This is a genomic window from Streptomyces sp. NPDC047028 (genome assembly GCF_040644095.1).
In the GTDB taxonomy this organism is placed as follows: domain Bacteria; phylum Actinomycetota; class Actinomycetes; order Streptomycetales; family Streptomycetaceae; genus Streptomyces.
The window spans coordinates 1-56506 of record NZ_JBEYVS010000019.1 but is presented as its reverse complement, the minus strand read 5'-3'; the positions used below and the strand labels follow the sequence as shown (position 1 = coordinate 56506).

The following is a 56506-nucleotide window of genomic DNA, read 5'->3' as shown; positions in this document are numbered from 1 at the left end:
CACCGGGTGCCCGCGCAGCCACCAGGCGGTGTACGGCCGTACGGTGTCGTGCGTGCCGTCGTGCAGCAGGACGCGCACCGGCTGGGTGAGCGCGTCGCGCAGCGGCGGCCGGGCGAGCAGGGCGAGGGCCTCGGGCCAGTGGTCGTCGTCGACGAGGTCCAAGTCCCGCACCGCGACCAGTTCGGTCGCCACCGGGGGCACCGGGCTGTCCGGGAAACGGTCGAGGATGTCCTCGCTCCACACGTCCACGGCGTCCAGCAGCCCGGCGTCGTCGGGTTCGGCGAAGTCCCCGTCGCGGGGCTCCAGTTCGTCGGGGTCGAGCACGACGTCCGTGGCGCGGACCAGTGCGAAGTCCGCGAGGACCCCGCACGCGGTCAGCGGCTGCTCGCCCCACTTCTGAGCCAACTCGCCGTCTACCGCCGCCAGTTCGCCGTCCCGGATGACGCGGGCGAAGGCGCTGCCGGGGAACATCAGCTCCCCGGCGGGCGCGAGTTCGCCGTCATCGTCGGGCAGCGCGAGCGCGCCGAGCCACGGCTCGTCACCGGGCTCCAGGCCGGCGTCCCGCACCAACGCGAGGACGGTGTCGGCCAGTTCCTCGGCGTCCGGCGCGTCCTCGTCCCACAGCGCGCCGCCCTCGTCGTCCAGCGAAGCCGCCACGGCCGCCCGCACCTGCGGGGTGGTGAGCACCGCGCGCGGGGAGGCGGGCAGCGCGCCCAGCTTCTCCAGCAGCGGGTGCGCGGCGTCCTCGTGGGCAACCTTCAAACCCAGCCGGGCCAGCGCCTCGGGGTCGGTGCGGGCCGCGTCCGGCGCGGGCAGCAGCACCTGCCGTGGCCCGATCGTGGTCCGCCCGTCGGCGAGCGGCACGGGCAGCCCGGAGAGCCGGTCGGGGTCGACGCCGGCGAGGCTGTCGTAGAGCCGCCACCACCAGTCGGGGTCCTTCTCCAGCCCCGCGAGCCGGTCGACAGCGTCGGCGAGGGGCAGCCGGGCGACCCCGAGGGTGCGCAGTTCGGCCCGCCGCTCCAGCCCGGCGGGCAGCAGCGTGGGCAGCACCTCGGCGAGCACCCGTACGGTCTGTGCCCCAGCCCCCTCCACGATCTCGGCGTCACGCGGCCGCAGGGCTTCCGGCAGACCGCTGTCCTGCTCGTCCTGTTCCCCGTGCTCCTCCTGCTCCCCCGGCGGGACGGCCGGCGGCAGGAACGCGGTGCGGGGCAGCCGCTCCAGGATGGCCTGCCGCAGTGCCCCGTCCAGCTCGCCCTTCCCGAGCGGCCCGGGCACGAGCCCTACGGCGCCCTCGGTGACGGGCCGCCACGCGGCGAGGAGTTCGGCGTAGGAGTCGGCCGCGCGCTGCACCAGGAAGTCGGTCAGCGGGCCGGGCGCCGCGTGCCGCCGGGTGGTGTCCAGCGGGAACGAGGCGATGAGCAGTCCGGGCACGCCGAGCGGTTCGTCGCTGGGGGTGGGCGCGTGCACGACGGGCGCGGTGCGGGGCCGCACCGGGGCTCCCGTCTCGTCCGCCGGTACGGCCCAGGTCACCGACCAGTGCGGCCGCAGCCGTTCCTCGACGGGCCGGTCGGCGAGCAGGTCGGGGGTGAGCGGCCCGTGCGCCAGGGCCGTACGCCACCGGGTGGTGCCGTCCCGGGAGTCCTCCACGACGGTGAAGGCGCCCTCGGTGCGCCGCCGCAGGGTCCGGGGCGCCGCGTCGCCGATCTCGACGACGACGTCCTCCAGGCCGGGCAGGGCCAGCAGCAGGGCGTCGTCGACGCCGTCCAGCAGCCGCTCGGCGAGGTCGGCGGCGGCCGCGTCCCGCAGCGGAAGGATGACGACGGTGTCGTACGGCTCCGGGGCGGAGCCCTCGGCGGCGAACGGCAGCCTCAGCAGCGGCACGTGCCCGTCGCGGCGGCGGATCTCGTCGCCGAGGCCGGGGCTGTGCCGGGCGGTCTCGGCGGCCAGCGCCCGCGCCTCCCCGAGCGACCAGCGCACCCCGCCGTGCCGCCCGACCACGGCGGGTTCGTCGGTGACGGCGAGGACGGCGGCGAACCCGACCCCGAACCGGCCCACGGCACCCTGGGTGCCCTGCGCGTCCCGCTTCGCGGAGGCCCGCAGCGTGGACAGCGACTCGACACCGGCCGCGTCCAGGGCGGCGCCGGTGTTGGCGGCGACCAGCACGCCGTCGCGCAGGGTGAGGCGGAGCCGGCCCGGCACGTGCGCGCGGGCGGCCGCGTCGGCGGCGTTCTGCGCCAGCTCGACGACGAGGCGGTCCCGGTAGCCGCCGAGGACCAGGTCCTCCTCGGCGTTGGCGTCCTCCCGGAACCGGGCCGGGCTGGTCGCCCAGGCGTCGAGAACCCCGCGACGCAGCCGAGCCGTACCGAAGGGGTCGGCGCCCTCGGCCGCGGGCCGCACGAACTTGCTCACGTTCATTCTCCTCATCCCTGGTGGGACGAAGGTACCGCTCCGCCGCTCCGCTTCGACGGCGGGAGGCACCGCGGGAGGCGCATGCCGCGTCGCTCAGTCCTGCGGGCAGGTCCGGCGGTAGGGGATGTCCGGCACCTCCTTCGCCCAGTCGTCGCGGCCGAAGCCGCCGCCGGCGACCCGGCAGGCCATCGCCACCGGGTCGTCGGCGATCTCCGGCATGTCACCCAGGTCCCACACCGCTGCGAACCCGTCGCTCGCGGTGACCATGTACCGGCCGTGCGGTCCGCTCATGACCACGTCGTCGACCGTGTCCCCGAAGATGGGGAACGACTTCGCCAGGTAGGGCCGTTCGGGATCGCCGACGCCCCACAGCCGTACGGCCCCGTCCTCGGTGGCGCCGGCGAGCAGTGAACCGTCGGGTGTGAAGGCCAGCTCGTTGAACTTCGGGTGGTCGGGGCCGGGCACCTCCGCCTCGCCCGCGGCGCGCGGCCGTCGCGCGTCCCGGACGTTCCACAGCTGCACGCCCGACCAGGTGTCCCCTACCCCGACCATGGCGGGGGCGGCTGCCACCAGGTCTCCATGCGCGGAGGGCACGGCGACGGCCGAGTACGAGATCGGGCTCTGCGGAGGGAGTTCCCTCAGCTCGCCCGACGAGTAGTCCCAGAGGGTGGGTGGGCCGGGTATGAGGATGTGCTGTCCGTCCCGGGTGAAGGAGATGCCCTCGTCCGTGCTGGGCGTCTCGGTGCTTCCCGTGTCGGCCTTCTCGCGGGGGCGGGCGGGATCGGCGACGTCCCACACGCGGACCCGCCGCAGCACCCCGACGGCCAGCAACGGCCTGTGGGGAGCGAAGGCGAGAGAGGTGCTGAACGCGTTCACCCGGGTGCCCAGCGTGCCGACGATGCGGGGACGGCTGGGGTGGGTGGTGTCCCAGAGCGTGATCTGGTCGTCGTCGGTGGCAGCGGCGAGCAAGGTGCCGTCCGCGTTGAAGGCGATGTCGATGACAAGGCTGTCCGAGGCGTCCTCTTCCTGACGGGCGTCGGTGGTGAGCGTGGCGAGCTTTCGGGGCGCGCCGGGCTCGGACAGGTCCCACAGGCGGACCGGGCCTCTTGCCCCCACCGCGAGCAGCGTGCCGTTCGGCGCCAGTGCCAGCGTGCCTGCCGACGGTATGCCTTTCAGGATGCTCGGCTGGCGCACGACGTCCATGTCCCACCGGATGACTTCGTTGCCGATGCTGCTCGCCGACACCAGCGAGGCGCCGTCGGGGGCGAACGCCAGCGCGTCCACCCCCCAGGCGTGCCCCGTCAGCGTCTTGGTGGACGACAGGGCCTTCGGTTGGCCGACGTCCCAGAGAACGACGCGGCCGTCGGCGCCCCCGCTGGCCAAGGTCCGGCCGTCGGGGGCGAAGACGAGCGCGTCGATGCGGTCCGTGTGCTCGGAGGAGTGCTGCCCGAGCACCTTGGGGTGGCGCGGTGAGGAGACGTCGACCAGCTTGACCGTCCGGTCGTTGTGCGAGTCGCCGGTGGCGACCAGGTGACCGTCCGGGCTGAACGCCACCACCCCCCTGGTGTCCTCCACGAGCCCCTCCGGCCGTGGCCGGGCCGCATCGGAGACGTCCCACACGCGCAGGCTCGACCCGGCCGTGACGAGCCGTTTGCCGTCCCGGCCGAACCGCACGGCATCGGTGTCCAGCAGGTCCGTGCCACTGTCCGTGTTCCGTACGACGCTCAGCTGCCGGGGGTGGCGCGGGTCCGCGAGGTCCCAGAGGACCAGGGCGCCGGGCCCACCGGAGCCCGACCAGCCGACGGCGGCGAGCAGGCGCCCGTCCCGGCTCAAGGACACCGCTGTCGGGCCGCCGGCCAGCCCCTTCACCCGCAGTGTGGCCAGGAGCGGGGGCGCCGCACCCCGGTGCATGTCGGCCACGTCCCACACCTTCAACTCGGTGGCACCGCATGGGGACGCGAGCATCCGGTCGTGCGGTCCACCGAAGGCCGCTGCCGCGAACAGGGTGTAACGGGGCCGGCACGCGAGCCTCGTCAGAGGGGTGTGCGCGAGGGAGGAGCGGCCGGTACCCCACAGGGTCAGGGCCGTCGCCGGGCTGCCCTCTTCCACGGCCAGCATCCGTCCGTCCCCGGTGAACACCGGGGAGTCCAGGAAGGTCTGCGCACGCGTCAGCTTCGACGCCCCCCGGAACGGACTGTCGGCCAGCGTGGTGAACAGCGCCCGGCTCGTCTCGGCGCTGGGGTCGAGGGCCTGTGCCGCGAGGCCCAGCCGCAGCGACGTACGCGGATCGTCGGCCTTGAGATTGCCGGCCTCGGCCACCAGGGCCCGGGCGACGGCCGCGCGCTGCTGCGCCTTGGCCTCGCGCTGCTCCCGTACGGCGAGGACGGCCGCCACCAGCGCGACACACAGGGTCACGGCGATGCCGGTGAGGAAGCGGCGCAGCACCTGGACCCGGCGCCGCTCGCGCCGCGACTCCTGCTCGGCCACCTTCTGCGCGGCCTCGATGAACTCAGCTGCCACCGAGGGTAGTTGATGGCTGTGCGCGAGGTCCGCGGCCGCTTGCAGGCGGCTGCCGCGGTAGAGGTACGTCGCGTCGCGGCCCGCCGCGTGCCACTCGGCCGCGTCCGCGCCGAGCCGCTGGCGCAGCATCAGCGTGGCGGTGTTCTCCTCGGTCCACTGCCTCAGCCGGGGCCAGGCCCGCAGCAGCGACTCATGGGCGATCTGCATGGTGTCCTGGTCCACGGTCAGCAGCCGCTTGGCCAGCAGCCGGTCGCGGATGTCCGCGGCGCCCGGCGGGAGTTCGGCGAGCGGCACCTGGTGGCGGACCACGGGTGCCCCGCCGTCCGGCGGCAGGAACACCAGGCGCAGCAGCAACTCGCGCATCGTCTCCTGCCCCTGGCCGTCGAGGGAGCCGTAGAGCTCCTCGGTGGTGACGGCCACGGACTGCCAGATACCGCCGGTGGCCTGGTAGCCGGCGAGGGTGAGCCGGGCTCCGCTGCGCAGGCGCCAGGTCTCGCGCAGGGCGTGCGCGAGGAACGGCAGTGTGCCGACGTCGTCGGGTGAGCGGCCTTCCTTGAGGTCCTGGAGCAGCCGGCTGGTCAGTCCGGGTTCGACGGTGAGGCCGGCGGCGGCGGCCGGGCCTTCGACGGCGGCGCGCAACTCCTCCTCGCGCAGCGGTGGAACGGTGAGCTGGGCGTGGGCGAGGGCCTGTTCCAGGCCGGGGTGGTCGAGGCAACTGCCGTAGTGGTCGGCGCGCAGGCCGAGCACGATCCGGGGCCGCCGGCCGGGCGCGGCGCCATCGGTCAGGAGGGTGATGAAGGCGTCTCGTTCGCGGGTGTCCCGGCACCGGGTGAACACCTCCTCGAACTGGTCGATGACGAGCAGCCGGCAGGGGCGGTGCCCGTGCCGTGGTGCGGGGAACTCGCCGTTGTCCAGGGCGGCTCGGACCTTGTGCGGTTTCCGCCCGGTGGTGCGTGCCCACGCCTCGGCCAGGGTGCGCATCGGCCGGCTGCCCGGGGCGGGCACGAGCAGCGCGGGGCCCGTCCCGGAGCGGGCCAGCAGACCGGCGCGCAGCAGGGAGGACTTGCCGGCTCCGGAGGCGCCGACGAGCATGACGGGCCCGTCGTACCCGGCGTGCCGCCCGGAATCGCTCTCTTCGTCCAGCATGGCGGCCAGGCGGTCGGCGAGCCGGTCGCGGCCGAAGAAGTAGCCGCTGTCCTGGGTGTGGAACGGCTCCATCCCCGGATACGGACAGGTCACGTCCGCGGGCGGTTCGGCGTCCTCGGGCCGGGGTGGATCGGCCTGGTAGGCGCGGTTGCGGGCGACGACGAGCGAGCCCAGCGTGCCGTCGCTGCGGCGGGCGGGGCTGACCCGGGGGTCGTCGGCGAACGCGCGGTCCAGGGCGGCGTGCAGCCGGTCGGCGGTCAGCAGGGGCGGTCCGGCCGGGTCGCCCTCGTCGAGCAGGCGCAGCAGGCGCCCGGTGAACAGGGTGTGGCGTTCCCCTTCGGGGGCGAAGGAGAGCGCGTAGTGCGAGGCGGAGGTGAGCAGGAAGCTGCCCTGCGGGCGGGCCGTGGCGAAGGGGCCACGGGTGCCGCCGCCGGCGGGTGGGGTGTCGGCGCGTCCGGAGAAGCAGCAGTCGAGGACGACGAGGCTGCCCTGCGGTGCCTCGCTCAGCAGGTCTCGGAGGGTGCGGTAGGAGACGGTCTGCGCGATGTGCCGGGTGGACCGGGTGGCGTGGGTGGCGAGATACAGCTCGTCTCCCGGACCGAGCAGGCCGTGCCCGACGCAGCAGAACAGCACGGGGCCGTCGGCCGCCCCGGCGGTGGCCTCCTCGACGGCGGCGACGACCTCGGCCGGGCCGGCGTCCGCGTGCAGGCGGGTTACCTGGCCGGGGCGCATGCCACAGACGGTGATCAGCGTGCGCCGCAGGTCGTCGAGTGTCGTGTCGACCGCGGGCAGGTCCTGGAGTTCCGAACCCGGGGCGTGGCCGCCGGTGCCGAAGAGGACGGCGCGGGCGCCGCCCGCCGCGAGGCCGTCCGCCGTCACTCCCCGGACTCCGGTGCGCCCGGGGTGTCACCGCCCGCGGGCCGGCCGGCCAGTCGTTCCGCCAGCTCGGCGGCCTCCTGCGGGCTCATCGTCCGGGCCTGCCGGGACGAGATGACGATCCTGGTGCCGTCGGGCCGGGTCACCCGGACGGTGCAGTCACCGCGCCGGGACTGCACCCAGGCCACCAGCGCACCGGCGAACACCGCCGCGACACCGCCCGGCTCCAGGACGGCCACCAGCGCGTCGACCGCCCCGCCCATGGCGTCGGCGGGCACCGCGTCCCGCGTCTCCCGCTCGACCCTGCCCCTGAGTCCGGGCACGTCCGTCAGCCAGTTCCGCAGCGCGGCACTCCCGGATTCCGATCCGGCGTCGTCGTGCACCGTCAGGACCACTCGCACACCGCACCCCCGTCGACGTCTGCGCCGTCCGTCCGGCACGATGCCCGGGCTGACGGCCTGTCAATCGCCTCCCGGGCATCATTGCGCACCGCGCCCCACACGGGCACCGTGACGTGGAAATCCGTGCCGCCGGGACGCGACCGCGGGCCTGACCCGCTACAGGTGCGCCCCGTCGCTACGAGTGGCCCAGTTCCGCCGTCGCCTCGTCGCCCGCCTCCGGGACCGAACCCGAGTCGCGGGCGGGGCGGAGGGGGAAGGGGTCGACGCGGGTCTCGTCGATGACGGGCGGGGCCGGCTGGGGCGGCTTCGGCATGACCGCGGCCTCGGAGTGGCCGCCGCAGCCGTAGGCGAGGGAGACCACGCGGCCGTCGGCCGGGGAGAACTCGTTGGCGCAGACGCCGAAGGCCTGGCCGAGGGAGCCGCCGATCGGGCTGAGGAAGCCGCAGCTCACGCAGGACGCGGGGGCCGCCTGGGCCATGGGGGTCTTCGCACCGTACGACTCCTCCCAGCGGTCGGCCGCGGTGTGCAGGCCGTAGCGGGACAGGACGCGGGCGCGGCGCATGCCGAGTTCCTCGGCCACCGACGCGATCGAGCCGCGGCTGGGCACGGTGGGCTGGGCCGCGGGGGTGCCGGGGGTGACGTCGGCGTCCTCGGCCTCCGCCAGGTCCGCCATCTCGTGCGAGACCGGGAAGGCGGCCGAGTTCGGCGGCGGGACCTCCTCCACGGTGTAGCCGGGCTCCAGGCGGAGGTCTTCCTGGTCGGTGGGGAGCAGGTCGCCGGGGCCCATGTCGCCGGGACGCAGCCGCTCGCTCCAGGGCACCCACTCGGGGGCGAGGAGGGCGTCGGAACCGGGGAGCAGGACGACCTCGTCGAGGGTGACCACCTTGGCGCGGGAGGCGCGGGCCACGGTCGCCGCCCAGCGCCAGCCCCGGTAGCCCATCTCCTTGCACTCGAAGAAGTGCGTGACAACACGGTCACCCTCCGAGACGAGGCCGGCGTGCTCGCCGACCACGCCGGGCGCGGCGGCCTCCTCGGCGGCGGCGCGGGCGAGGTCGATGGCCTCGGCGCACAGACGGTCGGGGGTGCGGCTTCGCGTTGTCGCTGCGCTCACAGGTATCGCTTCTCTCCTACGCCGTCTCAATGAGGCCAGCTGCCTCCGGCGGTGGAGCGGACGGAGCGGACCTGTGGGCCGCATCGACGTCCGCGTCCGATCGCGCTCGGGCGCACCTCTGCCATCCATTCTGCGTTATGGCTGAGATACGCACGCTACCCGGTCGGCGGCGGTTGGCCTACACCGGCGAGTCAGTACGCCGCGTCGGGATGCATTTTCCCACCAGCCCACCCGACTCGCCCGGCTACGAAGTGAGGCCCGCGAGAGCGGTGTTGCCTCCGGCACGGATCACGGCGCGGTCCGGGCGCGAACCCGGGCGAACCGGGCCGGGCTGGACTGGGCTGGGCGGGGGGGGCGGTGCGGGTGGGTTCGGGATGGTGCGGGCGCGTCGTGGCTTGGCGCGCCCACGTGACGGAGCCGCATGTCGATACAGCCCCGCGCCCATACGGGGCGCTGCCCCGGCGGCGTGGAGTTCGGGGGCGGGCGCGTCGTGGCTTGTCGCGCCCACGCGGCGCAGCCGCATGTCGATACAGCCCCGCGCCGCTGAGGGGGCGCTGGGCCGGGGCGCGGATTTCTCGTGCGGGAGGTGGCGAGCCGACTCGCCTCCGTGCAAACCGCACTATGGGGGGGCCTCTCGGGGCACTATGAACGTCGTGGCTGCCGGGGACAGGGGGAGTGTGCGGGGTGGTGGCGGTTCGGGCCGGGTCGGCGGTGCCGTCCGCGCGGTCGGGCGTGCCCTGCACCTTCCGGTCAGCGGAACCGTCCGCGGCATCCGCAAGGCCACGCACGCGCACGGCGCCGGCGAGTCGGGGCTCGCCAAGCTGATCGAGTTGCACGCCGTGAACGGCGCCGGCGACGTCATGGTCACCGTGGCCCTCGCCTCCACCGTGTTCTTCTCAGTGCCCACCGACGAGGCCCGCGGCCGGGTCGCGCTCTACCTCGCCATCACCATGGCCCCCTTCACGATCCTCGCCCCCGTCATCGGCCCCCTGCTGGACCGGCTGCCGCACGGCCGCCGTGCCGCCATGGCCGCCGCGATGCTGGCCCGCGCCCTGCTCGCGCTGATCATCTCGGGGGCCGTAGCTAGCGGCGGCCTGGAGCTGTACCCGGCCGCGCTCGGCGTGCTGGTGGCCTCCAAGGCGTACGGCGTCGTACGCAGCGCCGTCGTGCCCCGCCTCCTGCCGCCCGCCATCAGCCTGGTGAAGGCCAACTCCCGGGTCACCCTCGCCGGCCTCCTGGCCACCGGCGTCGCCGCCCCGATCGGCGCCGGACTGCACGCCATCGGCGATCCCTGGCCTCTCTACGGCGCCTTCGTGATCTTCGTGGCGGGAACGTTCCTGTCCTTCACCCTGCCCCCCAAGGTGGACTCCGCCAAGGGCGAGGAGGGGGCGCTGCTGGCGCGGGACGAGGAGCACCTCCACCGACCGCGCCGGATCCAGCAGGCCCAGGCCAAGGCCGACGCGAAGGGAAAACCGCAGGGCAAGCGGCCCGGGCTGCGCACCGTCGGCCCCGCCGTCACGCACGCCCTCGGCGCCAACGCCGCCCTGCGCTGCCTCTCCGGATTCCTGATCTTCTTCCTCGCCTTCCTCCTGCGCGAGCACCCGCTGACCGGGGCCGGCGCGGCCGTCTCGCTCGGGATAGTGGGCGTCGCCGCGGGCGCCGGCAACGCGCTCGGCACCGCCGTGGGCGCCTGGCTGAGATCCCGCGCCCCGGAGATCATCATCGTCACCGTGGTCGCCGTGGCCCTCGGTACGGCGATCGTCGCCGCCCTGTTCTTCGGCGCTTTCCTCGTCGCCTGCCTCGCCGCCGTCGCCGGGTTCGCGCAGGCGCTGGCGAAGCTGTCGCTGGACGCCCTGATCCAGCGGGACGTGCCCGAACAGGTGCGCACCTCGGCGTTCGCCCGCTCCGAGACGATGCTGCAGGTCGCGTGGGTGCTCGGCGGCGCCGTCGGCATCGTCATGCCGCTCAACGGCACGCTCGGCCTGGCGATGGCCGCCGCGATCGTCGGCGCCGGCTGGCTGAGCACGCTGCGCGGCCTGCTCGACTCCGCCCGACACGGCGGCAAGGCACGGGCGCGGGTGGCGTAATGATCGAGTGGCGTAACGAACCGGGCACGCCGTACCCCACGTGGCCGGACGGCTCGGGGTGCCAGATAGCCTTCGGCCATGACCACGCTGCAATCCGCACCGCGACGCCGCCGCGCCGTCGCTGCCGCCGGCGCCGTTACCGCCGGACTGCTCGTCCTGACTGCCTGCGACAAGCCGACGCCGATCGCGACGATCACGGTCGGCAAGGACTCGGTGCACTCCGAGGCCATGTGCTACAACGACGGCAAGGTGCTGGACACCAAGTCGCTCACGAAGTGCGCCAAGAAGACCGACGCGAAGTCGATCAAGGTGGACACGGACGAGACGGTCCGCTTCGGCGTGGACCCGAAGATCGCGGACAGCGGCTGGGCGATCCTGGTGAACGGTCAGCAGTTCACCGACTACAGCAAGAAGACCTACCGCACGATCCCGGGCAGCGCGTTCTTCAATTCCCAGTACGGCACCGGCGGCAGCACCAACGTCGTGTCCATCAAGATGGGCGAGAAGACCGCCAAGGGCGTGTGGTCCTTCAAGTTCAAGAAGGCTTCCTGATCAGCGGCGTTCCGGTACGAGTCCTGGTGGCCACCGCCGTTCCCGTCGAGCGGGACGCGGTGGCCGCGGGGTTCGCGGGGCCGGCCGAGGAGGTCGGCGTCCCCGGGGCGCGGCTGGACCGGCTGGTACCGGGCGGGGCTGGCCCCGCGGGCCTGGTCGTCGATCTGGTCGCCGCCGGTGTCGGGGCCGCGCTCGCCGGGGCCTCGGTGGGCGGCGCGCTGACCGCGGGGGCGCTGCGCGGGGAGCCGTACGACCTGGTCGTGTCGGCCGGGATCGGCGGGGGTTTCCTGCCCGCGGCCCCGCTCGGGACCCTGGTCGTCGCCGACGCCGTCACCGTGGCCGACCTGGGCGCGGAGACCGCGGACGGGTTCCTGCCCGTGACCGAGCTGGGCTTCGGCAGCGTCACCCACCGGCCCCCGGATTCACTCGTACGAGCCGTCTCGCGGGCCACCGGGGCGCAGGTCGGCACCGTCCTCACCGTCTCCACCGTGACCGGCACCGCCGCCCGCGCCGCCGCACTGCGCGACCGGCACCCGGGGGCCCTCGCCGAGGGCATGGAGGGCTTCGGCGTCGCCGAGGCGGCCGGCCTGCACCACGTGCCCGTGCTGGAGATCCGCGCGGTGTCGAACCCGGTGGGCCCGCGCGACCGGGACGCCTGGCGGATCGGCGACGCCCTCGCCGCACTCACCGCCGGCTTCGGGAAGCTGGCACCGGTACTGGAGAGTTGGGACACGGCATGACGACCCCTGAGCACAGCAGCGAGCAGCAGCGGTCCCTGCGGATCGCGTACTCCCCCTGCCCGAACGACACCTTCGTCTTCGACGCCCTCGCCCACGACCGGGTCCCCGGCGCGCCCGCGCTGGACGTGACCTTCGCCGACATCGACATCACCAACGGCATGGCCGAGCGCGGCGAGTTCGACGTGCTGAAGGTGTCGTACGCCGTGCTGCCGTACGTCCTCGGCACGTACACCCTGCTGCCGTGCGGCGGCGCGCTGGGGCGGGGCTGCGGGCCGCTGGTGCTGACCCGGGAGGCCGGCGTGGACCTCACGGGCCGTACGGTCGCCGTGCCCAGCGAGAAGTCGACCGCGTACCTGCTGTTCCGGCTGTGGGCGGCGGACACCCTGCCGGGCGGCGTGGGCGACATCGTCGTCATGCCGTTCCACGAGATCATGCCGGCCGTGCGGGACGGCAAGGTGGACGCGGGACTCGTCATCCACGAGGCCCGGTTCACGTACCAGAACTACGGCCTGCACAAGCTCGCCGACATGGGCGAGCACTGGGAGGACACCACCGGGCTGCCCATCCCGCTGGGCGCGATCATCGCCCAGCGGTCGCTGGGTGCGGAGACGCTGCGGCGGCTCGCGGACTCCGTCCGCACCTCCGTGCGCGCCGCCTGGGACGACCCCGAGGCCTCCCGGCCCTACGTCATGGAGCACGCCCAGGAGATGGACCCGGCCGTCGCCGACCAGCACATCGGGCTGTACGTCAACGAGTTCACCTCGGACCTCGGCGAGGACGGCTACGCGGCGATCCGCGGGCTGCTCACGCGCGCGGCGGCCGAGGGACTCGTACCGCCCCTCGGCCCCGACGCGCTCGCGTTCCCCTAGGTTCCGCCCCGCTCAGACGTCCAGCTGGTCGGCCACGGCGCGCAGCAGACCGGCGATCTTCTTCCCGGAGGTCTTCTCGGGGTAGCGGCCCTTCTCCAGCATCGGCGTGATGTTCTCGAGGAGGGTCGTCAGGTCCTGCACGATCGAGGCCAGCTCGTCCGGCTTCTTCCGCTGCGCCGCGGCGACCGACGGCGTGGGGTCGAGGATGGTCACCGACAGCGCCTGGTCGCCGCGCTGACCGGCGACCACACCGAACTCCACCCGCTGTCCCGGCTTGAGCGCTTCGACTCCGGCGGGGAGAACCGAGGAATGGACGAAGACGTCAGCGCCGTCGTCACGGGAGAGAAAGCCGAAGCCCTTCTCACTGTTGAACCACTTGACCTTGCCGGTGGGCACGTCTGTCCTCGTCCTCGTACTCGTCGGAAAACTGCTCGGAATTGCTGCTTGACGGGCTCTTGATAGCAGTGAAGCGGGTCGACCATGACCCGCCGCCCGCCGCTACCCAGGCTAATGGTCTTCGGGCGGGTGACAAGACGTCCCCCGGTTTGTTCCCTCGCGCTGGGAACTACCCTGGCCGGGTGAGTGACAAAACCCAGACGGATTCCGCCGGGCCCGGTGACGGGCTGATCCGCGCCGGTGCCCTCGTCTTCTTCGCCGGGGCCCTGGCCACCCTCGTCACGGTGTTCCCGCTGTTCCTCGGTGCGTCGCCGTTCCCGACGTACATGTACGGGCTGAGCATGCTCATGGCCGTCGGGTTCCTCGTCGCCGGCGCGGGTGTGCTGCGGTCGGTCGCGGCGGGGCGGCGTCAGGCGCGCGAGGCCGCCGGCTCCGCCTCCCGGTAGCCGGCCAGCCAGGACGGGAAGGCGCCGAGGTCGTCCAGGACGACGTCCGCGCCGGCCGCGCGCAGCTCCTCCGCGTCGCACGGGCCGGTGGCCACGGCCACCGACAGCGCCCCTGCCGCGCGGGCCCCGCGTACGTCGCCCACGTGGTCGCCGACGTACACGCTCGCGTCGTAGTCCCGCAGGGCCTCCGCCTTCCGCTCGGCCCACAGGCCGCCCACGACCGCGTCGGGCTCGATGCCGAGGTGGGCCAGGTGCAGCTTGGCGTTCGACTCGTACTTCGCCGTGACCACCAGCGCCCGCCCGCCGGCCGCCCGCACCGCCGCGATCGCCTCCCGGGCGCCGGCCATCGCGGGCGTCGGCTCGATGGCCATGGTCGGGTATATCTCCCGGTACAGGTCGCTCATCGCGGGGATCACCTCCTCCGGGAACCAGTTCGCCAGCTCCAGCGCGAGCGGCGGCCCGAGCCGGGTCACCGCCGCGTCGGCGTCGATGTACGTCCCCGTCCGCTCCGACATCGCCAGATAGCAGGCGCGGATACCGGGCCGGGAGTCGATGAGGGTCATGTCGAGGTCGAACCCGACGGTGAGCAGCGAGGTCATGGGGGTCATTGTGCCGGGTGCCCGAGCGGGCTCCGGCGCCCCTCCGACGCCGGTGGCTTGAATCCGTCACACGCCGGCTGCGCAGCGCTTCGACACCGGGCGGCTGCGACCCGCTGTGCGCCGACTCCGCCGCGCTTCGATGCAGGGTGGTTGGGATCCGTCGGGCGTCGGGCCGTCGCATTCGGCACCGAGAGGCTTGGATCCTCCAGGCGTCGTCCCCGGCGCGCTCCGACGCCGGGTGGCTTGGATCCGCGGCGCGTCAGTCCCGCCGCGCTTCGACGCCGGGTGGCTTGGATCTCCCGGGCGCCGGACTCGGCACGTTTTCGGCGCCGGTTGCTTGGATCTCCCGGGCGCCGGGCTCGTCACGTTTCGGCGCCGATTGCTTGGATGCGCCGTGGCACGCGTCAGGCCCGTCGTTGGGAGCGCCAGATCAGGTAGAGGGCCGAGGCGACGGCGGCGCCCCGGACGATCCAGGGCCAGGTGCCGGAGACCGCGTCGCTCATGTGGCCCTGGGCGATGGGGGTGCCCCAGCGGCCGTTGTCGCGGCCCCACAGCCACACCAGCCCGGCGGCGAGCGCGGCGCCGGGCAGGACGAGCACGGCCCACTTGGTCTCGGCGGGGCTCAGCCGCCGGGAGCCGTAGGCGATCAGCCAGCCGAGGAGCAGCGCGAACCAGTTCCCGAGCACGGCGCCCGCGACCAGCGCGGCCGCGGCGAGCAGCAGGAGGGGGTTGCTCCAGCCGGTCGCGGGGCGAGGCAGGAGCCGGCGACTGCGCTGCCGTGCGGGGGCTGGGCTGTCCGTGGCGTCCAGGGCGCCCGGTCCCGTTTCCTCCTGCGGCCCTGCCGCCCCCGCCTCGGGTTCCGTCTCCTTCGGGGGGCGCTTGAGCAGCTCGGGGATCTCCACTCCCCCGACGAACCCAGGTACGGCGTCCATCTCTCCGGGCCCGAACGGGCTGCCCTCCACCCGCCACCAGTCGAGCTGCGTGACGCTGTCCCCGAGTTCGTGCGCGGGCGCCAGGTGGGGCGGGGAGGCGGCGTCGGGAGGGACGGCGGAGGCCTTCGGTCCCTCGGGACGCGGACGCGGTACGACCCTGCGCAGCCCCTTGGGCCGCTCCTCGGGCTCCGGTTCCGTCCGGTCCCGGCGCCGGGGCTCCGGTTGTACGGGTACGGAGGCGGCCGGTGCCTGCGGGCCGGCCGGGGTCCCTCCGGCGGCCTCGACCACCTCGGCGGGGCTGCCCAGGCGGGCGATGATGCGGCGCACGGCGGCGGGGCTGTCCACGGGAGTCTTGGCGCGCCGGCGGTCGATCTCGTTGCGCAGTTCCGAGACGAGGCGCATCCGCGTGCCCGACGGCAACTGCCGCTGCTGGGCGATGTCGCCGACACGGCTCAGGTACTCGTAGACGACTTGGTCACTCTCGATCCCCACGAAGCCCCTCCGGGGGTGCGGCGTTGTCCCTGCACGAAGGTACCGCCAACGTGAGGGCTGTCGGACGGGCTGTCGAAGCTCCCCGCGCGCCCCAGCCGCGGGGAGGCGTGCCGCAAGGGCGGCAGGGGTGGGCGCGGCGGCACGGTGCCAGCGCCGGGGCACCCACCCACCCCCGGAGGGCCCCCGGCACCGCCCGCGGGACCGCAGTCTCGGCCAAACCGTCGTAGACACCCGGTACCGTGACTCGGATGAGTACCGAGGAGAAGCCGGCGGCAGCCCCCCGCTCGCTCGCGGAGTCACTCCGCGAGCGCGGAGACGCCTCCCTGGCCGCACTCCTGCGCAGCCGCCCCGACCTCATCACCCCCGTCCCCACCGACCTCACCCAGCTCGCCACCCGCGCCGGTACCCGCGCCTCGGTGCTGCGCGCGCTCGAACGGCTGGACCGCTTCGCCCTTCAGACCGCGGAGGCCCTGGCCGTGGCCCCGGACCCGGCGTCGTACCAGGCGCTGCTCGGTCTGATGGCGGGCGACGCCGGCGACGAGGCGACCACCGCCGCACTGCCGCACGCCGTCGCCACCCTGCGCGAACAGGCCCTGGTGTGGGGCGGGGACGACCGCCTGCACCTCGTCCGCACGGCCCGCGAACTCCTCGCCCCGTCCGCGCAGCATCCGTCCCCGACCGGCCTCGGCCCCACGGTCCAGGAGGCCACCTCGGGCATGTCGCCGGGCCGGATTCAGGACATCGTCACCACCGCCGGGCTGCCCACGACCCACGACTCGGTCTCCGCGGTCACCGCGCTGACCGCCCTCTTCACCCACCGCAAGAAGATGGCCGCCCTGCTCAAGGCCGCCCCCGAGGCGTCCGTCGAGGTGCTGGAACGGCTGGTGTGGGGGCCGCCGTACGGGCACGTCACCCCCGAACCGGCCGTCCACCTGCGCTGGCTGCTCGACCGCGGTCTGCTGCTGCCGACCGCGCCCGGCACCGTCGTGCTGCCCCGCGAGGTCGCCCTGCACCTGCGCGCGGGCCGCGCCCACCGTGAGACGGAGCCGCTGCCGCCGGCCGTGGAGGCCGCCGCCACGTACCGCCCGCAGATCGTGGACGCCACGGCCGCCGGGCAGGCGTACACCGCGCTGGCCACGGTCGAGGAACTGCTGAAGGACTGGGACGAGGGCGGTCCGGCCGTGCTGCGGGCCGGCGGGCTGAGCGTGCGGGACCTGAAGCGGACGGCGGTCGCCCTGGACGTACCCGAACCGGTCGCCGCCTTCTGGGTCGAACTGGCCTACGCCGCCGGTCTGCTCGCCTCCGACGGCGAGGCCGACGAGCGGTTCGCCGCCACCCCCGCCTACGACGAGTGGCTGGAAGAGCCCCCCGCTGGACGCTGGGCCCGGCTGGCGACGGCCTGGCTCACGGCGACCCGGACCGCGGGGCTGGTCGGCGGCCGGGACGCGAAGGACCGCGCGCTGTCCGCACTGGGCCCGGGCCTGGACCGCTCCGCCGCGCCCGAGGTACGGCACCGCGTGCTGGCCCTGCTCGCCGCGCTCCCCGAGGGCGCCGCCCCCGCGGCCGACACGGTGCTGGCCCGGCTGCGCTGGGAACGCCCGCTGCGCGGCCCCCGCACCGACGACGACCTGCGCTCCCGCCTCGCCCGCTGGACCCTCTCGGAAGCGGAACTCCTCGGCGTGACCGGCCGAGGCGCCCTGTCCGCCCAGGGCCGCGCCCTCCTGGGCACCCCGCCCCCGGGGGCAGCCCCCGGCACCCCCGGCACGGACGCGACCGACGCCCCCACCCCCACCGGAACGCATCCCGCCGGTCCCGGTGACAAGCTCCCCGTCCACCACCAGGCAACCGCACCCACAGCCACAGCCCGTGCCGCTGCCGCCCCCGCGAGCCTCGCCCCGCCCCCGGCCCCCCTCTCCCCGCCCGAGCAGGCCGTCGCCGGTGCCGCCGCGGCCCGGCTGCTCGCGCCCCTGTTGCCCGAGCCGCTGGACCACGTCCTGTTGCAGGCGGACCTGACCGCGGTGGCTCCCGGCCCACTGCGGCGGCCGCTCGCCGACATGCTGGGAGTGCTCGCGAACGTCGAGTCCAAGGGCGGCGCGACGGTGTACCGCTTCACCCCGGCCTCGGTCCGCCGCGCCCTGGACGCCGGACAGACCGCCGCCGACCTGCATGCCTTCCTCGCCGAGCATGCGCGGACGCCCGTCCCGCAGCCGCTGGCGTATCTGATCGACGACGTGGCCCGCAAGCACGGGCACCTGCGGGTGGGCACCGCCTCGGCGTACGTCCGCTGTGACGACGACGCCTTGCTGAACGAGATCCTCGCCGACAAACGGGCCGCCGGTCTGCGGCTGCGCCGGCTCGCCCCGACGGTGCTGGCCACCCAGTCCGACCCGGCCGCACTGCTGGAGGGGCTGCGCGCCATGGGGTTCGCGCCCGCCGCCGAGTCCGCCGAGGGCGACGTCGTGATCACCCGCGCCCATGCGCACCGCACCCCGCCGCGCACCGCACCCGAGCCGGTACCGGACGGCCCGCCGCCGCCCGACGCCACACTGCTCGCGGCGGCGATCCGCGCGATCCGGGCCGGCGACCTGGCCGCCACCGCCCCGCGCAAGCCGGCCGGGGCCGGTGCACCGCTCTCCGGCGGGGAACTGCCCCGCACCTCCTCCGCCGAGACGCTCGCCACCATGCAGGCCGCCGTCCTGACCGGGGAGGCCCTGTGGATCGGCTACGTCAACGCCGAGGGCACGGCCAGCCAGCGCGTCATCGCCCCGATCCGGGTCGAGGGCGGCTTCGTGACGGCGTACGACCACACGGCGGACGAGGTGCGGACGTACCCGCTGCACCGCGTCACGGGCGTCGCGGAGCTGGCGGAGGACTGAAGCCTGCCCGGCCTCCCCGGCCTCCCCGGCCCCCCCGGTCTCCTCATGACCGGGACCCGGACCTGCCCGATGACCGGACCCCGGGCCTGCCCGTGATCGCCGGGGTTTAGGGCACACTGGACGTTTGGCCGCTGTCTCAGGCCGTGCGGAAGGATTACGCAGGTGAATGGTCCGCTGATCGTCCAGTCCGACAAGACGCTGCTCCTGGAAGTCGACCACGAGCGGGCCGACGACTGCCGTCGGGCCATCGCGCCCTTCGCCGAACTGGAGCGGGCGCCCGAGCACATCCACACCTACCGGGTCACCCCGCTGGGCCTGTGGAACGCACGGGCCGCCGGGCACGACGCCGAACAGGTCGTCGACGCGCTGGTGGAGTACAGCCGTTACCCGGTGCCGCACGCTCTGCTCGTCGACATCGCCGAGACCATGGACCGCTACGGCAGGCTGACCCTGTCCAAGCACCCCGCGCACGGACTGGTGCTCACCACCACCGACCGGCCGGTGCTGGAGGAGGTGCTGAAGTCCAAGCGGATCGCCCCGCTGGTCGGCGCCCGGATCGACGCGGACACCGTCGCCGTGCACCCCTCCGAGCGCGGGCAGATCAAGCAGACCCTGCTGAAGCTGGGCTGGCCGGCCGAGGACCTCGCCGGGTACGTGGACGGCGAGGCGCACCCCATCGAGCTGGCCGAGGACGGCTGGGCGCTGCGGCCGTATCAGAAGCAGGCCGTGGAGAACTTCTGGCACGGCGGCAGCGGGGTCGTGGTGCTGCCCTGCGGCGCCGGGAAGACGCTGGTCGGCGCCGGGTCCATGGCGCAGGCCAAGTCGACCACGCTGATCCTCGTCACCAACACCGTCTCCGCCCGGCAGTGGAAGCACGAGCTGGTGAAGCGGACCTCGCTGACCGAGGACGAGATCGGCGAGTACAGCGGGACGCGCAAGGAGATCCGGCCGGTCACCATCGCCACCTACCAGGTGCTGACGACCCGGCGGAAGGGCGTCTACCCGCACCTGGAGCTCTTCGACTCCCGCGACTGGGGTCTGATCGTCTACGACGAGGTCCATCTGCTGCCCGCTCCCGTCTTCAAGTTCACCGCCGATCTGCAGGCCCGCCGCCGGCTCGGTCTCACCGCGACGCTGGTGCGGGAGGACGGCCGCGAGTCGGACGTGTTCTCCCTCATCGGCCCCAAGCGGTTCGACGCGCCGTGGAAGGAGATCGAGGCGCAGGGGTATATCGCGCCCGCCGACTGCGTCGAGGTCCGCGTCAACCTCACCGACTCCGAGCGGCTCGCCTACGCCACCGCCGAGACGGAGGAGAAGTACCGCTTCTGTGCGACGACCGCGACCAAGCGGAAGGTGACGGAGGCGCTGGTGCGGCGGTTCGCCGGTCAGCAGATCCTCGTCATCGGCCAGTACATCGACCAGCTGGACGAGCTGGGCGAGCATCTGAACGCGCCGGTGATCAAGGGCGAGACGTCCAACGCGCAGCGCGAGAAGCTGTTCGACGCGTTCCGTGAGGGCGAGATCAGTGTGCTCGTGGTGTCGAAGGTGGCGAACTTCTCCATCGACCTGCCGGAGGCCACGGTCGCCATCCAGGTGTCCGGCACGTTCGGTTCGCGTCAGGAGGAGGCACAGCGCCTCGGCCGCGTCCTGCGCCCAAAGGCCGACGGTCACCAGGCCCACTTCTACTCGGTGGTCGCCCGGGACACCATCGACCAGGACTTCGCCGCGCACCGCCAGCGGTTCCTGGCCGAACAGGGCTACGCGTACCGGATCATGGACGCCGACGAGATCCTCGGCGAGGGCTGAGCCCGCTCACTTACGGCGTATGCCCGCTTCCTCGCCGTACTCGCCGAGGATGACGACGCCGAAGGCGGCCTCCGCGAACACCTTGACGGCACGCAGTGCGTTGCCCAGCGGGTGGCTGTGGGGGCCGTCCACGGCCGTGGCACCGGTGGGGGGTCGGACAGGGGCTGGAGAGATGGTTGCTGCGCTCATGTCTCCATGGTCCGACTTGGGACACCGATCCGGAATCGGCCCACGGGTCCAATCACGGAGACCTACGAGTAGACCCCTGGGTGGACTCCGGCCCCTACTCCGGGGGGCCTCCACCCCCTAGGGGACGGCACCCGGGACGGCGGCAGGGCCGGCGACCGGTAAATCCATTGGTCCCCATCCTGCCCCACCACCTAGAATCTCCTCTCTTGCCCGCCTCCCGCACCGCGGAGCGCGGCCGCCCGGACGGAAACCGGACGGCACCGACGTACCGACGCAACCCACGCAGCAGGCCCACAGGCCAGCAGGTCACCGGAGGCACCCCCTTGTCCACGCCCGCCCACGACCCCGTCGCCACGCCCCTCGCGGACGGCGACGACAACCCCCTCCTCCGCGAACGCTCCCACCTCTCCGCCTCACGCTCCGCGCTGCGGGCCATGCGTGAGGACGTCGAGTCGCTGGACATCAGGGACGTCACCGCGAACTGGGTCAACGCCGAGGTCCTGGCCCGCCAGATCGACGACCGCATCAAGGCGCTCGCCGACCTCAGCGACACCCCGCTCTTCTTCGGCCGCCTCGACTACCTGCACGCACCGGGCGCCGAGCAGGCGGAAGGGGCGTACGGGGAGCGGTTCTACATCGGGCGCCGGCACGTGCACGACGCCGACGGCGACCCCATGGTCATCGACTGGCGCGCACCCGTCTCCCAGCCGTTCTACCGGGCGTCCAAGAAGGATCCGCTGGACATCGCGCTGCGCCGCCGCTTCGGGTACACCGGCGGCGACCTCACCGCCTACGAGGACGAGCACCTGTCCGACCCTGCCGAGGCGGCCACCACCAGCAAGCTGCTCCAGCAGGAGATCGAGCGGCCGCGCGTCGGCCCGATGCGGGACATCGTGGCCACCATCCAGCCCGAGCAGGACGAGATCGTCCGCTCCGGCCTGTCCGGCACGGTCTGCGTGCAGGGAGGGCCCGGCACCGGGAAGACGGCGGTCGGCCTGCACCGGGTGGCGTACCTGCTGTACGCGCACCGGGAACGGCTCGCCCGTACCGGCACTCTGGTCATCGGGCCGAACAAGTCCTTCCTGCACTACATCGAGCAGGTCCTGCCCGCGCTGGGCGAGCTGACCGTGCGGCAGGCCACCGTGGACGACCTGGTCGCGCATGTGGAGGTGCGCGGCACGGACGAGGCGCCCGCCGCGATCGTCAAGGGCGACGCCCGGATGGCGGAGGTTCTTCGGCGCGCCCTGTACGCGCACGTGACCATGCCGGCGGAGCCGGTCGTGGTCGTGCGCGGCTCGCGCCGGTGGCGCGTCCCGGCGTACGAACTGGAGGACATCGTCCGCGAGTTGCTGGACCGCGACATCCGCTACGGCGCCGCTCGCGAGGCCCTCCCGCAGCGGATCGCGCACGCGGTGCTGGTGCAGATGGAGCGGTCCGGGGAGGCGCCGGACGACAGGGTGCAGGACGCGGTCGCCCGCAACAGCGCGGTCAAGGCGGCCGTGAAGGCGGTCTGGCCGGACGTCGACCCGGCCAAGCTGGTGCTACGGCTGCTCGCGGACGCGGACTTCCTGGCCGAGCACGCGGAGGGGGTCCTCGACGAGGACGAGCGGAAGACGATCCTGCGGGCGAAGCCCGTGCGGAGCGTGAAGTCGGCCAAGTGGTCAGCCGCGGACGCGGTGTTGATCGACGAGGCGACCGATCTGATCCGGCGCACCCACTCCCTCGGCCATGTCGTGCTCGACGAGGCGCAGGATCTCTCCCCGATGCAGTACCGCGCGGTCGGCCGCCGCTGCACGACGGGCAGCGCGACCGTCCTCGGCGACCTGGCGCAGGGTACGACGCCGTGGGCGACCCGGAGTTGGGACGAGGCGCTCGCCCACCTGGGCAAACAGGAGGGAGTCATCGAGGAGTTGACGGCCGGCTTCCGTGTCCCCACGGACGTCATCGCCTACGCCTCCCGCCTCCTCCCCCACATCGCGCCCGGCCTCACCCCGGTCGCCTCGGTCCGGGAGAACCCCGGATTCTTCGAGGTGCGTACGGTGACGGAGTCCGCCGAAGTCGTCGCCGCCTGCGAGGAGTTGCTGCGGCACGAGGGCTCGACCGGCCTGATCGCGGCGGACTCCCGCGTCCCCGCGCTCGCCGAGGCTCTGACGGCGGCCGGCATCTCCCACCTCTCCCCCGGCGAGGAGACCACCCGCGAGACCCGCCTCACCCTGGTCCCGGCCTCCCTCGCCAAGGGCCTCGAGTACGACTACGTCGTCCTGGACGAACCCCAGGCCGTGGTCGACGCCGAACCAGACGAACGAACCGGCCTACGCCGCCTCTACGTATCACTCACCCGAGCGGTCTCCGGCCTCACAGTCACCCACACGACCCCGCTGCCGCCTCAACTGACCGAGTAGGCGGCGAACCAGGGCGCCCCTTCGGGGCGCCCCGAAGGGGCGCGGGGCTCTGCCGATATGCGGCTCCGCCGCGCGGGCGCGCGACCAGCCACAGCGGACCCGCGCCCGAAAACACACCGGCACCTTTCGGCGCGAAGACCTACGCGTCCAACGCCGCACGCCACTCCGCGACAGCGCCCGCGGACACCGCCCCCTCCCACCCCCGGGGCCGCGCCGCCCCGCCGATGTGGAAGGCGTCGAGCCCGGCGTCCACAAGCGCCGGCACGTGTTCAAGGCGCAGGCCGCCGCCGACGAGGATCGTCTGGTCGTAGCCCTGTTCGCCCCGCCGGCACGCCTCCGCCGTGAGCGTGGGCAGGCCGCCGTCCACGCCCTCGGCCGACCCCGCCGTGAGGTAGGTGTCCAGCCCCGGCAGGTCGGCGAGCTGCTTGCGCAGCGCCTCGCGGTCGGCGGCGCGGTCGATGGCCCGGTGGAACGTCCAGCGTGCCCCGTCCAGCGCGGCTACCACCCGCTCGACGGCGTCGAGGTCCACGCCGTCCTCCGCGTCGAGGAACCCGAGCACGAACTGGTCGGCGCCCGCGTCCCGCAGCTCACGGGCCACGCCGACCAGTCGGTCGAGCTCCTTGGCGTCGCCCGCCGCGAACCCGTCCGCCAGCCGGAGCATCACGCGCAGGTCGATGTCGACGGCGGCCCTTATCCCGGCGAAGGTCCGCGCCGAGGGAGTGAGGCCGTCGGCCGCCATCTCGGTGACCAGTTCGAGGCGGTCCGCGCCTCCCGCCTGGGCGGCCACCGCGTCCTCGATGTCGAGGGCGATCACCTCCAGGACAGCACGCTTGCTCATGGCACCCCATTCTTCGGCCGGGCACGGGTAGGACAGTGACAATGGGCACTACAGGTCTAGTCCAATTTAGACTATGCCCCGCAGCACCGGGCCCCACGCCCCGGGTGCAGGTGACCACACGGCAAGCGGCCCATGGCCGAGAATGGGGAGATGGCCGACCCCGATGCCCTGCGCGCCCGCTTCGTCCGCGCCCTGGAGGCCGCCCGCGCACCCGGCGGCGGACGCCCGGATCCCCTGCCGCACCCCGCCCCGGTGCCGCACGCCGACCGCGACCCGGGGCCGCACGCCGACTCCCTGCCGTACGCCGACAACCTCCTCGCCCGCTGGCAGGAGCCGCAGCGGCACTACCACACGCTGACCCACCTGACCGCGGTGCTGGATCACATCGACACCCTGGAGACGTACGCGGCAGACCCTGAGCTCGTCCGGCTGGCCGCCTGGTTCCACGACGCGGTCTACCTGCCCGACCGCTCGGAGAACGAGGAGCGCTCGGCCCACCTCGCCGAACGCGCCCTCGCGGAGGCCGGCGTCCCCGCGCCCGCCACCGCCGAGGTGGCCCGCCTGGTCCGCCTGACCGTCACCCACGACCCCACCGGCTCCGACACCAACGGCCAGGTCCTGTGCGACGCCGACCTCGCCGTCCTCGCCGCGCCTCCGTCGGCGTACGCCGCCTACACGGCCGAGGTGCGCGAGGAGTACCACTTCGTCCCGGCCGACGCCTTCCGCGAGGGCCGCTCGGCGATCCTGCGCCACCTCCTGTCCCTGCCCGCGCTGTTCCGCACGCCCTACGGACAGGAGCACTGGGAGGCCACGGCCCGTTACAACCTCACGGCCGAACTGGATCTGCTGTCGTCCTGAGGGGAGGGGAAATCGGGTCGCCCCGCCGGGCCCGCGCCCCCTACCCTTCGGGCATGCTTGCCATGGGTGGGGATCAGGTGGACGAGGCCGTCGCGGGATGCGCGGCGGTGCTGCGGGACGCCGTGGGCCGGGACTGGACCGCGGTCAACGCCGGTCGGGTGGAGTGGAGTTGCCACACCACGGCGTTCCACATCGCCGAGGACCTCATCGCCTACGCCGCCAACCTGGCCGGCCGGGCCCAGGAGGACTACGTCCCCTTCGAGATCACCCTCGACGACGGCACCGACAACTCCGGCCTGCTGCACGTCATCCAGTCCACCGGCGCCCTGTTCACCGCCGCCGTCCGCACCACCCCACCCGGTGTCCGCGCCTTCCACCCCTACCCGTTCCGCAGCGCCGACCGCGAGGGCTTCGCCGCGATGGGCGTCGCCGAGGTGCTGCTGCACACCCACGACATCGCCGAGGGCCTCGGTCTGGACTACGAGCCGGGCGAGGAACTGGCCCAGGCCGTGCTGGAGTGGCTGTTCCCGCACGTCCAGCCCGGCCCCGCCCCCTGGCCGACGCTGCTGTGGGCCACCGGGCGCGGCGAGCTGCCCGGCCGGGCCCCGGTCACCGAGTGGCGCTGGCGCAACAACCTCGTCCTTTCGACCGAGCGCCTCGTCCTCACCGGCATCCGCCCCGCCGCCGCCCGCGACCTGCGCCTCGGCGGCGACGGCGGCTTCGAGTGGATCGAGGGCGGCCCGTACGACGGCACGCGCCAGGCCGCCGGTTTCATGACCAAGGCGTACGAAGCGGGCGTCCATCGGCCCGAGTTCGGGGTCTTCGCCCTCGTCCGGCGGGAGGACGGGCGGGCGGTCGGCGGCATGGGTTTCCACGGCGTGCCGGACGAGGACGGCCGCGTCGAGATCGGCTACGACCTCGTCGAGGGCGCCCGCGGCCAGGGCTACGCCACGGAGGCGCTGAACGCGCTCGCGCAGTGGGCGCTCGCCCGGGACGACGTCAGCATGCTCTTCGCCTCCGTCGAGGCGGACAACGCTCCGTCCCAGCGCGTGGTGGCCCGGGCGGGATTCACCCGGGCGACCGTGGAGGAGGAGCGCACGGCTCACGCGGAGCACGACCTGGACACGGCCCTGCGGCTCTACATCCGCCGGGCCTGACGAGCCGCCGCGCGGGCCGGCGGCATCAGCAGAGGTGCTCCGCCTGCACGGGAAAGTCGCTGACGACGTCCAGCTCGTGCCAGGTCTTCGGGCCGACGATGCCGTCCTGGTCCAGTTTGAAGCAGCCCTGGAACTTGACCACGGCGTTGTACGTCAGCCCGCCGAAGACGCCGTCCTCCGTGAGGTTGGCGCCGGTCACGTTCTGGTTCAGCTCGCACTGGAGCTCCTTCACCGCCGCCCCGGTGTCGCCGTAGCTCAACTCGGGCTCCGCGGTGGTGTACTGCTTCCCGCAGTACTGGTAGCTGAAGGCGGCGTCGGCGGTCCCGGCACCGGCCACGCCCGCGCCGAGGAGCAGGGCGGTCGTGGTCGCGAGCGTGAGAAGTCTCCGGGTGGTGCCGGCGCTTGCGGTGCCTGCGGCACTTCTGGGCATGAGGGCTCCCTCGTATGGCGTGAGTTTCGTGTGTCGCTGTGTCGCGGGCCGGCCGGACCCGACCGCCGTAGACGGTCCAGGAGTCGGGCGCGGGCCCATGGGCCTCGCGCCGCGGCACCGCGGTGATCAGGACTGTTCCACAGCCGGGAGTGACGGGACAACGCCCTGCCGTCCCACGACGGACCGAGCACCGTCCCACGGCCGAACGGTCACCGTCCCACGGCTCTGACCTGCTGTTTCCCTGACAGCTCCCGGTGAACGAGGGACGCTCACCGGGCGGCCGTCGGCCCCCATGTCCCCAGCACCGTCCCACCGTTCGGTCCAGCCGCAGGTCAGCGGCGCGGGACGTCCCAAGGGATCCCAACCCTCCCGTTCACGCTGGCGGGACGGAGATGCCGTGGCCAAGGATGGTCGTCGCCGGCCGGCACCCAGCTCCCCCCACACCACTCCATCCGTCCCTCCCCGGGCATGCCCCGGGACATCAGGGAGAGAATTCACGTGTCCACAACAACCCTCCGCACGCCCAGACGTGCGGGCGGCTCCTACGCCACCTCGCTGGCGCTCGCCCTCGCGGCGGTGCTGGTCGGCCTGCTGCTCGGCCCGGCCGCGTCGCAGGCCCACGCGGCGACCGACGTACGCCTGCTCCAGCGCGACCTCGCCGGCCTCAGCTACGCCCCGCTCAGCGGTGTCGACGGCGTCTACGGAAGCCAGACCACCGCGTCGGTGCGCCACTTCCAGAGCGACAACGGCCTCGACGTGGACGGCGACGCCGGCCCCGCCACCATGAGCGCGCTCACCGCCAAGGTGAAGCAGGTGCAGAGCAAGGCAGGCACCTCGGCCGACGGCGACTACGGCTCCGGCACCCTCGGCGCGGTGAAGTCCTACCAGAGCGCACACGGCCTCGACGCCGACGGCATCGCCGGCCCGCTCACCATGGGCGCGATGAACATCGACCGCATCACCTCCAGCGGCACCGGCGCGAGCAGCGACACCAAGCTGCTCCAGCGCAACCTCGTCGGCCTCGGCTACCTGGGCGCGGGCGGCGTGGACGGCGACTACGGTCCCGCCACCAAGGACGCGGTGCTCGCCTTCCAGAGCGACAACGACCTGGAGGTCGACGGCATCGCCGGCCCGCAGACCAACGCCGCGCTCACCGCGAAGGTCAAGCAGGTGCAGGGCAAGGCCGGCACCCCGGCCGACGGTGACTACGGCCCCGCCACCACCAGCGCGGTGAAGACCTACCAGGGCGCGCACGGGCTCGACGCCGACGGCATCGCCGGCCCGCTCACCATGGCGTCCATGGGCATCGCCCGCGAACTGGGCGGCGGCAGCTCGGGCGGCGACAGCGGCGGCACGCCCAGCGTCCCCCCGCTGTCCGGCAGCGCCCGCGACAAGATCGTCCAGGCCGCCCGCTCGCAGCTCGGCGTCCACGAGTGGGGCAACAACTGCAACCCGTACGGCCCCTGCGAGGCCTGGTGCGCCCTGTTCGCCAGCTGGACCTGGCGGCAGGCCGGCGTCAACTTCAGCACGGCGTTCAGCGGTGACTTCTACTACTACGGTCGCAACCACGGCACGCTGCACAGCGGCCTGAGCAACCCGCAGCCCGGCGACGCCATCGTCTTCGGCAGCGGCCCGCAGAGCACCAGCACCAGCGTGCACGTCGGCATCATCGAGAAGGCCAACTCGGACGGCACCGTCGACACCATCGAGGGCAACTCCAGCGACCAGGTGATCCGCCACCACTTCAACCCGGCCGCGCGCGGCGCCTACGCGATCGTCTCCCCCGCCGGCGCCTGACCCACCGAAGGAACACAGCCATGCGTATCAAGTTCGCGGCCGCCGCCGCGGGGCTCCTGCTGGTCACCGGCCTCGGCGCCGGGATCGGCGGCGCGACCAGCGCCTCCGCGCTCTCCTGGGGCAACTACTGCAGCAGCTACACCCTCAGTGAGCCCCAGGTGAGCTACGGCGACACCGGTGACGCGGTCAAGGCCGTGCAGTGCGCGCTGAACCGCAGCGTGAGGAACGCGAACCTCGCCGAGGACGGCATCTTCGGCAAGCAGACCCGCAGCATGGTCGTCAAGTTCCAGGGCTGCGCCGGCCTCGACCAGGACGGCATCGTCGGCCCCAAGACGTGGCGGCAGCTGGACGTCTGGAGCGACTGGGACACCAGGGCCTACTGGATCTGCTGACAACGGGCTGCCCGTCCCTTCGAACGCCGCCGCCGCGGCAGCGCGCCGTCACGGCAGCGTGCCGCGGCGGCGGTATGCTTCCGTTCGAATTTCAGGACCGGAGCACCGGGCCTGAGACGGGGGGAACCACCAAGCGAGCCGGCCGCGTGCCGGTCCGTCGCTGCGCCCTCGGCTCGGGCCGGTGGTCCATCAGCGAACGGGCTGACGTTGAGCGACAGAAACCTCCCCGCATCCAGACCTGAGCCTGGCAACGGTGCCGGGCTACACACGGAACTGGGCACGCTGAAGCAGCGGTCCGGGCTCAGCTACGCCCGGATCAGCGCGCTCACCCACTACTCGAAGTCCTCCTGGGAACGCTGGATCAACGGCAAGCAGTTCCCGCCCCGTGACGCCGTGGAGAGCTTCGCCCGCGCCGCGCGCGTGGACGCCGGGCCCCTGCTGGACCTGTGGGACCGGGCCGACCGGGCGCGGGGCACGGGCGGCAACGAGCCGGACGAGCGGAACGCGGAGCGGCCCGGCGACACAACGCCCGCCGTCACACCCGATGTCGGCCCCGCCGCCACACCCGTCACCGTCCCCGTGGACTCACCCGCCGCCGGAGCCGAGGGCGGATCCGAGGGCGGGCCCGATGCGGGCCCCGACGGCGAGCCCGATGCCACACCCGATGCCCGCCCCGACGGCGTACCCGGCGCCGGCCCGCAGCCCGCGCCCCGGACGGGACGTCGATGGTCCTCGCCGCTCCTGATCGCGGCGGCGGTCGCGTCCTGCGCCGTGCTGACCGCCACCGGTGTCGCGATCGCGCACTACTCCTCGAACGACTCGGGCAAGGGCAGGGCCACCGCCGCGAACCTGGCCACCGGGAGCCCCGCCTCCGTGCACACCGACCCGGTCGGCTGCACGCACGCCGGCTGCACGGGCAAGGACCCGGTGACCATGGGGTGCTCCCGGGACGGCCAGACTCTCGCCATCATCCGCAACGGCAAGATGGTGATCGAACTCCGGTACAGCAAGGAGTGCGGCGCGACCTGGGGGCGGATCACCTACACCAAGCCCAAGGCCGTCGTGGACGTGAACAACTCCAGCGGTGTCAGCGAGGCGAGCCCCGTGCACTGGGGCAACGACGTCTACTCCCCGATGGCCGAACTCAGCGGGCACCAGACCTCCTGGGCCTGCGGCACCCAGCCGGACGGCAAGAGCCGGACCTGCACCGAGCACAGCCCGGTCCCCGCCGGGCAGTGAGGCACCACCGGACGGTGACCGTCGCGCCGTGGCTCAGGGGGACCCGGTCCCGGCACCGGACCCCTTCCGGCGCCGCAGCCCCGCCCCCCACAGCAGCCGTACCACCTCGCGGCTGCTGACCTCCACCGCGCCGGCGGCCACCGCGTCCGCGTACCGGTGCGCGGGCAGGTCGTAGTGGTCGCGCTCGAAGGCCCGGCGGGGCACGCTCAACGCCTCGGCGAACAGGTGCAGTTCGTCGTACGACGCGTCACTCACCAGGTGCGACCACATGCGCCCGTGGCCCGGCCAGGCGGGCGGGTCGATATAGACGGTCATCAGGACCTCACCAGTTTCGGGCCCTCACGAGGACGGAGCCGCGCCGGTGGCCCGGCTCAGCGAGCCCACCGCGGCGACCTTCACGCCCGCCTTGCCGCACACCCAGTGCGGGTCGGGGCCCAGTTCCGGCTCCACGTCCAGCGCGTGCGGGTCGCCCGTGGGGCACACCGGGCACAGCGGCCAGCGGCCGCGCCGCTCCAGCAGTGCGTCCTGCACGTCCTGCGCGACCAGCCCCGCCACGAAGGCGGCGCCCTCCGGCCACTGCTCGACCCACCAGCGCCGGTGCGTGACGGACTCCTCGACGAGCGAGACCACGTCGGCCTCCGCGACCTCGTCTGCGACCAGATCGGCGAGCACCAGGGCGCGGGCGGCGTGCAGCGCCTGCTCAAGGGGGCTGATGGGGTCCATGCCCCCATTGTGCGCACTCTTGACCGCGACACCGAAACGAAAATATCTTTCACGTGTGACCCAGGACGTGAAGGAAATTTTCGGAACCGCCCTCGGTGCCAAAGTGCGCACCCTCGCTCCCTCCATGACCCGGTCCATGCAGCGCGTCGCCGAGGCCGTCGCGGGCGACCCGGCCGGCTGCGCCGCCCTCACCGTCACCGGGCTCGCGGAGCTCACCGGCACGAGCGAGGCCACGGTCGTCCGCACCGCGCGCATCCTCGGCTACCCCGGCTACCGCGACCTGCGCCTCGCCCTCGCCGGCCTGGCCGCCCAGCAGCAGTCCGGGCGGGCGCCCGCGATCACGACGGACATCGCGGTGGACGACCCCATCGCCGACGTCGTCGCCAAACTCGCCTACGAGGAGCAGCAGACCCTCGCCGACACCGCCGCCAACCTCGACACCGGTCAACTCGGCGCGGCCGTCACCGCGCTGGCCGGCGCGCGGCGGACGGACGTGTACGGCATCGGGGCGTCCGGGCTGGTCGCCCAGGACCTCACCCAGAAGCTGCTGCGGATAGGGCTCATAGCCCACGCGCACAGCGATCCGCACCTCGCCGTGACCAACGCGGTGCAGTTGCGCTCGGGTGACGTGGCGATCGCGATCACCCACTCCGGGTCGACGGGGGACGTGATCGAACCGCTGCGGGTCGCCTTCGAGCACGGCGCGACGACCATCGCCATCACCGGCCGGCCCGACTCGCCCGTAACGCAGTACGCCGACCACGTGCTCACCACGTCCACCTCCCGGGAGACCGAGCTGCGACCGGCCGCGATGTCCTCCCGGACCAGTCAACTCCTGGTGGTGGACTGCCTGTTCGTGGGGGTGGCGCAGCGGACGTACGAGAGCGCGGCGCCCGCCCTGGCGGCATCCTACGAGGCACTGGCCCACCGGCACCGCAGCAGCGGAAGCAGCAGGTAGCAGGCACGAGGCAGTGAACGAGGCACCCGTTACGTCCGTACGCACAGCAGGATCCGGCGGGATCCAGGAAGAGCCACCCCCCATGACGTCTCATGACCTCCGGTCCGAGTTGGCATCCCTGACCACCGAGGCGTTCCGGCCCGAGCTCGCCGGGATCGACCAGTTGCCCACCCTCGACCTCGCGCGCCTCATGAACGGTGAGGACGCGGGCGTGCCGGCCGCCGTGGCCGCGCAGTTGCCGCGCATCGCCGCCGCGATCGACGCCATCGCCGAGCGTATGGCGCGCGGCGGCCGGCTGATCTACGCCGGTGCCGGCACGGCGGGCCGCCTCGGTGTCCTCGACGCCTCCGAGTGCCCGCCCACGTTCAACGCCGACCCCGGCCAGGTCGTCGGACTGATCGCGGGCGGGGCGGAGGCGATGGTCACGTCGGTCGAGGGCGCCGAGGACTCCCCCGAACTGGCCCGCGCCGACCTGGACTCGCTGAAGACGGCTTCGGCCGACACGGTGGTCGGCATCTCCGCCTCCGGGCGCACCCCGTACGCGATCGGCGCCGTGGAGCACGCCCGCGCGCTGGGCGCCCTGACCGTCGGCCTGGCCTGCAACGAGGGCAGCGCGCTCGCGGCGGCCGCCGACCACGGGATCGAGGTCGTCGTCGGCCCCGAACTGCTCACCGGCTCCACCCGGCTGAAGTCGGGCACGGCACAGAAGCTGGTGCTGAACATGCTGTCGACGATCACGATGATCCGGCTGGGCAAGACGTACGGGAACCTGATGGTCGACGTCCGCGCCTCCAACGACAAGCTGCGCGCCCGCTCCCACCGCATCGTGGCCCTGGCCACGGGGGCCGCCGACGAGGACATCGAGAAGGCCCTCACCGAGACGGGCGGCGAGGTGAAGAACGCGATCCTCGCGATCCTGGCCGACGTGGACGCGACGACGGCCGCCCGCCTCCTGGAGGAGACGGACGGCCACCTGCGCGCGGCGCTGGCGGAGGCGGGAGCGGGGGCCTGACGGACGGCCGGGGGGTAGTCGTTCGCCAGGCGTGACGGACGGCCCGGGGCCGTCGTTCGCCAGTCATGATGCACAAACTGCTGGCCACCGCCGCCCTCACCGTCTCCGCCACCGCCCTGGCCGCCCCGGCCCACGCCGACGACGCCCACTGGACCTCCACCGCCACCGACACCGGCCGCTGCGTCGGCAAGCTGGTCGTGATGCCGGTGGCCAAGGCCGTCACCCCGATCCCCCTGACCGACACCCCCACGCCCACCTGCGGCAGCGGAAACCTGATCAACAGCGCGGGCTGACCTACGCCCGCCCCGGCGCCCGCCACACCAGCGTGTAGCGCCAGAAGAGCCGCCGCCTGACCCGAGCCCCGGGCAGGATGCGCCGGGCCTCGGCGGCGATCTCGGCGAAGTTCATCTCGGGATCGTGCACACGAGCACTCATGGAGACGGGCCGCACTCCGGACCGCCCCCGGTTCTTCACCCAGCCCGTCGCCGCGTTCAGCGGTATCGCGACGAGCCCGAGGACGTGATCGACGGCGCTCGCGGCACGGGCACAGCCGACGACCACCACCGTCCCCCGAGGGGCCAACTCCTCCCGGACCCGGGTGAGGGTGTCGGCGAAGGGAAGGTGGTGGAGCACGGCGACACACGTGATGACGTCATACGGCCCGGTGGGCAGCCCCTGGGCCGCGTCGGCGAGGGTGTAGGTGACGTGGTCGGAGTCGGGCGTCAGCTCCCTGGCCCGCCTGAGAATCCCGGCGTCCGCATCGACCCCGTGCACCGCCCCGGCCCGCCCGGCCAACGCCCTGACCAGGTCCCCACTCCCACACCCCACGTCCAGCGCCCGGCCGAACCGCCGGGGAAGTTGCCGCAGAAGCCACGGGTGATAGTGGGCGTTGTGGTCCCACGGATGGGCCGCGTTGAACCGATTGAGGGCATCGAGCAGGCGGCCCGGCAGCATCGTCGCCATGCCCCCAGTCCACCACCGACGGCAACCCTGTCCGAAGCTCAAGCCCCACGCTTCGAGGTCCGAGACCTCTTTCTGTGGAATGGGTGGTGGGTCTCAACCCACCCTCCCACCCCGTGTGTTGACTTGACGCGTTCGGTTTGCCACGAAGAGTCACCGGGTCGCCGCCGCCGAGATCCCCGTCCACCTCCTCGTCGACCGCGACGACCAGACCGTCACCGTCTTCAGCGAGCCCAAGGACGGGCAGTACCGTCAGTCGCCCCGCCACCCGTGGGGCGCTACCGTCGAGCTGTCGCCCCCGGTCGGCATCACCCTGGACACGGAGAAACTGAAGGACTACGCGGACTGACATGAACCACGCCCAGCTCACCGCCCTCGGACGGGCCCTCAGGGTGCTCGGGGAGCACGGGGAGGCGCTCTCCGGTGACACCCCGGACTCCCGGCTGCACGAGATCAAGGCCGATCTGCGGCGCGCCCTCGATCTGCTGGACGAGGCCGTCGAGGCGGACAAGCCCGCCACCCGGTGTGCCGAGCACCCGAACGGGCCGGTGGACAAGGACGCCGTGGACGGCTGTCTGCTGTGCGAGACCCGGCGCCGGGCCGCCCGGCGGGCCGGGCACCAGGGCCGGCCCCCCGCGGCCGAGGCCCCGGCGCCCGTGCCGTCCCGTTACGGCGTCCGCGCCGACCGGCCCCAGCCGCAGCAGCGCTGGCTGCCGGAGGAGTGGAACGGCCGCGAGTGGCAGCTGTGCGGCACCCCGCGCCGCGACCTGCGCGAGGCGGAGGCCTACCTCGCCGCCCAGCGGCGCGGCTCACGCCCGGCGATGGCGTACCGGCTGGTGCACGAGTTCACCGATTACGAGGTACTGCGGGTGTGGGGGACGCCTGTGTACGTCGACATCCAGCCGATGGGCAATCTGTAGACCTCCACCGACGTCCCCGCCCCGCCTCAGCTCAGCGACTGCAGCGCCGCCGCGTCGTACGGCTTCAGCTCGTCGAAGCGGTCCGCGAGGACCTTCGCCGCCCACTCCGGGTCCTGGAGCAGAGCGCGGCCGACGGCGACCATGTCGAACTCGTCGCGCTCCAGGCGGTCCAGCAGGTTGTCCAGGCTGCCCAGCTCCGCGCCCTGTCCCTGGAACGCCTTGATGAAGTCGCCGTTGAGACCGACCGAGCCCACGGTGATGGTGGGCTTGCCCGTGATCTTCTTCGTCCAGCCGGCCAGGTTGAGGTCGGAGTCGTCGAACTCGGGGAGCCAGTAGCGGCGGGTGGAGGCGTGGAAGGCGTCGACGCCGGCCGCCGCGAGCGGGGTCAGGATGGCCTCCAGCTCCTCGGGGGTCTCGGCGAGACGGGCGTCATAGGCCTCCTGCTTCCACTGCGAGTAGCGGAAGAGGACCGGGAAGTCGGGGGAGACGGCCGCGCGGACCGCCGCGACGATCTCCGCCGCGAACCGGGTACGGGCCACGGGGTCGCCGCCGTAGGCGTCGGTACGGCGGTTGGTGCCGGCCCACAGGAACTGGTCCAGGAGGTAGCCGTGGGCGCCGTGCAGCTCGACGCCGTCGAAGCCGATGCGCTCGGCGGCGGCAGCGGCCTCCGCGAACGCGCCGATCACCGCGTCCAGGTCGGCCTGCGTCATCGCCCTGCCGGTGACCTCGTCCTCACCGATGCGCAGCCCGGAGGGGCCGACGGCGGGGGCCTCGGCGAAGGGCGGCTGGCCCTCCTTGCGGACCATGCCGATGTGCCACAGCTGCGGGACGATCGTGCCGCCCCCCGCGTGCACCGCCTCGGCGACCTTCGCCCAGCCCGCCAGCTGATCCTCCCCGTGGAACCGCGGCACGCGGCTGCTCTGGCCCGCCGAGTCGTGCCCGACGTACGTGCCCTCGGTGACGATCAGACCGACCCCGGCGGCGGCGCGGCGCCCGTAGTACGACACGACGTCCTCGCCGGGGACGCCGCCCGGGGAGAACATGCGGGTCATCGGGGCCATCACGATCCGGTTCGGGACGGTGAGGCCGCCGAGGGTGATGGGGCGCGAGAGTATCGCTGCCGCGCGGGAGGTGGTGGGGGTGACGGTCACGGGGGCTCCTTGGGAACGGGGCTGCTTATACCGCATGGTATGTGCGCACGCATTGTTGCACCTCATTAAGCAACGGAGGTGTGATGCAACGCATTCCCGGGGAGAGGGTTCCGTTTCGCGGGCGGCTGCGGGTGCTTCGTGGTTGCTCGCGCAGTTCCCCGCACCCCTGAAGGGGCTCGTCCACTGCACGTACCTCAGGGGCGCGGGGAACTGCGCGACAAGCCCCCACGCACCCGCAGCCGCCGAAAACGCCCGAGGGCGGCACCCCTTGTCGCGAATCTCGCAACAGGGGATACCGCCCTCGGCAAGGACCCGATCAGAAGTCCATGTCTCCACCCGGCATGCCGCCGCCGGCCGGCGCAGCCGCCTTCTCCGGCTTGTCGGCGATGACGGCCTCGGTGGTGAGGAACAGCGCGGCGATGGAGGCGGCGTTCTGCAGAGCGGAACGCGTCACCTTCGCCGGGTCGATGATGCCCTCGGCGACCAGGTCGACGTACTCACCGGTCGCGGCGTTGAGGCCGTGACCCGGGGTGAGGTTGCGGACCTTCTCCACCACGACGCCGCCCTCGAGGCCGGCGTTGACGGCGATCTGCTTCAGCGGGGCCTCCAGCGCGAGCTTCACGGCCTGCGCGCCGGTCGCCTCGTCACCGTCGAGCTCCAGCTTCTCGAAGACCTGGGAAGCCTGCAGCAGGGCCACGCCACCACCGGCGACGATGCCCTCCTCGACGGCGGCCTTCGCGTTGCGGACGGCGTCCTCGATGCGGTGCTTGCGCTCCTTGAGCTCCACCTCGGTGGCGGCGCCGGCCTTGATGACCGCGACACCGCCGGCGAGCTTCGCCAGGCGCTCCTGCAGCTTCTCGCGGTCGTAGTCCGAGTCGCTGTTCTCGATCTCGGCGCGGATCTGGTTCACCCGGCCGTTGACCTGGTCCGAGGAACCGGCACCGTCGACGATGGTGGTCTCGTCCTTGGTGATGACGACCTTGCGGGCGCGGCCCAGGAGGTCCAGGGTCGCGTTCTCCAGCTTGAGGCCGACCTCCTCGGAGATGACCTCGCCGCCCGTGAGGATGGCGATGTCGCCGAGCATGGCCTTGCGGCGGTCGCCGAAGCCCGGGGCCTTGACGGCGACGGACTTGAAGGTGCCGCGGATCTTGTTGACGACCAGGGTCGACAGGGCCTCGCCCTCGACGTCCTCGGCGATGATCAGCAGCGGCTTGCCCGACTGCATGACCTTCTCCAGGAGCGGGAGCAGGTCCTTGACGGAGCCGATCTTGGAGTTCGCGATGAGGATGTAGGGGTCCTCCAGCGACGCCTCCATGCGCTCCATGTCGGTGGCGAAGTAGGCGGAGATGTAGCCCTTGTCGAAGCGCATGCCCTCGGTGAGCTCGAGCTCGAGGCCGAAGGTGTTGCTCTCCTCGACGGTGATGACGCCTTCCTTGCCGACCTTGTCCATCGCCTCGGCGATCAGCTCGCCGATCTGGGTGTCGGCGGCGGAGATGGACGCCGTGGAGGCGATCTGCTCCTTGGTCTCGACGTCCTTCGCCTGCTCCAGCAGGGCGGCGGAGACGGCCTCGACGGCCTTCTCGATGCCCCGCTTGAGGGCCATCGGGTTGGCGCCGGCGGCTACGTTGCGCAGACCCTCCTTGACCAGGGCCTGGGCGAGCACCGTCGCGGTCGTCGTACCGTCACCGGCGACGTCGTCCGTCTTCTTGGCGACTTCCTTGACGAGCTCGGCGCCGATCTTCTCGTACGGGTCCTCCAGCTCGATCTCCTTGGCGATGGACACACCATCGTTGGTGATCGTGGGGGCGCCCCACTTCTTCTCAAGGACGACGTTGCGGCCCTTGGGGCCGAGGGTGACCTTGACGGCGTCGGCGAGCTGGTTCATACCGCGCTCAAGGCCGCGCCGCGCCTCCTCGTCGAACGCGATGATCTTGGCCATGTGAAGTGGTCCCTCCAGGACTGGGGGTGATTCTTCGGACCGCGCCCGCGCCCGCGACGGACGGCCTGCCTGCCTCGTGGTTCCTTGCCCCACCCGGCTTGCGGGCCTCACCGACCCGGTCCTTCGTTGTCACTCTCACCTTCAGAGTGCTAACGCCAATGATTAGCACTCGGCACCGTCGAGTGCAAGCGCCTCTCGGGGGTCGGCCACGCCCTCCGCCGACGGCGAAACGGTGCGAGCACCTCCCCCCGCACGGTGAGCGCGCGCTCACCCGTCCCGGGCATGCCGAAGGGCCCGTACCCCGGGAGGTGCGGGCCCTTCGTGCAGCAACGTTTCAGGCGGTGACGCGAACCATGTCGGCCTGCGGGCCCTTCTGGCCCTGCGAGATCTCGAACTCGACCCGCTGGCCCTCTTCAAGGCTGCGGTAGCCGTCCATCTGAATGGCGCTGTAGTGGACGAAGACGTCCGCACCACCGTCGACCGCGATGAAGCCGTACCCCTTCTCCGCGTTGAACCATTTGACGGTGCCCTGAGCCATGCCTAACTCCCCTATTACTGGCCCTTGCACAGATCCGCACTTCGCGGACCCGGGTCAGACCTCGCCCCCCAACGGTCGGGGGCGTGCGCCGGAACGCGTCGACCGCGGCTGAATGTATCTGTCCAACTGCCGTCTGCAACAGGTCAATCGGACGAGAATTCTGGACGAGCCCGATCCGGAATGTGGTGAGAATTCGCCCGAATTCAGGGCAAGTCGGGCCGGACAAAGGGAGTAAATGCCGCGAAAGGGCCACACAGTTTGGCCATTTCTTGCCGGGTCCGCGGCACCATTCCAGGGCTCCCGACCCTCGGTCCGGGAGCGCGTTCCCCAACTCTACCGCGCTCAATCACACAGAATTGCCCCCTCCGTTTCTCTCACGGAGAGGGCAATCCGGTGAACAATCAGTGACCGGCATTACCGAAGGTAATGTTCGGTCATTCGGTCAGCCTCCGGCGACGGCCGGAATGATGGAGACGCCGGCGCCGTCGGGGGTGGCCGTCTGCAGGCCCTGCTCGAAGCGGACGTCGTCGTCGTTGACGTACACGTTGACGAACCGGCGCAGCTTGCCCTGGTCGTCCAGGACGCGGGCGGCGATGCCGGTGTGGTGCTTCTCCAGGTCCTCGATGACCTCGGACAGCGTCGCGCCCTCGGCGGCGACCTCGGCCTGCCCGCCGGTGTAGGTACGCAGAATGGTGGGGATGCGAACGGTCACGCTCATGCGAGGCCAGCCTCTCGGAAGGAGTCCAGGTTCGGGCGGATGGTGGCGGTGAGGCCGGTCCCGGCCACCGCGTCCAGGGTCTTGAGGCCGTCGCCCGTGTTGAGGACGACCGTGGTCTTCGTCGGGTCCAGCAGGCCCTCCTTGAGCAGCTTGCGGGTGACGCCGACGGTCACGCCGCCCGCGGTCTCCGCGAAGATGCCCTCCGTGCGGGACAGCAGCTTGATCGCGTCGACCACTTCCTCGTCGGTCACGTCCTCCACGGCACCACCCGTGCGGCGCGCGATGTCGAGGACGTAGGGCCCGTCGGCCGGGTTGCCGATGGCCAGCGACTTGGCGATCGTGTTCGGCTTCTGCGGCCGTACGACGTCGTGCCCCGCCTTGAACGCGGTCGACACCGGCGAGCAGCCCTCGGCCTGCGCGCCGAAGATCCTGTACGGCTTGTCCTCGACCAGACCCAGCTTGATCAGCTCCTGCAGACCCTTGTCGATCTTCGTGAGCTGGGAGCCGGAGGCGATGGGCACGACGAGCTGGTCGGGCAGCTGCCAGCCGAGCTGCTCGCAGATCTCGTACGCCAGCGTCTTGGAGCCCTCCGCGTAGTACGGCCGCAGGTTGACGTTGACGAAGCCCCAGCCCTCGCCGGCCGGATCGCCGATCAGCTCGGAGCAGAAGCGGTTCACGTCGTCGTAGTTGCCCTCGATGCCGACGAGGTCGCCGCCGTAGATCGCGGCCATGACGACCTTGCCCTGCTCCAGGTCGTGCGGGATGAACACGCAGGAGCGGAAGCCGGCCCGCGCGGCGGCGGCGCCGACCGCGCCGGCGAGGTTGCCGGTGGAGGAGCAGGACAGGGTGGTGAAGCCGAAGGCGCGCGCGGCCTCCAGGGCCTGGGCGACGACCCGGTCCTTGAAGGAGTGCGTCGGGTTGCCGGAGTCGTCCTTGACGTACAGACCGCCGGTGACGCCGAGTTCCGCGGCGAGGTTGTCGGCCTTGACGAGCTTGGTCCAGCCGGGGTTGATGTTCGGCTTGTCGGCCACGTCGGCGGGGACGGGCAGCAGCGGGGCGTACCGCCAGATGTTCGCGGGGCCGGCCTCGATGCGGGCGCGGAGTTCCTCGGTGTCGTAGGCGGAGAAGTCGTACGCGATCTCCAGCGGGCCGAAACACTCCTCGCAGGCGAAGAGGGGGCCGAGCGGGACGCGGTGACCGCACTCGCGACAGCTCAGGGCCGCGGCGGGACCGAGGTCGACGGCGGACGTCGAGGCGGGGGTGGAGGTGCTGGAGTCTGCAACTGTCTGCGCAGCCATGTGAGGCGAGGCCCTTTCTCCTCATCTTTCTCACGACGCACTTCGCCGTGAGACGGATTTGGCACCTTCCCTAGCCGGGAGCCTCGCTACGAAGACGAGTGCCGGCTGGAGGGTTGCCGGGGCTTCATCGGGCCGTTTCCCTCTGCCCCTCTGGATGAGCGGTATTCGGTTGTGGACGCTTGCGACCCCCGGCATGCGACGGTCGTCGGCGTTGTTCAAGACTGTAACCGAAGGCCAGGACTGTTGAGATAGTCGTCCGAACCGCGAGATGGATCACGGTGACGCACCGTGATCACGAGGAGTGAGGAGCCGCAGGCCGTGCTGGAAGAAGTCGAGCGCTGGCTGACCACCCGGTCCTGGTCCGTGGCCGACCGTCCGCCGCACAAGATACTGGCCGCCAAGCGGTGCTCGGGCCAGTCGATCAGCGTGGTGCTGCCCGCGCTGAACGAGGAGGCGACGGTCGGGGCGATCGTCGAGGTCATCCGCCGTGACCTGGTGGAGCGGACGCCGCTGGTGGACGAGATCGTCGTGATCGACTCCGGCTCGACCGACCGCACCTCCGAGGTGGCCGCGGCGGCGGGCGCCCGCGTCGTCCACCGGGACGCGATCCTCCCCCGCATCCCGTCCGTCCCCGGCAAGGGCGAGGTGCTGTGGCGCTCCCTTCTGGTCACCCGGGGTGACATCGTCTGTTTCATCGACGCCGACCTGCGGGAGTTCTCCGCCGACTTCGTCTCGGGCATCGTCGGCCCGCTGCTGACCGACCCGGACGTGCACCTGGTCAAGGCCATGTACGACCGTCCCCTCGACGGCGCCGTCGGGCAGGGCGGCCGGGTCACCGAGCTGATGGCCCGCCCCCTGCTGAACATGCACTGGCCGCAGCTGGCCGGGTTCGTGCAGCCGCTCGGCGGGGAGTACGCGGCGCGGCGCGGCCTGCTGGAGCAGCTGCCGTTCCCGGTGGGCTACGGCGTCGAGCTGGGCATGCTCGTGGACGCGCTGCACCTGGTGGGCCTGGACGCGCTGGCCCAGGTGGACGTCGGCGTGCGCAAGCACCGGCACCAGGACGGGCAGGCGCTCGGCCGGATGGCCGCGGCGATCTACCGCACCGCGCAGCTCCGGCTGGCCCGCGGGCATCTGCTCCGGCCGGCGCTGACCCAGTTCGAGCGCGGGACGGACGGCTTCGAGCCGCGCACGTACTCGGTGGACACGGAGGAGCGGCCGCCGATGGCGGAGATCGCGGAGTACGCGGCACGGCGGGTGGCGTAGGCGCTGCCGGGCGGGGGGCGGCGGGAGAACGGCTGCATACCGTCCCTGGGCGGCCGGTATACACGTTTGAGGCGTTACGAGCCGGGCTAGGTTCAGGCGTATGGCTTCCACCGCTGCTCCCAAGGCTCAGGTGCTGGTCGCGTCCAACCGCGGCCCGGTGTCGTACACGGTCGGCGAGGACGGCTCGCTGAGCGCCAAGCGGGGCGGGGGCGGGCTGGTTTCGGGCCTGTCGGCGATCGGCTCCGACGCGGACTCGCTGTGGGTGTGCGCCGCGCTCTCCGACGGCGACCGCGAGGCGGTGCGGCGCGGTGAGGGCGAGCCGGGCGTGCGGATGCTGGACATCCCCGCCGACGTGCACGCCGACGCGTACAACGGGATCGCCAACTCGGTGCTCTGGTTCGTCCACCACCTGCTGTACCAGACCCCGCTGGAGCCCGTGTTCGACGCGGAGTTCCGGCGGCAGTGGGAGTCGTACCGGGCCTACAACCGGGCGTTCGCCGAGGCGCTGGCCGAGGAGGCCGGCGAGGGCGCGGCGGTGATGATCCAGGACTACCACCTGGCCCTCGCCCCCCGGATGCTCCGGCAGCTGCGGCCCGACCTGAGGATCGGCCATTTCTCGCACACCCCGTGGGCGCCGCCGGACTACTTCCGGCTGCTCCCTGACGACATCGCGGCGGAGCTGCTGACCGGGATCCTGGGCGCCGACCGGGCGGCGTTCCTGACCCGGCGGTGGGCGGACGCGTTCACCGCCTGCTGCCACGCCGTACTGGGCCCGGGCATCCCCTCCGGGACCCGGATCGGCGTGCACGGCCTGGGGGCCGACGCCGAGTTCCTGCGGGAGCGGGCGCACCGGGCGGACGTGGACGAGCGGATGGCGGGACTCCGGGAGGAGATCGGCGAGGGGCGGCGCACGATCGTCCGGGTGGACCGGACCGAGCTGTCCAAGAACATCGTGCGGGGGCTGCTCGCGTACCGGCACCTGCTGGCGGAGCACCCCGAGTGGCGCGAGCGGGTCGTGCACGTCGCGTTCGCCTACCCCTCGCGGCAGGACCTCGCCGTGTACCGGGACTACACCGCCGAGGTGCAGCGGGTGGCGGAGGCCGTCAACGCCGAGTTCGGTACGGCGGGCTGGACTCCGGTGCTGTTGCACGTCAAGGACGACTTCGCGCGGTCGCTGGCGGCGTACCGGCTGGCCGATGTGGCGCTGGTCAACCCCATCCGGGACGGGATGAACCTGGTCGCGAAGGAGGTGCCGGTCGTGTCGGAGTCGGGGTGTGCGCTGGTGCTGTCGCGGGAGGCGGGGGCGTTCGAGGAGCTGGGCGAGGACGCGGTGTGCGTGAATCCGTATGACGTGGTGGGGACGGCGGAGGCGTTGCACGCGGCGTTGAGCATGCCGGAGGGGGAGCGGTCCGATCGGTGCAAGCGGCTGGCCGCCGCGGCTACGGCGTTGCCGCCTGCGAAGTGGTTCCTGGACCAGCTCGGCGCACTGGACGATTGAGAGCGTGGACCAGCGGGCCGGGGATTTCCGGTGCCCGGCGCCGTCGGCCGTGCCCACCCGTTCCGCCCTGCGGAACGCCTGCCCACGGCGGTGGCGGGGGCGGCCCGTCAGCGCAGCTCGGCCGCCAGTGACCGGAGCAGGGATACGACTCCCTCGGGGCCGTTGACGACCAGGTCTGCTCGGTCCGACAGTTCGGTCACCTCCGTGCTGCCGCTGCAGACGAGGAGGGTGGGGAGGCCGTCGGAGCGGAGTTTCTCGAGGGCGGCGAAGGCGGGGAGGTCGCCGAGGTCGTCGCCGGCGTAGAGGACGGCGCCGGCGGAGATCTCGCGGACGTACTCCAGGAGGGCGACGCCCTTGTCCATGCCGGGCGGGCGGAGTTCGAGGACGAGGCGGCCGGGTTCGACGATCAGGCCGTGCCGGGTGGCGAGGTCGGTGAGCGGGCCGCGCAGGGCGTCGTAGGCGGCCTCGGGGTCGTCGGCCCGGCGGGTGTGGACGGCGAGGGCGCGGCCCTTCTCCTCGATCCACGTGCCGTGCCAGGCGCCGGCCCGGTCCAGGACGCCCGGCAGCTCCGCGCGGACCGCGGCGACGCCGGGGTGCGGGGCGGGCGCGCTGACGGTGCCGGAGACGGCGTCCCAGCGTTCGGCGCCATAGTGGCCGAGGACGACGAGGTGGTCGAGGCCGGGCACGCCGGCGAAACCGCCGTGCCGTACGGCGACCCCGGCGGGGCGGCCGGTGACCACGGCCACGGACGCCACCTCGGGCGCGAGCGCGGCCAGCGCGGGGACGGCGCCGGGGTGGGCGCGGGCCTGCTCGGGGTCGGCGACGATCGGCGCCAGCGTGCCGTCGAAGTCGAGGCCGATCAGCGCGGTGCGCGGCGCGGCGAGCAGGGCGGCGAGTCCGTCCTGCCCGGCCCGGGTCACCGGGGTGGGCAGCGGGTTGGCCGAGTCCGTCGAGTCCGTCGTATGGGAGCCCATACGGCGACACTATCCGCGGGGGGCCGTGCTCACTCCTCAGCGCTCGGAGCGGCGTGCGTCCCGCACCCGGCGCAGCCGGTTCACGGTCACCGGGTCGTGCGCCAGCGCCCGTTCGTCGTCCAGGAGGGCGTTGAGCAGCTGGTAGTACCGCACGGGCGCCATCCCCAGCTCCTCCCGTATGGCCCGCTCCTTGGCCCCGGGCCCCGAAAACCCCCGCCGCTCCAGCCCAAGAACCCCCAACTCCCGCTCACCCAATTCCATACCCCCCAAGGTAACGCCCCCAAAAAAGGGCGCGGGGAACTGCGCGAGAAGCCCCACCGGCCGCCGGCCAAAGACGACCGGCACCACCCCGCCCCAAAGGGGCGCGGGGAACTGCGCGATCAGCCCCCACCGGCCGGCAGCCGAGAACGACCAGCACCACCACACCCCCCAGGGGCGCGGGGAACTGCGCGAAACACCCCCACCGGCCGGCAGCCGAAGACGCACCCGAGTCACCCCGGCCCGAGCCGCGCAGCGACCTAGTTGGACGCCTCGCTGTCCGCAGCGGTCGCCTCCGCCTGGAGCCGGGTCAGCACGCCCGCCGGGCTGCCCGTCGGGGTGACGGCCTTTCCTATCTCCTTCTTCACGTCCGCACTGACCGCCGCCCAAGACGTCTTCCCCACGGGATACAGCTCGGAGTACGGCAACTGATCGAGGAACGGATGCAACTGCTTGTCCGCCGACGCGTCCGACTCGCTCATCGCGGTGGACGCCGACATGGTCACCGGCAGCAACCCGTACTCACGGGAGAAGGACAGGACGTTCTTCTCGCTGTAGACGAAGTCCAGGAACTTCCCGACCTGCTCGGCGTGCCCGTTCTGCTTGAACGCCATCATCCAGTCGGCGACCCCCATCGACGCCTTGGCCTTGCCCTCTCGCCCCGGCATCGGCACCGTCCCGAACTTCACGCCCTTCTTGGCGGCCTGCTGGATCAGCGTGGGGTGCCCGTTCAGCATGCCCACCTGCCCGTCGGCGAACGCCGCGAACGCAGCCGCGCGGTTCAGCTTTCCGGGGGCGACCGGCCCGGTCAGCCCCTTGCCGACCAGCTCGTCCTTGAGCCAGGTGAAGGTCTCTATGTTCTGCTCGGAGCCGATGGTGTAGGTGCCGACGTCGTCGGTGTAGCCGTCGCCGCCGCCCAGCAGCCACTGCATGGTCTCGGCCTGCGCCTCCTCCGGGCCGAGCGGCAGCGCGTACGGATACCTCACGCCCTTGGCCTTGAGCGCCTTCGCGTCGGCCGCCAGCTCGCTCCAGTCGCTGGGCGGGGTGATGCCGGCCTGGGAGAAGAGGGTCTTGTTGTAGAAGAGCACCCGCGTGGAGGCGGCGAACGGGATGCCGTACTGCAGGTGGTTCCACTGGCCCGCGTCGGACAGCGTGGACAGGAAGTCGGCCTGCGTGGCGATGGAGAGCAGGTCGGAGGCCTGGTACAGCTTGCCCTGGGCCGCGTAGTCGGCGTAGGCGCCGATCTGGGCCATGTCGGGGGCGTGCCCGGCGTCGACCATCTCCTTGACCTTGCGGTCGACGTCGTTCCACGAGTAGACGCTGACGTCGACCTTCACACCGGGGTGCTTCGCCTCGTACGCCGAGGCCAGCGCGTCCCAGTACTTCTGCGAGCTGTTCGCCGGGGAGTCGCCGTAGTCGGCGGCGACCAGCTTGAGGGTCACGTCGGACGAACCCGCGCCGCTCCCGCAGCCCCCGAGGACCGCCGTCATGCCCAGTGCGGACACGACCGCGATCATTCCTGCCGTACGCCGACCCACTGTCAAGCCCCAACCCTGCTGTCTGAGTGTTCAATATATGGACACATAAGGTCTACACCACGTGAGTGGACTAGACCTCTCCCGGGTGCGAGGGTCACACTAGGCCCCGTGGTGAGACATGTCATCGCCCTGGACGTGGGCGGTACCGGAATGAAGGCCGCCCTCGTCGGCGACGACGGCGCACTGCTGCACAGCGCCCGCCGCGCCACCGGCCGCGAGCGCGGCCCGGACGCCGTCGTCGAGGCGATCCTCGGCTTCGCCGCCGACCTGCGCGCCCATGGCGTCGAGCGCTACGGCACCCCCGCCGCGGCCGCCGGCATCGCGGTCCCCGGCATCGTCGACGACACCCACGGCACCGCCGTCTACGCCGCCAACCTCGGCTGGCGGGACGTACCCCTGCGCGATCTGCTCGCCGACCGGCTCGGCATGCCCGTGGCGCTCGGCCACGACGTGCGGGCCGGTGGTCTCGCCGAGGGCCGCCTCGGCGCGGGCCGGGGCGCCGACCGCTACCTCTTCGTCCCGCTGGGCACCGGCATCGCCGGCGCCATCGGCATCGACGGCCGGGTCGAGGCGGGCGCGCACGGCTTCGCGGGCGAGATCGGCCACATCGTCGTACGGCCCGACGGCGACCCCTGCCCCTGCGGGCAGCGCGGCTGCCTGGAGCGGTACGCCTCCGCTTCCGCCGTCAGCGAGGCCTGGGCCGCCGCCTGCGGTGACCCGGAGGCGGACGCAGCGGACTGCGCGAAGGCGGTCACGTCCGGGGACCCGAATGCCGTCCGGGTCTGGCAGCGGGCGGTCGACGCCCTCGCCGACGGCCTGGTCACCGCGCTCACCCTGCTCGACCCCCGCACCCTGATCATCGGCGGCGGCCTGGCCGAGGCCGGCGACACCCTCTTCGACCCGCTCCGCACCGCCGTCCGCCGCCGCGTCACCTTCCAGAAACTCCCCACCATCGTCCCCGCCGCCCTGGGCGACACAGCCGGCTGCCTGGGCGCGGGACTACTCGCGCAGGACCTGCTGGCGACCACCCCGACAACCCCGGAGGTATCCCCCTGATGACCCCTGAGCAGGAATCTCCGGCCCAGAGCAGCGCCCCGTCAGGGGCGCGGGGAACTGCGCGACCAGCCCCCACCGGCCCGCAGGTACTCACGGGCGCAACCGTGGTCCTCCCCACCGGCACGGTGAAGAACGGCACCCTCGCCGTGGACGGCAGGCACATCACCGAGACCGCACCGGCGAACGCCCCGCACCTCGACGTATCCGGCCACTGGCTCCTCCCAGGATTCGTGGACATCCACAACCACGGCGGCGGCGGCTCCAGCTTCAGCGGCACCCCCGACGACATCCTGCAAGCCATCCGCACCCACCGCGAGCACGGCACCACGACCCTCGTCGCCTCCACCGTCACCGACGAGATGGACCTGCTGGTCCGCCAGGCCGGCCTGCTCAGCGAACTCGCCGAGCAGGGGGAGCTGGCCGGGATCCACTTCGAGGGGCCGTTCATCTCGCCCTGCCGCAAGGGCGCGCACTCCGAGGGGCTGCTGCGCGACCCGGACCCGGCGGACGTCCGCAAGCTGGTCGACGCGGCGCGCGGCAAGGCGGTCATGGTCACGCTCGCCACCGAACTGCCGGGCGGCCTGGACTCCGTACGGCTGCTCGCTGAGCAGGGCGTGATCGCGGCGATCGGGCACACGGACGCGACGTACGAGCAGACGGTGGCGGCCATCGACGCGGGGGCGACGGTCGCCACGCACCTGTTCAACGCAATGCCCACGCTGGGCCACCGCTCCCCCGGCCCCGTCGCCGCCCTGCTGGAGGACGAGCGGGTCACGGTCGAGCTGATCAACGACGGCACCCACCTGCACCCGGCCGCGCTGGAGCTGGCGTTCCATCACGCGGGCCCGGACCGGGTCGCGTTCATCACGGACGCGATGGACGCGGCCGGCGCCGGCGACGGCCGCTATCTGCTCGGCCCGCTGGAGGTCGAGGTGAGCGACGGCGTGGCCCGGCTGGTGGAGGGCGGCTCGATCGCGGGCTCCACGCTCACCCTGGACCGGGCGTTCAAGCGGGCGGTGACCGTCGACGGGCTGCCGGTGGCGGACGCGGTGGCGGCGCTGTGCGCCAACCCGGCCCGGCTGCTGGGCCTGTCCGACCGGATCGGCTCGCTGGAGCCGGGCAAGGACGCCGACCTGGTGCTGCTGGACGAGAACTTCGACCTCAAGGGCGTCATGCGGCGCGGGGAATGGGTGGTCGCACCCCGACTGCCCTGATCCGTCCCACCACCGGGGAGACAGCAGGGAGACACGAGGAGACGACGGCCGTGCCGGGCTCTGGGCCGACCGCCGTCTCTTTGGCATGATCAGGGCTCCCGGAAACCGATGGCACAGGGACTTCGAGGGAGGTCGGCCCGGGTGATCCTCACGGTCACACTGAACACCGCTCTCGACCTCACCTACCGCGTACGGTCGCTGCGGCCGCGCGCCTCGCACCGGGTCACGGACGTCATCGAACGGCCGGGCGGCAAGGGCCTGAACGTGGCGCGCGTGCTGGCGGCCCTCGATCACGAGGTGACGGTCACCGGGTTCACGGGCGGCGCCACCGGCGCGACGGTCCGCGCCCTGCTCGCCGAGGTGCCCGGTGTGACGGACGCGCTGGTGCCGGTGGCCGGCGCGACCCGGCGCACCGTCGCCGTGGTGGACGAACTGGCCGGTGACACGACCCAGTTGAACGAGCCCGGCCCCCAGGTCGCGCCCGCCGAATGGGCCGCGTTCCTGCGGGCGTACGACGGCCTGCTGTCCGGCGCCTCCGCCGTGGCCCTGTGCGGGAGCCTGCCGCCGGGCGTGCCGGTGGGGGCGTACGCGGGCCTGGTCCGGGCGGCCCGCACGGCCGGCGTCCCCGTGCTGCTGGACACGAGCGGCGAACCGCTGCGGCGCGGGGTGGCCGCGCGTCCGGACATCATCAAGCCCAACGCGGAGGAACTGGCCGAACTGACCGGCTCCCACGAGCCGTCACGTGCCACCCGGGACGCCCGCCGCCGGGGCGCCCACGCGGTGGTGGCCTCGCTCGGCCCGCAGGGTCTGCTGGCCGTGACCCCGGACGGCGCGTGGCGCGCCGCCCCCGTCGCCCACGTCCACGGCAACCCGACCGGCGCAGGCGACTCCGCCGTCGCCGGCCTTCTCTCGGGCCTCGTGGAACACCTGCCCTGGCCGTCCCGCCTGGCCCGCGCGATCGCCCTGTCGGCGGCGACGGTACGGGCCCCCGCGGCGGGCGAGTTCGACCGGGCGGCGTACGAGGAACTGGTGGGGCGGGTCGCGGTGACCGGGGACGTCAGCGTGGCCCAGCGCCCCTGATCAGCCCTTGACCTGGCCCTTCTTCAGCCACATCTGGTCGATCAGCACATTGCACTTGTCGCCGGCCTGGCAGGACACGGAGATCGTGTTGTGGCCCTTCTGGAGGGTGGGCCAGACATAGGAGTTGGTCCAGCCCTTGGTGAAGTCGCCGTCCTTGGCGTGCGCGTAGTTCTTCAGGCCCAGCTTGCTGCCGAAGGGCTTGCCGTTGACGGTGACCGTCATCGACTGGTCCTGGCCGGGCACGCTGTAGTTCACGAAGAGGGTGTACGGGCCGTCGTCGGGGATGTTGTCGACCGTCCAGGTGACCGACGAGCCGACCTGGTTGAGGTTGCCCACGTAGCTGCCGTCGGCGGACCGCGCCCCGGTGACGTCCGAGGCGACCGCGGCACCGCCGGCCAGCTGGAGCACCTTGTTGGAACCGTCGACCTTCGGCAGTTCCCCGGCCGCCTGGCTGCTGCCGGACGGGCTCGGTTCGCTGCTCTGGGACTGGGTCGGGCTGGGGGCCACCTGGCCGCTGGCCTTGTCGTTGTCCGAGTTGCCGTTGATCATCGCGATGCTGATGCCGATGACGACGGCGGCGACGACCGCGACCGCGCCGATCAGCAGGCCCTTGGTGTTCGGGCCGCGCCGGCCGGTGCCGCCGCCGGGCTGCATGGGGGTGCGGGTGGTCGGGGCGCCGCCCGGGAGGGTCTCCGGGGCCTGGTAGTAGGCGTTCGGCTGGTTGTAGCCGCCGGGGCCGCCCTGCGGGCCCTGCTGCTGCGGAACGCCCGGCTGCTGACCGTACGCGGGCTGCTGCTGGCCGTACTGGCGTTCGCCGACGGTGCGCACCCTGCTGACCGCGTTCGGGTAGCCGTAACCGCCGGACGGCGGCTGTGCTCCCCTGGCCTGGCCGTCGGCGTACAGATAGCCGAACGGGTCGTCGTCCTCGGGCGTGCTCGGGCCGTTGTCGCCGGGCGTCATCCCTTGGTCTCCTCAGCAGCTGCGGGCGGATGCGGTAACAGGTGTGGAAGGGCGAGCCTACCCGCTCCCGCACCCCCAAACGGGTGACGCGGACCGCACGAATCGGCTAGCGGCCCGCTGACCTGCCGCTCAGCCGGCGCGCCGGTGCTGTTTGGGACGAGATCGTTTCTCGACGTACATCCGCTCGTCGGCCGATTTCAGGACTTCGTCCGCCGTCATGCCGCAGTGCGCCCAGCCGATGCCGAAGCTGGCGCCCACCCGGACGGCCCGGCCCTCGGCGCGGATCGGCTGGATGATCTCGTTGCGCAGGCGTACGGCGAGGTCCTGGGCGTCGGCCTTGCCGAGGCCGTTGGCGAGGATCACGAACTCGTCGCCGCCGAGCCGGGCCACCGTGTCGCCGTCGCGGACACCCCGGGTCAGGCGCCGGGCGACCTCGATGAGGACGGCGTCGCCCGCGTTGTGCCCGAACCGGTCGTTGATCGACTTGAAGCCGTCCAGGTCGCAGAAGAGGACGGCGAGCCCCTTGGCGCCGTCGTCGTGGCCTTCCTCGGGGGCGACGGTGTGGACGTGGTGGTCGAAGCCGTCGTACGCCTCCGCGCCCGGTGCGAAGTCGAAGCCGTGCGCGGTGGGGGTGTCGTAGGCGGGATGGCCGTAGGCCGCGTCCAGGGACTCCAGCGCGCCGGCGTGCGCCGGGCGGTGACACAGCCGGGCGGAGAGCCGGGAGCGCAGCTCGGCGGAGTTCGGCAGGCCGGTGAGGGAGTCGTGGGAGGCGCGGTGGGCGAGTTGCAGCTCGCGGCGCTTGCGCTCCTCGATGTCCTCGACGTGGGTGAGCAGGAAGCGGGGTCCGTCGGCGGCGTCGGCGACGACGGAGTTGCGCAGCGACACCCAGACGTAGCTGCCGTCGCGGCGGCCGAGGCGCAGCTCGGCGCGGCCGCCCTCGGCGGAGGTCCGCAGGAGGGTGCCGATGTCCTCGGGGTGGACAAGGTCGGAGAAGGAGTAGCGGCGCATCGCGGAGGCGGGGCGGCCCAGCAGGCGGCACAGGGCGTCGTTGGTGCGCAGGATGCGGCCGTGCTGGTCGCCTCCCATCTCGGCGATGGCCATGCCGGAGGGGGCGTACTCGAACGCCTGGCGGAAGGATTCCTCACTGGCCCGCAGCGCCTGCTGCTCGCGCTCCAGGCGGACCAGGGCGCGCTGCATGTTGGAGCGCAGCCGGGCGTTGCTGATCGCGATGGCGGCCTGGAAGGCGTACATCTGGAGGGCCTCGCGGCCCCAGGCGCCGGGCCGGCGGCCGTTGCGCGGCCGGTCCACGGAGATGACCCCGAGGAGTTCTCCGCTGCCGCCGCCCTGCACGCCGGGGGTGTACATCGGCGCGAACAGCCGGTCGGAGGGGTGCCACTCGTCCTCGAAGCGGGGCGCGGGGCCGTCGGTGTACCACTGCGGGACGTCGTCGTCGTCGAGGACCCAGCCCTCGGTGTGGGGTATGAACACCAGGTCGCCCCAGCGCTCGCCCATCGCGAGCCGCCGGTCCCAGGAGTCGCGGGAGCCGGCCCGGCCGGTGATCAGGGACTCGGCGGCGGAGTTGCCGGAGAACGCGGCGACGACGAGGTCGCCGTCGGGGCGGACTAGGTTCACGGCGGCCATCTCGTACCCGAGGGCGGTCACCGCGCCGTCGGCCACGGTCTGCAGTGTGTCCGCGAGGCTGCGGGCCGTGTTCATGTCGGCCATGACCTGGTGCAGCTGTCGCAGGGACGCAAGGCGGACGTACGGCTCCGACTCGGTCTCCATGCTCGCCCTCCCCCCGAGACCTCGCAGCGAATCAAGGGTTGTCTTCGGCGCTTCTCTTCGGCGCTGCCTCTACGGTGGTTCTCTCTTGGTCGTCCTACAGGTCCCCCGCCACTGAATCACAGCGCGCTGCCCACCCGGTACACAGGGTCAACAATTCCTGCCCCTTGTGACTCAAGTCACAGGGGAACGTGAACAATTGAGTGGAGTTTCCGCGTTTTCTCTGTGCGTTTACCGAACGCAATGTTTGTGGGTGTGCGCACATCATGCACGATCGGTGTCCGCGACTGGTCGCGCCCCGTCCGCCCCGGGTCCTAGGTCCCCCGGCCGGGCCACGGTTCGGCCGGAGGCCCGATGCCGGCCGTGCGGGGCGCCGACTAGCGTTTCCGGCGTGCTGAAGACCCCCACACCCACCGCCACCGCCGCTTCCGGGCATGCTGAGGGGGTGAGCAACGACGAGTTCCGGGCCGCGATGTCCCGGCTGGCCGACGGCGTCGTCCTGGTGACCGCGCAGGAACCGCCGCTGGACCCGGACGACCCCGGCGCGCCCGCCACGGAGGACGTCGGCATGACCGCGACCGCGTTCGTCTCGGTCTCCCTCGATCCGCCGTTGGTGCTGGTCAGCCTGCGTGAGGGGTCCCGCATGGACGACCTGCTCGCCGAGCAGCCGCTGTGGGCGGTCTCGGTCCTCACCGAGAACCAGCGGCACATCGCCGGCCGTTTCGCCATGAAGGGCCGCGTCAGCGACCGGCTGCTGTTCGCCGACATCCCGTACGCCCGGGGCGAGGTGTCCGGGGCCCCGCTGGTGGACGGCGCGCTGGCCACGCTGGAGTGCAGGACCGAGCAGCGGGTGACGGCGGGCGACCACACCCTCGTCATCGGCCGCGTCCTCACCGCGCACGCGCCGAGCGCCGACGGCGGTCCACTTCTCTATTTCCGGGGCCGTTACCGCCAGTTGGGCTGAATTCCGCAAGGCGACTCCCGTCGGGGCCGCAACGAATTCCGTCGCGAAATCGTGAACGGCGTCCTACGGTGCCGGGATGTCACCCCGTCTGGAAGAAATCACCCCACACAACTTCGACTCCACCCTTCGCATTCGCATCCACCCCGACCAGGAACACGCGGGTGCGGGCGCGCCGCCGAACGCGGGCTGGTGAGACCCGTTCACGCAGTTCCCCGCGCCCCTTGGGTAGGCAAGCTGCAGCGCCCTCCAGGGGCGCGGGGAACTGCGCGAACGGCCGGGACGCACCCGCACTCGACGACGGACCGAAGCCCCCTCCAGGGGCGCGGGGAACTGCACAAAAGGCCACAGCACGCCCGCACCGGACAACGAACCGGAGCCCCGAAGGGGCGCGGGGAACTGCGCGAACGGCCGGGACGCACCCGCACCCGGCGACGGCGAGGCACCGCCCCCCGGCGTCACCCCCAGCCGCGGCCCGACCGCCCCCGCTTCGTGTCCGAGCGCTGCTTCTTCTCGCGGAGCCGCCGCTCGTTGATCCCGCGAGGGATCCGTGTAGGCCGCCGCGGCTTGGGCGGCGGCGCAGTCGCCTCCGCGAGGAGGGATGCGAGGCGTACCGCCGCCGTCTCCCGGTTACGCCACTGCGAACGATGCTCGGAGGCCCGTACGACAAGCACCCCGTCGACCAGCCGCCCGGCCAGCCGCGCCAGCGCCCGCTCCTTCCACACCGCGGGCAGCGCCCCCGTGTTCGCCAGGTCGAAGCGCAGCTCCGCCTGGGAGTCGCTGGTGTTCACGTGCTGGCCCCCCGGACCGGAGGACCGCGAGAAACGCCAGACCAGCTCGGCCTCGGGCAGTGAGACGGAGCCGCGGATGACGTAGGGACCGGACATGTGTCCCATGTTCCCGGCCCGCCCCCGCCCACGTCACCCGGTTTTCCCCGCCCCCCGCCGACAGGCCCCGCCGCCCGGGCATCGCGGGGTAAAAAAGGTAAAGCCATCCGGAACCACCGGGACCCCCCTCGACGTTCTTCCGGGTGACGGTAGCTTCGTCGGCACAGATCTCTCTGTCTTAAGGAAGGACTCCCCCATGGCTGTAAGCCTGTCCAAGGGTGGCAACGTCTCGCTGACCAAGGAGGCTCCGGGCCTGACCGCCGTCACCGTGGGCCTCGGCTGGGACGTCCGCACCACCACCGGCACGGACTTCGACCTGGACGCCTCGGCCATCGCGGTGAACGGCGAGGGCAAGGTGTACTCGGACGGCCACTTCGTCTTCTTCAACAACAAGCAGACGCCGGACAACACCATCGTCCACACCGGCGACAACCGCACGGGCGAGGGCGCGGGCGACGACGAGGCGATCAACGTGAACCTGGCCGGTCTGCCGGCCGACATCGACAAGGTCGTCTTCCCGGTCTCCATCTACGACGCCGAGAACCGCGGCCAGAACTTCGGCCAGGTCCGCAACGCCTACATCCGCATCCTGAACCAGGCCGGCGGCGCCGAGATCGCCCGCTACGACCTGTCGGAGGACGCGGCCACCGAGACGGCCATGGTCTTCGGCGAGCTGTACCGCAACGGCGCGGAGTGGAAGTTCCGCGCGGTCGGCCAGGGCTACGCGTCCGGCCTGGTGGGCATCGCCCAGGACTTCGGCGTCAACGTCTGAGACACCTGCCGGCGCAGGAAAGGCTCCCCGGGCCCGGCTCGGGGAGCCTTCGCTCACACGCGCGGGAAGCGCGCCTGGAGGGTCCAGATCGCCGGGTTCTCCGACAGGTCCTCGTGCAGGTCGGTCAGGTCCGCGAGGAGGTCGTGCAGGAAGTCGCGGGCCTCGCGGCGCAGTTCGGTGTGGGAGAAGGTGAGCGGGGACTCCTCGGCCGGCTGCCAGTCGACGGTGATGTCGACCCAGCCGAACCTGCGCTCGAACAGCATGCGGTCGGTGGACTCGGTGAAGTCCAGTTCCGCCCGCTGCGGCCGGGAGGCGCGGGAGCCCATCGGGTCCCGGTCCAGGTGTTCCACGATGTCGCACAGCGCCCACGCGAAGTCCAGCACCGGCACCCATCCCCAGGCTGTGGACAACTCCCGGTCGGCCTCGGTGTCGGCGAGGTAGACGTCCCCGCTGAACAGGTCGTGCCGCAGCGTGTGGACGTCCGCGCGCCGGTAGTCCGTCTGCGGCGGGTCCGGGAAGCGGTTGGAGAGGGCGTAGCCGATGTCGAGCACGCAGAGATGGTGCCACGGCCGTAGCGAGCTCGGCTCCCGCCCCGGCCCGCCCTAAGATCACTGACATGTCCAGACCCACCCGTCGGCTCCCCGCCCGCCTCGCCGTCGTCCTGGCCCTCGCCCTCACCGGCACCGCGTGCGGCGGCAGCAGAGGCGGGGGTGGTGTGGTGCACGGCACGCCCGGCAGCGCGGGCGTCCACGACCCGTACTTCCCGAAGGCCGGCAACGGCGGCTACGACGTCTCGCACTACGCCCTCACCCTGGACTACACCCCGGACACGCGCCGTCTGACCGGCAGGGCCGTCATCACCGCCCGCGCCACCCAGGACCTGTCCGCCTTCGACCTGGACCTCGCCGGTCTGCACGTCGACTCGGTCACCGTGGAGGGCCAAAAGGCCGCCTTCAGCCGGGCCGGCCAGGAACTCACCGTCCGCCCGCACGACGCCCTCGCCAAGGGCGAGACGTACCGTACGACCGTCCGCTACTCCGGCACCCCGCGCACCCTCACCGACCCGGACGGCTCCGAGGAGGGCTGGCTGCCCACGGCCGACGGCGCCGTCGGCCTCGGTGAGCCGGTCGGCTCCATGGCCTGGTTCCCGTGCGACAACCACCCCTCGGACAAGGCGACGTACGACCTCACGGTCACCGTGCCGGAGGGTCTCCAGGCGGTGTCCAACGGGGAGTTGACCGAGCAGCACACGGCGCACGGCCGTACGGCGTACACCTGGCACACCCCGCAGCCGATGGCGAGCTACCTCGCCACGGTAGACATCGGTCACTTCACGATCACCCGCACCACCGGCCCGCACGGCCTGCCGATCGTCAGCGCCGTCGACCCGACGGAGGCCGAGGCGGGCAAGAAGGCGGTGGCGAAGATCGCGGACGTCATCGGCTGGGAGGAGTACAACTTCGGGCCGTTCCCGTTCTCCTCCACCGGCGCGATCATCGACCGCCCGCACGACTCGGGGTTCGCGCTGGAGACCCAGAACCGCCCGTTCTTCCACGGCGCCCCCGACACCGCCCACCTCGTGCACGAACTCGCCCACGAGTGGTACGGCGACTCGGTCACGCCGAAGAGCTGGCGGGACATGTGGCTCAACGAGGGCTTCGCGACCTACGCGGAGTGGCTGTACGACGAGGACCACGGCGGCGACACAGCCCAGCAGATCTTCATGGACTACTACAAGGGCGACGACGAGTCCATCTGGGCGTTCCCGCCCGCGAAGCCGTCGAGCGCGGCCCACATCTCCGACAGCCCGGTCTACGAGCGCGGCGCGATGGTCCTGCACAAGATCCGGCAGAAGGTCGGCGACGACACGTTCTACGACATCATCCAGGGCTGGGCGGCCGCCCACCGGCACGGCACGGCGAGCACGGCCGACTTCACCGCGTACGTCGAGAAGGCGGCCCCCGGCAAGGACTTCAAGGAGATCTGGAAGGACTGGCTGTACGGCGACGGAAAGCCGGACCACCCGTAGGAACGGGCGCCCCGGCTTTCCTGAGTGCTGTCTGCGGTTACTTCACGTTGACGGCGGTCCAGGCCGCCGCCACCGCCTTGTACTCGGCGCTGCCCGACCCGTACAGGTCGGCCGCGGCCTGCAGGGTGCCGGTGCGGGCGTCCGCGTAGTTCGTGGTCGAGGTGAAGTACGTGGTCAGGGCCTTGTACCAGATCTGTACGGCCTTGTCCCGGCCGATGCCGGTGACCGTGGACCCGTTGTACGTCGGCGAGTTGTAGCTGACGCCATTGATGGTCTTCGCGCCGCTGCCCTCGGACAGCAGGTAGAAGAAGTGGTTGGCGACGCCGGAGGAGTAGTGGACGTCGAGGCGGCCGACCTTGCGCGACCAGTAGTCGGCGGAGCCGCCGTCCTTGCTGGGCTTGTCCATGTAGCGCAGCGGGGTGCCGTCGCCGTTGATGTCGATCTTCTCGCCGATCAG

The 56506-nt window shown here is 72.6% G+C and carries 52 protein-coding genes and 1 riboswitch (1 of these 53 cut by a window edge); of the genes, 26 read left to right on the top strand and 26 right to left on the bottom strand.

Features of this window, described 5'->3' with window-relative positions:
- From ABZ854_RS18590 to ABZ854_RS18575, 4 genes are all read right to left on the bottom strand, one after another.
- Positions 1-2409: the 5' portion of a molecular chaperone Hsp90 gene (locus tag ABZ854_RS18590; RefSeq protein WP_361211661.1), read on the bottom strand. The gene continues 750 nt to the left of window position 1, outside the view; the window shows 2409 of its 3159 coding nt (coding positions 1-2409); its start codon is at positions 2407-2409; its stop codon lies off the left edge, out of view.
- A gap of 93 nt (positions 2410-2502) precedes the next feature.
- The gene (locus ABZ854_RS18585) at positions 2503-6954 is read right to left on the bottom strand and encodes a WD40 repeat domain-containing protein (protein WP_361211658.1); all 4452 of its coding nucleotides are present in this window, start codon (positions 6952-6954) and stop codon (positions 2503-2505) included.
- Positions 6951-7352 carry a hypothetical protein gene (locus ABZ854_RS18580; RefSeq protein ID WP_361211655.1) on the bottom strand — a complete coding sequence of 134 codons (402 nt, stop codon included), beginning with the start codon at positions 7350-7352 and terminating at the stop codon, positions 6951-6953. Before ABZ854_RS18580 ends, ABZ854_RS18585 begins: the two co-directional genes overlap by 4 nt.
- Before the next feature lie 175 nt (positions 7353-7527).
- Positions 7528-8463: a DUF3027 domain-containing protein gene (locus ABZ854_RS18575; protein WP_361211652.1), complete on the bottom strand. Its 936-nt coding sequence runs from the start codon at positions 8461-8463 to the stop codon at positions 7528-7530.
- 644 nt (positions 8464-9107) lie between these two features.
- On the opposite strand from ABZ854_RS18575, the gene ABZ854_RS18570 reads away from it, so the two are divergent.
- The 4 genes from ABZ854_RS18570 (at position 9108) to ABZ854_RS18555 (ending at position 12711) form a co-directional block, all read left to right on the top strand.
- Positions 9108-10550, top strand: coding sequence for an MFS transporter (locus tag ABZ854_RS18570; protein ID WP_361211649.1), 1443 nt, complete (start codon positions 9108-9110; stop codon positions 10548-10550).
- A 78-nt stretch (positions 10551-10628) separates the two neighbouring features.
- A complete protein-coding gene (locus ABZ854_RS18565; protein WP_361211646.1) occupies positions 10629-11102 on the top strand; it encodes a DUF2771 domain-containing protein in 474 nt (157 codons plus the stop codon).
- Between the two features lie 26 nt (positions 11103-11128).
- Positions 11129-11842 carry a futalosine hydrolase gene (locus ABZ854_RS18560; protein ID WP_361211643.1) on the top strand — a complete coding sequence of 238 codons (714 nt, stop codon included), beginning with the start codon at positions 11129-11131 and terminating at the stop codon, positions 11840-11842.
- Positions 11839-12711 (top strand): 1,4-dihydroxy-6-naphthoate synthase, encoded by an 873-nt coding sequence (locus ABZ854_RS18555; protein WP_361211640.1) that lies wholly within the window; start codon positions 11839-11841, stop codon positions 12709-12711. The genes ABZ854_RS18560 and ABZ854_RS18555 overlap by 4 nt, the downstream gene beginning before the upstream one ends.
- A gap of 12 nt (positions 12712-12723) precedes the next feature.
- Here ABZ854_RS18555 and ABZ854_RS18550 read toward each other — a convergent pair whose 3' ends face one another.
- Positions 12724-13107: a cold-shock protein gene (locus tag ABZ854_RS18550; RefSeq protein WP_129308416.1), complete on the bottom strand. Its 384-nt coding sequence runs from the start codon at positions 13105-13107 to the stop codon at positions 12724-12726.
- Positions 13108-13289: 182 nt separating this feature from the next.
- Between ABZ854_RS18550 and ABZ854_RS18545 the strand changes: the two genes are divergently transcribed.
- Positions 13290-13553, top strand: coding sequence for a hypothetical protein (locus ABZ854_RS18545; RefSeq protein ID WP_361211637.1), 264 nt, complete (start codon positions 13290-13292; stop codon positions 13551-13553).
- Here the strand turns inward: ABZ854_RS18545 and ABZ854_RS18540 are convergent.
- Positions 13517-14152, bottom strand: a complete 636-nt coding sequence (locus tag ABZ854_RS18540) for a haloacid dehalogenase-like hydrolase (protein ID WP_361211634.1) — start codon at positions 14150-14152, stop codon at positions 13517-13519. The two genes, ABZ854_RS18545 and ABZ854_RS18540, sit on opposite strands and share 37 nt — an antisense overlap.
- 404 nt (positions 14153-14556) lie before the next feature.
- Positions 14557-15576, bottom strand: coding sequence for a hypothetical protein (locus ABZ854_RS18535; protein ID WP_361211631.1), 1020 nt, complete (start codon positions 15574-15576; stop codon positions 14557-14559).
- Positions 15577-15824: 248 nt separating this feature from the next.
- Between ABZ854_RS18535 and ABZ854_RS18530 the strand changes: the two genes are divergently transcribed.
- Positions 15825-18452, top strand: a complete 2628-nt coding sequence (locus ABZ854_RS18530) for a helicase C-terminal domain-containing protein (RefSeq protein ID WP_361211628.1) — start codon at positions 15825-15827, stop codon at positions 18450-18452.
- Between the two features lie 162 nt (positions 18453-18614).
- Positions 18615-20258 (top strand): DNA repair helicase XPB, encoded by a 1644-nt coding sequence (locus ABZ854_RS18525; RefSeq protein WP_361211625.1) that lies wholly within the window; start codon positions 18615-18617, stop codon positions 20256-20258.
- Between the two features lie 6 nt (positions 20259-20264).
- Here ABZ854_RS18525 and ABZ854_RS18520 read toward each other — a convergent pair whose 3' ends face one another.
- On the bottom strand, positions 20265-20447 hold the full coding sequence (locus tag ABZ854_RS18520; RefSeq protein WP_361211622.1) for a hypothetical protein: 183 nt from the start codon (positions 20445-20447) through the stop codon (positions 20265-20267).
- Between the two features lie 323 nt (positions 20448-20770).
- Between ABZ854_RS18520 and ABZ854_RS18515 the strand changes: the two genes are divergently transcribed.
- Entirely contained in the window at positions 20771-22849 is a 2079-nt protein-coding gene (locus ABZ854_RS18515) for a UvrD-helicase domain-containing protein (protein ID WP_361211619.1), read from the top strand.
- Between the two features lie 139 nt (positions 22850-22988).
- On the opposite strand, the gene ABZ854_RS18510 is transcribed toward ABZ854_RS18515, so the two are convergent.
- Positions 22989-23687 carry a copper homeostasis protein CutC gene (locus ABZ854_RS18510; protein ID WP_361211616.1) on the bottom strand — a complete coding sequence of 233 codons (699 nt, stop codon included), beginning with the start codon at positions 23685-23687 and terminating at the stop codon, positions 22989-22991.
- Between the two features lie 150 nt (positions 23688-23837).
- Between ABZ854_RS18510 and ABZ854_RS18505 the strand changes: the two genes are divergently transcribed.
- Both ABZ854_RS18505 and ABZ854_RS18500 read left to right on the top strand, forming a co-directional pair.
- Positions 23838-24545, top strand: a complete 708-nt coding sequence (locus ABZ854_RS18505) for a hypothetical protein (protein ID WP_361211613.1) — start codon at positions 23838-23840, stop codon at positions 24543-24545.
- Positions 24546-24607: 62 nt separating this feature from the next.
- Positions 24608-25702: a GNAT family N-acetyltransferase gene (locus ABZ854_RS18500; protein WP_361211903.1), complete on the top strand. Its 1095-nt coding sequence runs from the start codon at positions 24608-24610 to the stop codon at positions 25700-25702.
- Positions 25703-25727: 25 nt separating this feature from the next.
- Here the strand turns inward: ABZ854_RS18500 and ABZ854_RS18495 are convergent, their stop codons facing one another.
- Positions 25728-26132, bottom strand: coding sequence for a peptidoglycan-binding domain-containing protein (locus tag ABZ854_RS18495; RefSeq protein WP_361211610.1), 405 nt, complete (start codon positions 26130-26132; stop codon positions 25728-25730).
- A gap of 498 nt (positions 26133-26630) precedes the next feature.
- On the opposite strand from ABZ854_RS18495, the gene ABZ854_RS18490 reads away from it, so the two are divergent.
- The 3 genes from ABZ854_RS18490 (at position 26631) to ABZ854_RS18480 (ending at position 29560) form a co-directional block, all read left to right on the top strand.
- On the top strand, positions 26631-27929 hold the full coding sequence (locus ABZ854_RS18490) for a peptidoglycan-binding protein (RefSeq protein WP_361211607.1): 1299 nt from the start codon (positions 26631-26633) through the stop codon (positions 27927-27929).
- Positions 27930-27949: 20 nt separating this feature from the next.
- The gene (locus ABZ854_RS18485) at positions 27950-28321 is read left to right on the top strand and encodes a peptidoglycan-binding domain-containing protein (protein WP_361211604.1); all 372 of its coding nucleotides are present in this window, start codon (positions 27950-27952) and stop codon (positions 28319-28321) included.
- Positions 28322-28528: 207 nt separating this feature from the next.
- Positions 28529-29560, top strand: coding sequence for a DUF2690 domain-containing protein (locus ABZ854_RS18480; protein WP_361211601.1), 1032 nt, complete (start codon positions 28529-28531; stop codon positions 29558-29560).
- 33 nt (positions 29561-29593) lie between these two features.
- Here ABZ854_RS18480 and ABZ854_RS18475 read toward each other — a convergent pair whose 3' ends face one another.
- Both ABZ854_RS18475 and ABZ854_RS18470 read right to left on the bottom strand, forming a co-directional pair.
- On the bottom strand, positions 29594-29875 hold the full coding sequence (locus ABZ854_RS18475; protein ID WP_361211598.1) for a DUF4031 domain-containing protein: 282 nt from the start codon (positions 29873-29875) through the stop codon (positions 29594-29596).
- A gap of 24 nt (positions 29876-29899) precedes the next feature.
- Entirely contained in the window at positions 29900-30283 is a 384-nt protein-coding gene (locus tag ABZ854_RS18470) for a hypothetical protein (RefSeq protein ID WP_361211595.1), read from the bottom strand.
- 55 nt (positions 30284-30338) lie between these two features.
- Between ABZ854_RS18470 and ABZ854_RS18465 the strand changes: the two genes are divergently transcribed.
- The 3 genes from ABZ854_RS18465 (at position 30339) to ABZ854_RS18455 (ending at position 32546) form a co-directional block, all read left to right on the top strand.
- Positions 30339-31241, top strand: a complete 903-nt coding sequence (locus ABZ854_RS18465; RefSeq protein WP_361211592.1) for a MurR/RpiR family transcriptional regulator — start codon at positions 30339-30341, stop codon at positions 31239-31241.
- Positions 31242-31323: 82 nt separating this feature from the next.
- Entirely contained in the window at positions 31324-32253 is a 930-nt protein-coding gene (murQ, locus tag ABZ854_RS18460; protein ID WP_361211589.1) for an N-acetylmuramic acid 6-phosphate etherase, read from the top strand.
- A 65-nt stretch (positions 32254-32318) separates the two neighbouring features.
- Positions 32319-32546 (top strand): hypothetical protein, encoded by a 228-nt coding sequence (locus ABZ854_RS18455; RefSeq protein ID WP_361211586.1) that lies wholly within the window; start codon positions 32319-32321, stop codon positions 32544-32546.
- A gap of 1 nt (position 32547) precedes the next feature.
- Here the strand turns inward: ABZ854_RS18455 and ABZ854_RS18450 are convergent, their stop codons facing one another.
- Positions 32548-33216, bottom strand: coding sequence for a methyltransferase domain-containing protein (locus tag ABZ854_RS18450; protein WP_361211583.1), 669 nt, complete (start codon positions 33214-33216; stop codon positions 32548-32550).
- Between the two features lie 172 nt (positions 33217-33388).
- Here ABZ854_RS18450 and ABZ854_RS18445 point away from each other — a divergent pair, with 172 nt between their 5' ends.
- Positions 33389-33562, top strand: coding sequence for a hypothetical protein (locus ABZ854_RS18445; RefSeq protein WP_361211901.1), 174 nt, complete (start codon positions 33389-33391; stop codon positions 33560-33562).
- 1 nt (position 33563) lies between these two features.
- Positions 33564-34133 (top strand): hypothetical protein, encoded by a 570-nt coding sequence (locus tag ABZ854_RS18440; RefSeq protein ID WP_361211580.1) that lies wholly within the window; start codon positions 33564-33566, stop codon positions 34131-34133.
- Positions 34134-34159: 26 nt separating this feature from the next.
- On the opposite strand, the gene ABZ854_RS18435 is transcribed toward ABZ854_RS18440, so the two are convergent.
- The 5 genes from ABZ854_RS18435 to thrC all read right to left on the bottom strand — a co-directional run bounded on the left by ABZ854_RS18435 (position 34160) and on the right by thrC (position 39777).
- Entirely contained in the window at positions 34160-35320 is a 1161-nt protein-coding gene (locus ABZ854_RS18435) for an NADH:flavin oxidoreductase (protein WP_361211577.1), read from the bottom strand.
- 280 nt (positions 35321-35600) lie between these two features.
- Positions 35601-37223, bottom strand: a complete 1623-nt coding sequence (groL, locus tag ABZ854_RS18430; RefSeq protein ID WP_129308394.1) for a chaperonin GroEL — start codon at positions 37221-37223, stop codon at positions 35601-35603.
- A gap of 334 nt (positions 37224-37557) precedes the next feature.
- Positions 37558-37761, bottom strand: a complete 204-nt coding sequence (locus tag ABZ854_RS18425) for a cold-shock protein (protein ID WP_009189266.1) — start codon at positions 37759-37761, stop codon at positions 37558-37560.
- A gap of 442 nt (positions 37762-38203) precedes the next feature.
- Positions 38204-38479, bottom strand: a complete 276-nt coding sequence (locus ABZ854_RS18420) for a MoaD/ThiS family protein (protein WP_129308393.1) — start codon at positions 38477-38479, stop codon at positions 38204-38206.
- Positions 38476-39777 carry a threonine synthase gene (thrC, locus tag ABZ854_RS18415; protein ID WP_361211572.1) on the bottom strand — a complete coding sequence of 434 codons (1302 nt, stop codon included), beginning with the start codon at positions 39775-39777 and terminating at the stop codon, positions 38476-38478. Before thrC ends, ABZ854_RS18420 begins: the two co-directional genes overlap by 4 nt.
- An 18-nt stretch (positions 39778-39795) precedes the next feature.
- Positions 39796-39938: riboswitch (SAM riboswitch) on the bottom strand.
- Between the two features lie 157 nt (positions 39939-40095).
- On the opposite strand from thrC, the gene ABZ854_RS18410 reads away from it, so the two are divergent.
- Complete coding sequence (locus ABZ854_RS18410; RefSeq protein ID WP_361211898.1) at positions 40096-41040, top strand: glucosyl-3-phosphoglycerate synthase; 945 nt, start codon at positions 40096-40098, stop codon at positions 41038-41040.
- A 100-nt stretch (positions 41041-41140) separates the two neighbouring features.
- Complete coding sequence (locus ABZ854_RS18405) at positions 41141-42538, top strand: trehalose-6-phosphate synthase (protein WP_361211569.1); 1398 nt, start codon at positions 41141-41143, stop codon at positions 42536-42538.
- Positions 42539-42645: 107 nt separating this feature from the next.
- Here ABZ854_RS18405 and otsB read toward each other — a convergent pair whose 3' ends face one another.
- From otsB to ABZ854_RS18390, 3 genes are all read right to left on the bottom strand, one after another.
- Positions 42646-43512 (bottom strand): trehalose-phosphatase, encoded by an 867-nt coding sequence (otsB, locus tag ABZ854_RS18400; RefSeq protein ID WP_361211566.1) that lies wholly within the window; start codon positions 43510-43512, stop codon positions 42646-42648.
- Between the two features lie 36 nt (positions 43513-43548).
- Positions 43549-43773: a DUF3263 domain-containing protein gene (locus ABZ854_RS18395; protein ID WP_361211563.1), complete on the bottom strand. Its 225-nt coding sequence runs from the start codon at positions 43771-43773 to the stop codon at positions 43549-43551.
- A gap of 257 nt (positions 43774-44030) precedes the next feature.
- Positions 44031-45287, bottom strand: coding sequence for an extracellular solute-binding protein (locus tag ABZ854_RS18390; protein ID WP_361211895.1), 1257 nt, complete (start codon positions 45285-45287; stop codon positions 44031-44033).
- 132 nt (positions 45288-45419) lie between these two features.
- Between ABZ854_RS18390 and ABZ854_RS18385 the strand changes: the two genes are divergently transcribed.
- From ABZ854_RS18385 to ABZ854_RS18375, 3 genes are all read left to right on the top strand, one after another.
- On the top strand, positions 45420-46364 hold the full coding sequence (locus tag ABZ854_RS18385) for an ROK family protein (protein WP_361211893.1): 945 nt from the start codon (positions 45420-45422) through the stop codon (positions 46362-46364).
- Positions 46364-47578, top strand: a complete 1215-nt coding sequence (nagA, locus tag ABZ854_RS18380; protein ID WP_361211560.1) for an N-acetylglucosamine-6-phosphate deacetylase — start codon at positions 46364-46366, stop codon at positions 47576-47578. Before ABZ854_RS18385 ends, nagA begins: the two co-directional genes overlap by 1 nt.
- Before the next feature lie 141 nt (positions 47579-47719).
- Positions 47720-48658 carry a 1-phosphofructokinase family hexose kinase gene (locus ABZ854_RS18375; RefSeq protein WP_361211557.1) on the top strand — a complete coding sequence of 313 codons (939 nt, stop codon included), beginning with the start codon at positions 47720-47722 and terminating at the stop codon, positions 48656-48658.
- On the opposite strand, the gene ABZ854_RS18370 is transcribed toward ABZ854_RS18375, so the two are convergent.
- Both ABZ854_RS18370 and cdgB read right to left on the bottom strand, forming a co-directional pair.
- Complete coding sequence (locus ABZ854_RS18370; protein WP_361211554.1) at positions 48659-49618, bottom strand: carbohydrate-binding protein; 960 nt, start codon at positions 49616-49618, stop codon at positions 48659-48661.
- Between the two features lie 129 nt (positions 49619-49747).
- Complete coding sequence (gene cdgB / locus ABZ854_RS18365) at positions 49748-51403, bottom strand: diguanylate cyclase CdgB (RefSeq protein ID WP_129308383.1); 1656 nt, start codon at positions 51401-51403, stop codon at positions 49748-49750.
- Positions 51404-51791: 388 nt separating this feature from the next.
- Between cdgB and ABZ854_RS18360 the strand changes: the two genes are divergently transcribed.
- The gene (locus ABZ854_RS18360; protein ID WP_361211551.1) at positions 51792-52364 is read left to right on the top strand and encodes a flavin reductase family protein; all 573 of its coding nucleotides are present in this window, start codon (positions 51792-51794) and stop codon (positions 52362-52364) included.
- A gap of 455 nt (positions 52365-52819) precedes the next feature.
- Here the strand turns inward: ABZ854_RS18360 and arfB are convergent, their stop codons facing one another.
- Complete coding sequence (gene arfB / locus ABZ854_RS18355; protein ID WP_361211548.1) at positions 52820-53257, bottom strand: alternative ribosome rescue aminoacyl-tRNA hydrolase ArfB; 438 nt, start codon at positions 53255-53257, stop codon at positions 52820-52822.
- A 187-nt stretch (positions 53258-53444) separates the two neighbouring features.
- Here arfB and ABZ854_RS18350 point away from each other — a divergent pair, with 187 nt between their 5' ends.
- On the top strand, positions 53445-54020 hold the full coding sequence (locus tag ABZ854_RS18350) for a TerD family protein (RefSeq protein WP_129308376.1): 576 nt from the start codon (positions 53445-53447) through the stop codon (positions 54018-54020).
- 53 nt (positions 54021-54073) lie between these two features.
- On the opposite strand, the gene ABZ854_RS18345 is transcribed toward ABZ854_RS18350, so the two are convergent.
- On the bottom strand, positions 54074-54571 hold the full coding sequence (locus ABZ854_RS18345) for a hypothetical protein (RefSeq protein WP_361211544.1): 498 nt from the start codon (positions 54569-54571) through the stop codon (positions 54074-54076).
- Between the two features lie 65 nt (positions 54572-54636).
- Here ABZ854_RS18345 and ABZ854_RS18340 point away from each other — a divergent pair, with 65 nt between their 5' ends.
- Positions 54637-56049 (top strand): M1 family metallopeptidase, encoded by a 1413-nt coding sequence (locus ABZ854_RS18340; RefSeq protein WP_361211541.1) that lies wholly within the window; start codon positions 54637-54639, stop codon positions 56047-56049.
- 37 nt (positions 56050-56086) lie between these two features.
- On the opposite strand, the gene ABZ854_RS18335 is transcribed toward ABZ854_RS18340, so the two are convergent.
- Positions 56087-56506: peptidase M4 family protein (locus tag ABZ854_RS18335; RefSeq protein WP_361211538.1), on the bottom strand; the 420-nt coding region annotated here is incomplete at its 5' end.

Excerpts from the sequence above, each read along its gene's own strand:
- ABZ854_RS18570 (WP_361211649.1), top strand. The coding sequence starts at position 9,108 with ATGAACGTCGTGGCTGCCGGGGACAGGGGGAGTGTGCGGGGTGGTGGC.
- ABZ854_RS18565 (WP_361211646.1), top strand. The coding sequence starts at position 10,629 with ATGACCACGCTGCAATCCGCACCGCGACGCCGCCGCGCCGTCGCTGCC.
- ABZ854_RS18555 (WP_361211640.1), top strand. The coding sequence starts at position 11,839 with ATGACGACCCCTGAGCACAGCAGCGAGCAGCAGCGGTCCCTGCGGATC.
- ABZ854_RS18540 (WP_361211634.1), bottom strand. The coding sequence starts at position 14,152 with ATGACCTCGCTGCTCACCGTCGGGTTCGACCTCGACATGACCCTCATC.
- ABZ854_RS18530 (WP_361211628.1), top strand. The coding sequence starts at position 15,825 with ATGAGTACCGAGGAGAAGCCGGCGGCAGCCCCCCGCTCGCTCGCGGAG.
- ABZ854_RS18520 (WP_361211622.1), bottom strand. The coding sequence starts at position 20,447 with ATGAGCGCAGCAACCATCTCTCCAGCCCCTGTCCGACCCCCCACCGGT.
- ABZ854_RS18510 (WP_361211616.1), bottom strand. The coding sequence starts at position 23,687 with ATGAGCAAGCGTGCTGTCCTGGAGGTGATCGCCCTCGACATCGAGGAC.
- ABZ854_RS18505 (WP_361211613.1), top strand. The coding sequence starts at position 23,838 with ATGGCCGACCCCGATGCCCTGCGCGCCCGCTTCGTCCGCGCCCTGGAG.
- ABZ854_RS18500 (WP_361211903.1), top strand. The coding sequence starts at position 24,608 with ATGGGTGGGGATCAGGTGGACGAGGCCGTCGCGGGATGCGCGGCGGTG.
- ABZ854_RS18495 (WP_361211610.1), bottom strand. The coding sequence starts at position 26,132 with ATGCCCAGAAGTGCCGCAGGCACCGCAAGCGCCGGCACCACCCGGAGA.
- ABZ854_RS18485 (WP_361211604.1), top strand. The coding sequence starts at position 27,950 with ATGCGTATCAAGTTCGCGGCCGCCGCCGCGGGGCTCCTGCTGGTCACC.
- ABZ854_RS18475 (WP_361211598.1), bottom strand. The coding sequence starts at position 29,875 with ATGACCGTCTATATCGACCCGCCCGCCTGGCCGGGCCACGGGCGCATG.
- ABZ854_RS18470 (WP_361211595.1), bottom strand. The coding sequence starts at position 30,283 with ATGGACCCCATCAGCCCCCTTGAGCAGGCGCTGCACGCCGCCCGCGCC.
- murQ (WP_361211589.1), top strand. The coding sequence starts at position 31,324 with ATGACGTCTCATGACCTCCGGTCCGAGTTGGCATCCCTGACCACCGAG.
- ABZ854_RS18455 (WP_361211586.1), top strand. The coding sequence starts at position 32,319 with ATGATGCACAAACTGCTGGCCACCGCCGCCCTCACCGTCTCCGCCACC.
- ABZ854_RS18450 (WP_361211583.1), bottom strand. The coding sequence starts at position 33,216 with ATGGCGACGATGCTGCCGGGCCGCCTGCTCGATGCCCTCAATCGGTTC.
- ABZ854_RS18440 (WP_361211580.1), top strand. The coding sequence starts at position 33,564 with ATGAACCACGCCCAGCTCACCGCCCTCGGACGGGCCCTCAGGGTGCTC.
- ABZ854_RS18435 (WP_361211577.1), bottom strand. The coding sequence starts at position 35,320 with ATGCGGTATAAGCAGCCCCGTTCCCAAGGAGCCCCCGTGACCGTCACC.
- groL (WP_129308394.1), bottom strand. The coding sequence starts at position 37,223 with ATGGCCAAGATCATCGCGTTCGACGAGGAGGCGCGGCGCGGCCTTGAG.
- ABZ854_RS18425 (WP_009189266.1), bottom strand. The coding sequence starts at position 37,761 with ATGGCTCAGGGCACCGTCAAATGGTTCAACGCGGAGAAGGGGTACGGC.
- ABZ854_RS18420 (WP_129308393.1), bottom strand. The coding sequence starts at position 38,479 with ATGAGCGTGACCGTTCGCATCCCCACCATTCTGCGTACCTACACCGGC.
- thrC (WP_361211572.1), bottom strand. The coding sequence starts at position 39,777 with ATGGCTGCGCAGACAGTTGCAGACTCCAGCACCTCCACCCCCGCCTCG.
- ABZ854_RS18405 (WP_361211569.1), top strand. The coding sequence starts at position 41,141 with ATGGCTTCCACCGCTGCTCCCAAGGCTCAGGTGCTGGTCGCGTCCAAC.
- otsB (WP_361211566.1), bottom strand. The coding sequence starts at position 43,512 with ATGGGCTCCCATACGACGGACTCGACGGACTCGGCCAACCCGCTGCCC.
- ABZ854_RS18395 (WP_361211563.1), bottom strand. The coding sequence starts at position 43,773 with ATGGAATTGGGTGAGCGGGAGTTGGGGGTTCTTGGGCTGGAGCGGCGG.
- ABZ854_RS18390 (WP_361211895.1), bottom strand. The coding sequence starts at position 45,287 with ATGATCGCGGTCGTGTCCGCACTGGGCATGACGGCGGTCCTCGGGGGC.
- nagA (WP_361211560.1), top strand. The coding sequence starts at position 46,364 with ATGACCCCTGAGCAGGAATCTCCGGCCCAGAGCAGCGCCCCGTCAGGG.
- ABZ854_RS18370 (WP_361211554.1), bottom strand. The coding sequence starts at position 49,618 with ATGACGCCCGGCGACAACGGCCCGAGCACGCCCGAGGACGACGACCCG.
- cdgB (WP_129308383.1), bottom strand. The coding sequence starts at position 51,403 with ATGGAGACCGAGTCGGAGCCGTACGTCCGCCTTGCGTCCCTGCGACAG.
- arfB (WP_361211548.1), bottom strand. The coding sequence starts at position 53,257 with ATGGGACACATGTCCGGTCCCTACGTCATCCGCGGCTCCGTCTCACTG.
- ABZ854_RS18350 (WP_129308376.1), top strand. The coding sequence starts at position 53,445 with ATGGCTGTAAGCCTGTCCAAGGGTGGCAACGTCTCGCTGACCAAGGAG.
- ABZ854_RS18340 (WP_361211541.1), top strand. The coding sequence starts at position 54,637 with ATGTCCAGACCCACCCGTCGGCTCCCCGCCCGCCTCGCCGTCGTCCTG.